General features: G+C 59.9%; 59 protein-coding genes and 1 pseudogene (1 of these 60 running past the window's edge). 6 read left to right on the top strand and 54 right to left on the bottom strand.

The features are described 5' to 3' along the window. Window positions 1-95 precede the first annotated feature (95 nt). The 6 genes from EDD75_RS05470 to cobN form a co-directional block, all read right to left on the bottom strand. Window positions 96-2,453 (bottom strand): copper amine oxidase N-terminal domain-containing protein, encoded by a 2,358-nt coding sequence (locus EDD75_RS05470; RefSeq protein ID WP_123929249.1) that lies wholly within the window; start codon window positions 2,451-2,453, stop codon window positions 96-98. 102 nt (window positions 2,454-2,555) lie between these two features. Continuing rightward, entirely contained in the window at window positions 2,556-3,599 is a 1,044-nt protein-coding gene (locus EDD75_RS05475) for an ABC transporter substrate-binding protein (RefSeq protein WP_245963083.1), read from the bottom strand. A gap of 149 nt (window positions 3,600-3,748) precedes the next feature. After that, window positions 3,749-4,861: a FecCD family ABC transporter permease gene (locus EDD75_RS05480; RefSeq protein WP_123929252.1), complete on the bottom strand. Its 1,113-nt coding sequence runs from the start codon at window positions 4,859-4,861 to the stop codon at window positions 3,749-3,751. Then, window positions 4,840-5,922 carry an ABC transporter substrate-binding protein gene (locus tag EDD75_RS05485; RefSeq protein ID WP_211328103.1) on the bottom strand — a complete coding sequence of 361 codons (1,083 nt, stop codon included), beginning with the start codon at window positions 5,920-5,922 and terminating at the stop codon, window positions 4,840-4,842. The genes EDD75_RS05480 and EDD75_RS05485 overlap by 22 nt, the downstream gene beginning before the upstream one ends. Window positions 5,923-5,934: 12 nt before the next feature. Continuing rightward, window positions 5,935-6,633, bottom strand: a complete 699-nt coding sequence (locus EDD75_RS05490; RefSeq protein ID WP_123929255.1) for a hypothetical protein — start codon at window positions 6,631-6,633, stop codon at window positions 5,935-5,937. A gap of 12 nt (window positions 6,634-6,645) precedes the next feature. Next, window positions 6,646-10,500 carry a cobaltochelatase subunit CobN gene (cobN, locus tag EDD75_RS05495; protein WP_123929258.1) on the bottom strand — a complete coding sequence of 1,285 codons (3,855 nt, stop codon included), beginning with the start codon at window positions 10,498-10,500 and terminating at the stop codon, window positions 6,646-6,648. 1,091 nt (window positions 10,501-11,591) lie between these two features. Between cobN and EDD75_RS05500 the strand changes: the two genes are divergently transcribed. The 4 genes from EDD75_RS05500 (at window position 11,592) to EDD75_RS05515 (ending at window position 18,512) form a co-directional block, all read left to right on the top strand. After that, entirely contained in the window at window positions 11,592-13,727 is a 2,136-nt protein-coding gene (locus EDD75_RS05500; protein WP_123929261.1) for an HD domain-containing phosphohydrolase, read from the top strand. Between the two features lie 71 nt (window positions 13,728-13,798). Then, on the top strand, window positions 13,799-16,519 hold the full coding sequence (locus EDD75_RS05505; protein WP_123929264.1) for a cation-translocating P-type ATPase: 2,721 nt from the start codon (window positions 13,799-13,801) through the stop codon (window positions 16,517-16,519). 326 nt (window positions 16,520-16,845) lie between these two features. Then, window positions 16,846-17,859, top strand: coding sequence for a hypothetical protein (locus EDD75_RS05510; protein ID WP_123929267.1), 1,014 nt, complete (start codon window positions 16,846-16,848; stop codon window positions 17,857-17,859). 38 nt (window positions 17,860-17,897) lie between these two features. After that, window positions 17,898-18,512, top strand: coding sequence for a hypothetical protein (locus EDD75_RS05515; protein ID WP_123929271.1), 615 nt, complete (start codon window positions 17,898-17,900; stop codon window positions 18,510-18,512). Window positions 18,513-18,520: 8 nt separating this feature from the next. Here the strand turns inward: EDD75_RS05515 and EDD75_RS05520 are convergent, their stop codons facing one another. The 17 genes from EDD75_RS05520 to EDD75_RS05600 all read right to left on the bottom strand — a co-directional run bounded on the left by EDD75_RS05520 (window position 18,521) and on the right by EDD75_RS05600 (window position 31,410). Next, window positions 18,521-18,694: a PIN domain-containing protein gene (locus EDD75_RS05520; protein WP_211328104.1), complete on the bottom strand. Its 174-nt coding sequence runs from the start codon at window positions 18,692-18,694 to the stop codon at window positions 18,521-18,523. Continuing rightward, window positions 18,666-18,857, bottom strand: coding sequence for an AbrB family transcriptional regulator (locus EDD75_RS11500; protein ID WP_342780956.1), 192 nt, complete (start codon window positions 18,855-18,857; stop codon window positions 18,666-18,668). Before EDD75_RS11500 ends, EDD75_RS05520 begins: the two co-directional genes overlap by 29 nt. 90 nt (window positions 18,858-18,947) lie before the next feature. Next, window positions 18,948-19,397, bottom strand: a complete 450-nt coding sequence (locus EDD75_RS05530) for an arsenate reductase ArsC (RefSeq protein WP_123929274.1) — start codon at window positions 19,395-19,397, stop codon at window positions 18,948-18,950. Between the two features lie 16 nt (window positions 19,398-19,413). Next, the gene (gene chrA, locus EDD75_RS05535) at window positions 19,414-20,625 is read right to left on the bottom strand and encodes a chromate efflux transporter (RefSeq protein ID WP_170157736.1); all 1,212 of its coding nucleotides are present in this window, start codon (window positions 20,623-20,625) and stop codon (window positions 19,414-19,416) included. Window positions 20,626-20,753: 128 nt separating this feature from the next. Then, a complete protein-coding gene (locus tag EDD75_RS05540; protein ID WP_123929280.1) occupies window positions 20,754-20,990 on the bottom strand; it encodes a thioredoxin family protein in 237 nt (78 codons plus the stop codon). A gap of 52 nt (window positions 20,991-21,042) precedes the next feature. After that, window positions 21,043-22,206, bottom strand: coding sequence for a permease (locus tag EDD75_RS05545; protein WP_123929283.1), 1,164 nt, complete (start codon window positions 22,204-22,206; stop codon window positions 21,043-21,045). A gap of 42 nt (window positions 22,207-22,248) precedes the next feature. Beyond that, on the bottom strand, window positions 22,249-22,635 hold the full coding sequence (locus EDD75_RS05550) for a putative zinc-binding protein (RefSeq protein WP_123929286.1): 387 nt from the start codon (window positions 22,633-22,635) through the stop codon (window positions 22,249-22,251). A gap of 15 nt (window positions 22,636-22,650) precedes the next feature. After that, entirely contained in the window at window positions 22,651-23,706 is a 1,056-nt protein-coding gene (gene arsB / locus EDD75_RS05555) for an ACR3 family arsenite efflux transporter (protein ID WP_123929289.1), read from the bottom strand. Window positions 23,707-23,760: 54 nt separating this feature from the next. Continuing rightward, window positions 23,761-24,294: a (Fe-S)-binding protein gene (locus tag EDD75_RS05560; RefSeq protein ID WP_123929292.1), complete on the bottom strand. Its 534-nt coding sequence runs from the start codon at window positions 24,292-24,294 to the stop codon at window positions 23,761-23,763. 19 nt (window positions 24,295-24,313) lie between these two features. Next, the gene (locus EDD75_RS05565; RefSeq protein WP_123929295.1) at window positions 24,314-25,132 is read right to left on the bottom strand and encodes a sulfite exporter TauE/SafE family protein; all 819 of its coding nucleotides are present in this window, start codon (window positions 25,130-25,132) and stop codon (window positions 24,314-24,316) included. A 15-nt stretch (window positions 25,133-25,147) separates the two neighbouring features. Further along, window positions 25,148-25,492 carry an ArsR/SmtB family transcription factor gene (locus EDD75_RS05570; RefSeq protein WP_123929298.1) on the bottom strand — a complete coding sequence of 115 codons (345 nt, stop codon included), beginning with the start codon at window positions 25,490-25,492 and terminating at the stop codon, window positions 25,148-25,150. Window positions 25,493-25,638: 146 nt separating this feature from the next. Next, on the bottom strand, window positions 25,639-26,523 hold the full coding sequence (dapA, locus tag EDD75_RS05575) for a 4-hydroxy-tetrahydrodipicolinate synthase (protein ID WP_123929300.1): 885 nt from the start codon (window positions 26,521-26,523) through the stop codon (window positions 25,639-25,641). Between the two features lie 152 nt (window positions 26,524-26,675). Further along, window positions 26,676-27,689 (bottom strand): aspartate-semialdehyde dehydrogenase, encoded by a 1,014-nt coding sequence (locus EDD75_RS05580; RefSeq protein ID WP_123929303.1) that lies wholly within the window; start codon window positions 27,687-27,689, stop codon window positions 26,676-26,678. A gap of 33 nt (window positions 27,690-27,722) precedes the next feature. Next, the gene (locus EDD75_RS05585; RefSeq protein WP_123929306.1) at window positions 27,723-28,319 is read right to left on the bottom strand and encodes a dipicolinate synthase subunit B; all 597 of its coding nucleotides are present in this window, start codon (window positions 28,317-28,319) and stop codon (window positions 27,723-27,725) included. Between the two features lie 56 nt (window positions 28,320-28,375). Then, the gene (gene dpsA / locus EDD75_RS05590) at window positions 28,376-29,272 is read right to left on the bottom strand and encodes a dipicolinate synthase subunit DpsA (RefSeq protein WP_123929308.1); all 897 of its coding nucleotides are present in this window, start codon (window positions 29,270-29,272) and stop codon (window positions 28,376-28,378) included. An 82-nt stretch (window positions 29,273-29,354) separates the two neighbouring features. Further along, window positions 29,355-30,152 (bottom strand): 4-hydroxy-tetrahydrodipicolinate reductase, encoded by a 798-nt coding sequence (gene dapB, locus EDD75_RS05595; RefSeq protein WP_123929311.1) that lies wholly within the window; start codon window positions 30,150-30,152, stop codon window positions 29,355-29,357. 103 nt (window positions 30,153-30,255) lie between these two features. Beyond that, window positions 30,256-31,410, bottom strand: coding sequence for a hypothetical protein (locus tag EDD75_RS05600; RefSeq protein WP_123929314.1), 1,155 nt, complete (start codon window positions 31,408-31,410; stop codon window positions 30,256-30,258). A gap of 227 nt (window positions 31,411-31,637) precedes the next feature. Here EDD75_RS05600 and EDD75_RS05605 point away from each other — a divergent pair, with 227 nt between their 5' ends. Beyond that, window positions 31,638-32,015, top strand: a complete 378-nt coding sequence (locus EDD75_RS05605) for an Hsp20/alpha crystallin family protein (RefSeq protein WP_170157737.1) — start codon at window positions 31,638-31,640, stop codon at window positions 32,013-32,015. A 21-nt stretch (window positions 32,016-32,036) separates the two neighbouring features. Here EDD75_RS05605 and EDD75_RS11205 read toward each other — a convergent pair whose 3' ends face one another. Together EDD75_RS11205 and EDD75_RS05610 are read right to left on the bottom strand one after the other, a co-directional pair. Then, window positions 32,037-32,213, bottom strand: coding sequence for a hypothetical protein (locus EDD75_RS11205; RefSeq protein ID WP_170157738.1), 177 nt, complete (start codon window positions 32,211-32,213; stop codon window positions 32,037-32,039). A gap of 89 nt (window positions 32,214-32,302) precedes the next feature. Next, window positions 32,303-33,289: an SDH family Clp fold serine proteinase gene (locus EDD75_RS05610; protein ID WP_123929319.1), complete on the bottom strand. Its 987-nt coding sequence runs from the start codon at window positions 33,287-33,289 to the stop codon at window positions 32,303-32,305. Window positions 33,290-33,475: 186 nt separating this feature from the next. On the opposite strand from EDD75_RS05610, the gene EDD75_RS05615 reads away from it, so the two are divergent. After that, a complete protein-coding gene (locus tag EDD75_RS05615) occupies window positions 33,476-34,222 on the top strand; it encodes an Hsp20/alpha crystallin family protein (RefSeq protein ID WP_123929322.1) in 747 nt (248 codons plus the stop codon). A 186-nt stretch (window positions 34,223-34,408) separates the two neighbouring features. On the opposite strand, the gene EDD75_RS05620 is transcribed toward EDD75_RS05615, so the two are convergent. The 29 genes and pseudogenes from EDD75_RS05620 to alaS form a co-directional block, all read right to left on the bottom strand. Further along, the gene (locus tag EDD75_RS05620; RefSeq protein WP_123929325.1) at window positions 34,409-34,666 is read right to left on the bottom strand and encodes a YlmC/YmxH family sporulation protein; all 258 of its coding nucleotides are present in this window, start codon (window positions 34,664-34,666) and stop codon (window positions 34,409-34,411) included. 22 nt (window positions 34,667-34,688) lie between these two features. After that, a complete protein-coding gene (locus tag EDD75_RS05625) occupies window positions 34,689-35,030 on the bottom strand; it encodes a hypothetical protein (RefSeq protein ID WP_123929328.1) in 342 nt (113 codons plus the stop codon). Between the two features lie 108 nt (window positions 35,031-35,138). Next, entirely contained in the window at window positions 35,139-35,585 is a 447-nt protein-coding gene (dut, locus tag EDD75_RS05630) for a dUTP diphosphatase (protein WP_123929332.1), read from the bottom strand. Next, window positions 35,585-36,850 (bottom strand): M16 family metallopeptidase, encoded by a 1,266-nt coding sequence (locus EDD75_RS05635; protein ID WP_123929335.1) that lies wholly within the window; start codon window positions 36,848-36,850, stop codon window positions 35,585-35,587. The genes dut and EDD75_RS05635 overlap by 1 nt, the downstream gene beginning before the upstream one ends. A gap of 136 nt (window positions 36,851-36,986) precedes the next feature. After that, complete coding sequence (locus tag EDD75_RS05640) at window positions 36,987-37,718, bottom strand: N-acetylmuramoyl-L-alanine amidase family protein (RefSeq protein WP_123929338.1); 732 nt, start codon at window positions 37,716-37,718, stop codon at window positions 36,987-36,989. A gap of 3 nt (window positions 37,719-37,721) precedes the next feature. Continuing rightward, window positions 37,722-38,459, bottom strand: coding sequence for a polysaccharide deacetylase family protein (locus EDD75_RS05645; RefSeq protein ID WP_245963084.1), 738 nt, complete (start codon window positions 38,457-38,459; stop codon window positions 37,722-37,724). Between the two features lie 96 nt (window positions 38,460-38,555). Continuing rightward, window positions 38,556-40,760: a polyribonucleotide nucleotidyltransferase gene (locus tag EDD75_RS05650; RefSeq protein ID WP_123929341.1), complete on the bottom strand. Its 2,205-nt coding sequence runs from the start codon at window positions 40,758-40,760 to the stop codon at window positions 38,556-38,558. 75 nt (window positions 40,761-40,835) lie between these two features. Continuing rightward, the gene (gene rpsO / locus EDD75_RS05655; protein WP_123929344.1) at window positions 40,836-41,105 is read right to left on the bottom strand and encodes a 30S ribosomal protein S15; all 270 of its coding nucleotides are present in this window, start codon (window positions 41,103-41,105) and stop codon (window positions 40,836-40,838) included. Window positions 41,106-41,177: 72 nt separating this feature from the next. Then, window positions 41,178-41,399, bottom strand: a complete 222-nt coding sequence (locus EDD75_RS05660) for a hypothetical protein (protein ID WP_123929347.1) — start codon at window positions 41,397-41,399, stop codon at window positions 41,178-41,180. A gap of 10 nt (window positions 41,400-41,409) precedes the next feature. Then, entirely contained in the window at window positions 41,410-41,631 is a 222-nt protein-coding gene (locus tag EDD75_RS05665; protein ID WP_123929350.1) for a hypothetical protein, read from the bottom strand. A 166-nt stretch (window positions 41,632-41,797) separates the two neighbouring features. Next, the gene (locus tag EDD75_RS05670) at window positions 41,798-42,730 is read right to left on the bottom strand and encodes a bifunctional riboflavin kinase/FAD synthetase (RefSeq protein WP_123929353.1); all 933 of its coding nucleotides are present in this window, start codon (window positions 42,728-42,730) and stop codon (window positions 41,798-41,800) included. 24 nt (window positions 42,731-42,754) lie between these two features. Next, window positions 42,755-43,684 carry a tRNA pseudouridine(55) synthase TruB gene (gene truB, locus EDD75_RS05675; protein ID WP_211328105.1) on the bottom strand — a complete coding sequence of 310 codons (930 nt, stop codon included), beginning with the start codon at window positions 43,682-43,684 and terminating at the stop codon, window positions 42,755-42,757. Continuing rightward, window positions 43,681-44,679: a DHH family phosphoesterase gene (locus EDD75_RS05680; RefSeq protein WP_123929356.1), complete on the bottom strand. Its 999-nt coding sequence runs from the start codon at window positions 44,677-44,679 to the stop codon at window positions 43,681-43,683. The genes truB and EDD75_RS05680 overlap by 4 nt, the downstream gene beginning before the upstream one ends. Further along, window positions 44,663-45,025, bottom strand: a complete 363-nt coding sequence (gene rbfA, locus EDD75_RS05685; protein ID WP_123929359.1) for a 30S ribosome-binding factor RbfA — start codon at window positions 45,023-45,025, stop codon at window positions 44,663-44,665. Before rbfA ends, EDD75_RS05680 begins: the two co-directional genes overlap by 17 nt. Before the next feature lie 14 nt (window positions 45,026-45,039). Further along, entirely contained in the window at window positions 45,040-47,208 is a 2,169-nt protein-coding gene (infB, locus tag EDD75_RS05690) for a translation initiation factor IF-2 (RefSeq protein ID WP_245963115.1), read from the bottom strand. Between the two features lie 564 nt (window positions 47,209-47,772). After that, window positions 47,773-47,910 (bottom strand): annotated as a pseudogene (locus EDD75_RS11580) (translation initiation factor IF-2 N-terminal domain-containing protein); the annotation flags it as partial. 31 nt (window positions 47,911-47,941) lie between these two features. Continuing rightward, window positions 47,942-48,256 (bottom strand): L7Ae/L30e/S12e/Gadd45 family ribosomal protein, encoded by a 315-nt coding sequence (locus EDD75_RS05695; protein WP_123929365.1) that lies wholly within the window; start codon window positions 48,254-48,256, stop codon window positions 47,942-47,944. Continuing rightward, window positions 48,238-48,522 (bottom strand): RNase P modulator RnpM, encoded by a 285-nt coding sequence (gene rnpM, locus EDD75_RS05700; RefSeq protein WP_123929367.1) that lies wholly within the window; start codon window positions 48,520-48,522, stop codon window positions 48,238-48,240. Before rnpM ends, EDD75_RS05695 begins: the two co-directional genes overlap by 19 nt. Window positions 48,523-48,583: 61 nt before the next feature. Continuing rightward, window positions 48,584-49,687, bottom strand: coding sequence for a transcription termination factor NusA (gene nusA / locus EDD75_RS05705; protein ID WP_123929369.1), 1,104 nt, complete (start codon window positions 49,685-49,687; stop codon window positions 48,584-48,586). A 12-nt stretch (window positions 49,688-49,699) separates the two neighbouring features. Then, on the bottom strand, window positions 49,700-50,167 hold the full coding sequence (locus EDD75_RS05710; protein WP_211328106.1) for a ribosome maturation factor RimP: 468 nt from the start codon (window positions 50,165-50,167) through the stop codon (window positions 49,700-49,702). A gap of 237 nt (window positions 50,168-50,404) precedes the next feature. After that, entirely contained in the window at window positions 50,405-50,731 is a 327-nt protein-coding gene (gene trxA, locus EDD75_RS05715; RefSeq protein ID WP_123930387.1) for a thioredoxin, read from the bottom strand. 64 nt (window positions 50,732-50,795) lie between these two features. Further along, entirely contained in the window at window positions 50,796-51,062 is a 267-nt protein-coding gene (locus tag EDD75_RS05720; protein ID WP_342780958.1) for an FmdB family zinc ribbon protein, read from the bottom strand. 50 nt (window positions 51,063-51,112) lie between these two features. After that, window positions 51,113-52,834 carry a peptidoglycan D,D-transpeptidase FtsI family protein gene (locus EDD75_RS05725; RefSeq protein WP_123929375.1) on the bottom strand — a complete coding sequence of 574 codons (1,722 nt, stop codon included), beginning with the start codon at window positions 52,832-52,834 and terminating at the stop codon, window positions 51,113-51,115. 53 nt (window positions 52,835-52,887) lie between these two features. Then, window positions 52,888-53,889, bottom strand: coding sequence for an endolytic transglycosylase MltG (mltG, locus tag EDD75_RS05730; RefSeq protein ID WP_170157739.1), 1,002 nt, complete (start codon window positions 53,887-53,889; stop codon window positions 52,888-52,890). Window positions 53,890-53,988: 99 nt separating this feature from the next. Beyond that, window positions 53,989-55,509, bottom strand: a complete 1,521-nt coding sequence (locus EDD75_RS05735) for a VanW family protein (RefSeq protein ID WP_123929381.1) — start codon at window positions 55,507-55,509, stop codon at window positions 53,989-53,991. Between the two features lie 14 nt (window positions 55,510-55,523). Continuing rightward, a complete protein-coding gene (locus tag EDD75_RS05740) occupies window positions 55,524-55,799 on the bottom strand; it encodes a DUF1292 domain-containing protein (RefSeq protein ID WP_123929384.1) in 276 nt (91 codons plus the stop codon). Between the two features lie 81 nt (window positions 55,800-55,880). Beyond that, the gene (ruvX, locus tag EDD75_RS05745; protein ID WP_123929387.1) at window positions 55,881-56,309 is read right to left on the bottom strand and encodes a Holliday junction resolvase RuvX; all 429 of its coding nucleotides are present in this window, start codon (window positions 56,307-56,309) and stop codon (window positions 55,881-55,883) included. 116 nt (window positions 56,310-56,425) lie between these two features. Beyond that, window positions 56,426-56,686 carry an IreB family regulatory phosphoprotein gene (locus tag EDD75_RS05750; RefSeq protein ID WP_123929390.1) on the bottom strand — a complete coding sequence of 87 codons (261 nt, stop codon included), beginning with the start codon at window positions 56,684-56,686 and terminating at the stop codon, window positions 56,426-56,428. A gap of 111 nt (window positions 56,687-56,797) precedes the next feature. Next, window positions 56,798-57,671: the end of an alanine--tRNA ligase gene (gene alaS / locus EDD75_RS05755; protein WP_123930390.1), read on the bottom strand. 1,763 nt of this gene lie beyond the right edge of the window; the window shows 874 of its 2,637 coding nt (coding positions 1,764-2,637); its start codon lies beyond the right edge, outside the window; it ends in the stop codon at window positions 56,798-56,800.

Below are 57,671 nucleotides of genomic sequence, written 5' to 3' on the forward strand. Positions count from 1 at the left end.
AGCGGGCAGTCCTTTTGGGTATTTCTGGCCCAGCACCGAACCGGTCAAGTGCTGGGCCAAGATACCCCGGACCAAAGCTTCGAACCGTAAACGCCTTACCGGATGGTTACCTGTTGCTTCGCACCGTCCCACTCGGCTTTGAACCCCAAGGCCTGGGCCACAAAGCGGTAGGGGAGCATCGTCCGGCCATTGACGATCTCCGGCGCCGCATCAATGGAAACGGGCACGCCGTTAAGGAGATAGTACTTGGCACCGAGTTTGAACTGAACCACCCGCTTACCGGCAAAAATCGTCACGGTTCTGTTGGTGCCGTCCCAGATGATCTGGTCGTCACCGATACCGGCCGCGTAAGATAGGTAGCGTACTGGCGCATAGGTTCGGCCATTTTTGATGTAAGGCGCCACCTCCATCTCCTTCTCCTCGCTGCCGACCCGGTACTTGGTGCTACCGATGGTGAAGACCGCCTCCGCGCGAATAGCCACCGGCGCTGGCGTCAGGCACGCCGCCAGGACACACGATAGCTTATTAAGCGACGAAGAAAAGAGGGTTTCCGTCTCGCTCAGGGCGCTGCCGCTGACCTCACAGGTGACCGGCCCCACCGGCACCGTCCGGTCCAAGGTGAGCAGGATGTTGTCCACCACCACCGTGCTGCCCGTCTGCTCGTAAGCCGCTTCCGTGGTGGTTTCCTCCTGGGCGGTTTCCTCTGTCGTAGCCTGCTCACCACCGGCCACCGGTTTCTCTACCGGAGTGGCGCTCGAGAGCTTTACCGGGATGGTAAGCGTGCGGTCGTCATCTTCCAATTTAATCCCGGTGGTATCGAGCTCCAGGTCGCCCGCCGTCACCGCCACCGTGGGCTTCGCGCTGAAGCGTACCCCGGAAGGCAGCGTGAGTTTCAAAACCGCCCTGTTCCCGGCTGCATCGCGCGCTCGCAAAGCCCCCACGACATTCTCCTGAATGGTAATCGCCCCCACCGGCTGCGCCGCCAGGCCAATCCGTACCGTGCCACCCGCCGGGGTCAAGGTCACCGGCGCCTGCACGTTCGCTACCGTTACGCTCTGACTCAGGCCAGGTCCCTTCACCGTCACCGTCAGTTCCTCGGGAACGTAAACCGCCAGGTCCACGGTGGCGTTCTTGAAGCAGAAGACCGTCCGGCTGGTGCCGGCCTGGGAGACGGAGTAAACCAGCGTCCGCCCCTCGTCGCGCGTGCTGTGGTAAGCAAGCTGGCCGTTACCCGCCTCGCGCACCACCGTGGGCAGCCGGTTCCACTTCGCCCCTTCAGGCAAAGTGAGGCTCAGGAGCCGCCCTTGCGCCAGGTCCCCTTTCATCCCCTCGGTAACCGTAAAGTTCCCGATCTGCTGGTTGAGCCGCCCGGCCACCACATCGAGCGTGCTCTTCGCCGCCGCGCTAAGTCCGGAGACGAGATACTTCGCCGCCGTCACCTCCGCCACCTTCTCCCCGCCGGCACCCGGGTTAGTACCGCCGTAAGTTACTTTCACGTCGCGCGCGGTAGCGAAGGGCTCGTTCGCCTTGACCGAAGCCTTGATCACCAACTGCCCGGGGCTCCCGCTGCTCGCTACGTTGATCTTTAGGTAGAGGGCGCTGCAGCCGTCCTTCTCGGTGTAAACGGCGGACTCCACACTGCCGCCCGTAAAGCCCCCCTGCGGGATGAGGGTCACGGCGTCCCAAGTGAAGCCGGGACTCAAGACAAGCTTAACCGTGTTCCCTTGCGGAAAATCGGCGGCATTCGCTTTCAGCGCCCCGGCGAAATCCTCCTTCAGGGTGATGTCGGCAATCTGCCCGCCAGCGTCACTGATCTCGGTGGCCGCAGCCGCAGTGATACTGCTCCCGCCGGCAGTAAGCAGCTTGCCTACCGTCACCGTGCCGGAAGAGAAGCCGGCGGTCGTAGGCGCGTCGAGCGTCACTTTGATATCGGAGGATTCCAGCTCCTCTGGTGTTACGGGTTTGATATAAACCTGATCCCATATAACAACCGCGGTTAAAGACGAGGTCGTTAACGGGTCCCACGCCTTTTTCACAATAAGGTTAAAACTACCTTTGCTGAGCACGGCAATATTAAGTTCCCCGGCTTTGAGCGGCGCCTCCTGACCAAAGGCATAAACTTCGCCCGGCACAGAAGAAACGGCAAAGCCGTTGTCGTAAACCTCCACGGTTACGCTACTGACAGCAATAAGCCCAGTAGTTTTGATCCGAAACTTCTGCAACTCAATATAAGAAGGCAAGCTGATCGTCACCCAGTCGCCGTCTTTAATGCTTCCCGCCGCACTCTCATACATCCGCAGGGTGCCGAGCTGCGTCGTAGTCTCCGGGGCTACGTTCGGACACCAAAGCGCTGAATTAGACGTGGCCGCAAAAGCAGCACTGCCAAAAGCAAAAACCGAGTAAATCCCAACTGCGAAGATTACTAGGAGCAAATGTAAACACGACTTTTTCATCTAAATGAAAACCCTCCCCCGTCAATTAAGGTTCAAAGTTAGTTCGAAGTTCGCAGTTTGCAGTTCAGTTTGCAGTTTAAAGTTCGAATTTCAAAGTTATTTTTACGGGTAAACATAGGCCCCCTTAAGCTCCAGCCCGTGAAACTTTTTAAGCATCTCTTTGTGAATCGCCGCCGGGTTCACATCCTTGAAGAGCTGCGGGTAGAGCCACTTCGCCATGTAGGCCATCCCCACAATCGCCCGCGGCCCGGTGAAGATCTCGCTCGAAAGCATATAAACCTTCCCCTGGCGCACCGCCGCGATCCTGCTCCAGCCGGGGCGGCGCATCATTTCGGCGCGTTTTTTGGCCATCGCGTCCGGCTTTTCGCCGTAACCGGAGGTAATCGAGCTGCCACAAGCCTTGATGATTACATCCGGGTTCTGCGCCAATAACCACTCGGGGCTGATCTTCGGGTAGGGCACCCGCAGCCCAGCGCCGATGTTTCGCGCCCCGACGCCGTCTAGAAGCTCGGCGCCGCCAGAGCCCGGGCCGCTTAGCGTGTAGTCGGTGTACTGCTCCAGGTAAACGCGCGGCCGCCTATTCACCGGAATCTTCTTCACCCGGTCCGCGAATAGCTTGCGGTACTTTTCGAAGTAGGCGATATAGGCCGCCGCCTCCTTCTGGCGGTTGAGGATCACCCCCAGCGTCCGGATATCTTCCGCCATCGTCTTGATCTTGTAGCAGTCAAGCAGCACCACCGGTACGCCGGCCCGCTCGAGCTGCGCGATGATTTCGGGCTTCAAAAACTTCCCGTAGCCGAAGACCACGTCGGGCTTGAGCGCCAGGATCTTCTCCACGCTCGGGGTGAAGGATTTGCCCACATCCTGCGCCTTTTTGAGCCGTGAAGTGAAAAACTTATCCTGCAGCGTGTAGCTTGAAGCCCCGACGATTTTACCCGCGTCACCCAAGGCGCAGATGAGCTCCGCCACGTCGCCGTTTACCTCCACAATTCGCTGCGGCGGGCAGGGGACGCGCACTGTACGGCCCATGGAGTCTTTAATGGTAATCTTTTTAGCTGCTTCCGCCGGCGTCCGGGAACCCATAAGCGTTCCCAGGACCACCACCAGAAGCGTCACGAGCAAAGCCACCGGCCACCGTAAACGCAACCGCCTCACCTCCTAAAACTCGCGCGCTTTCAAAATCTCCCTCTCTAACCCCCTGCCCGGTCATTCCCACCTCCTTAACATAGACGCCAAACTCCTTTGTGTTCCTTGCTTCCTTCCAACCTCCAACCTCTAACCTCTAACCTCCATTCTCACCCCCACCACTGCCGCCGCTTTTTAATCAGTAGGTAGATGAAGAAAGGTGAACCCATCAGGCTGGTCACAATCCCCACCGGCAGCTCTGTCGGCGCAATAACCGTCCGCGCCAGGGTATCGGCCAGCAACAGCAGCACCGCCCCGACGAGGCAGGAGCAAGGAATCAGGAAGCGGTTGTCGCTGCCCACCAGCATCCGGCAGATATGCGGCCCGATGAGGCAGATAAAGCCGATGATGCCGGTAAAGGCAACGGTGGCCGAGGCGACGAGGGTGGCCAGCGTCAGGGTGACGACCCGCAGCCGGCCTACTTTGATCCCGAGGCTCGCGGCCACCTCCTCCCCCGCACCGAGCACGTTGAGGTCCCAGGCGTAAAAACAGAGCCCGGCCAGTGAGAGAAAGACCACCGGCGTCAGGAGCGCCACCGTCTGCCAGTCGGCGCCCCAGAAGCCGCCCATCAGCCAGACGACGAGCTCCTTCAGGGCGTCGTTGTTAGAAACATATTTTAGGAGGGAGACCCCGGCCTGAAAAAGATAGCCGATCGCCACCCCGCCTAAGACCAGCGTCTCCGGCGCCATCCCCTTGAAGCGCGCGAGCCCGAAAGCCAAAAGCGTGGTCAAGCCCCCAAAGAAGAAAGCGTTGGTAACGATAAGCCAGCGCGAGACGTCGAGGTAGTTCCCGCCTACCAGGCCCGTCCCGAGGACAATCGCCAGCGCCGCACCGAAGGCCGCGCCGCTCGAGAGCCCCATCGTGTAGGGCGAAACCAAGGGGTTTCTGAGTACCCCTTGCATCACCGCCCCGGCCCCGGCTAGGCTCATCCCGGTGATGGTGGCCAAGACGATGCGGGGCAGCCGGATCTCCCAGACCACCGTCCGGGCGAGTTCCCCAACCGGCGCGGTTTTAACCCCGAGGTGGCCCAGGATCACCCGCCAGACATCCCCCACGCTCACCCCGGCCGCCCCCACCGCCGTGCTCACCAGCGCGATGAGCAGGGTGAGGCCGAGCAGGAGCGCTGCGAGCAGGAGTTTGCGCCCGGTGTGGCGCACGTAGGCGCTTCTTACCGCGTCAAACTCTGCGGCCAGTCCCCGCGCTACCTCTGCGGGTAAACCCATACGCCTCTAAGCTCCTCCCCGTAGAACTTCTTGAGCATCTCCCGGTGGACCGCCTCCGGGTTCACGTCCCGGAAAAGCTCCGGGTGCAGCCACTTGGCGACGTAGTATTCGCCCGCCGCGCCGCGGGGGGCGCAGGAAATCTTGGCGCTGATGAGATAAACCCGCCCGTGCCGCACCGCGTTGGTGTTCCGCAGCGCCGGCCGCTGCATGATCTGCTGCCGGATCTCTGCGAGTTTCTTGACGTCTCCTTCCCAGCCGCATTCCGGCGCCGAAACGTACTTGATGATGACGTCCGGGTTCTTTGCCGCCACCCATTCGGGGCTCACCTTCGGGTAGGCGATCCCCCGGTCGGCGGCGATGTTAATCCCGCCCGCCCAGTCGATAAGCGGTTGCGCGCCGGAGCCGGGGCCGTGGGTGCTCCAGTCCCCCAGCCCGGATTCCCAATAGACCTTCGGCTTCTGGCGGGAAGCAAGCTTCTTCGTTCGTTCCTGCACCGTCCGCCAGTGTTTCTCGATGTAGCCCGCGTAAGCGTTGGCGCGGCTCCGGCAGTTAAAAACGAGACCTAACGTCCGGATCTCCGTCGGGATAAGCGTCGTCTTGTAGCCGTAGATCTTCAGGCAGGGGATGCCCGCCCGCTCTAATTGCGTCCGCAGCCGCGGGTCAAGAAAACCCTCGATCACCAGATCAGGCTTGAGCGCCAAGATTTTTTCAATATCCGGCGTATTTGACCGGCCGACCGAAGGCAACCGGTTAACGTAGGCCGGCCACCGCTCCTTATTCCGGGTCCAGTCGTCCACCGCCACCACCGTCTTCTCCACCCCCAGCGCCTTCAGCATCTCGGCCGGGTAGCCGCCCAGCACCACCACCCGCTTCGGTGAGCAAGGCACCCGTACCGCGTGCTTCTCGATCTTCCCGGCCGGGGTGACGAAATACTCGGTGACGGTGATCCGCTTCTGCGGTGCCGCCCAGCACTCAGCAAGCTGGGTGCTGGACAGAAGCGCCCCAGCTAACAGCGCCGCCAACAGGAAAACTATCCCTACAAATCGCCCCAAAAGCCGCAAAAGAACCCCTCCTCACGCTAATCCTTGGTTTTCTCCGGCACCGCCGCAACGGAGTGCCGCTTCGGCGGGACAGAAGGTGCAGGTCGCCACGTGCCGCCGGCTGCCCGCATCCGTATGCTCGGCCAAAACTATCCAGTTAACGCCCCAGGGAGAAAAGATCATGCTCTCGGTCTTTTTGCCGTCAAGCTGCCAGTAGCACCAATTCCGCCCGTCGAGGAAAAGCTGCCCTACCCCATCCGTGAAGCGGGAAAACTTTTCCCCTCGCCACAAACCGGGGAAAATGGTCGCCGGGGCCTTTGAAAGCCGCTCCCCGTTGAACCGCAGCTCCAAGCAGACCGGCCAGTCGAGGTAGCTACCCTCGTGCCAGACCGGACTAACCGTTAGTCCCGCGTCCGCCGGTGCCGGCAGGACGTTGCGCTCCTTTTCCACGCAAAAGTAAGCCCGCGCGGAAAAATTAACGTCCCCCGTTATCGCCGCCGCCACCGTGTACACCCCCGGCTCACCGGGGAGAAACTCCACCGCGGCCACCTCGCTGCCGCCCCCCGGAGTCACCTGTAGCTCCCGAAGCACTCCCGAGGGGTTGACCGCCCAGAGCTTAAAGCGCCGCTCCCCCGCCTCCGCCGGCAAATCCGCGAACCCCCGGGCAAAAATACCGACCTTAACTACCTCACCAACACGGTACCAGCCTTTCGGCAGCTCCAGCCAGAGCATCCCTGCCACCTCCTACTCCCCTAACTTCGCCCTGATCTCCCGCATCTTCGCGCCCCAGTCGGCCACCTCTTCGGCGGTCAGGATGTCGATGGCGCCGCCCTGGAAGTCGCCCTTTACGTCACCCATCTTTTCCTCCAGCCACCCCTCGATCTCGAGGTAGGTCTCCTTGAGCCCTTCCAGCACCTCCGGGTCAGCATTCCAGAGGCCCCGCTCCGCCGCCTCCAGGAGGCGCCGCGCAATCTCCTCTAACGCCCAGGGGTTATGTTCCTCGAAGAACTTGCGGTTTTCTTCGTTAAGCACAAAGGTCCGCGTGATCGCGTCGAAGATCCAGTCGTCCACCTCCTGCGTCGCCGCCTCCCAGCCGTAAACGCGCCCGATCCGCTTGGAGATGTCCCCGGCGCCCTTGTAGCCGTGGCGCTTCTGCCCCTCGATCCACTTGGGGTTCAAAAGCTTCGTCCGCACCACCCGCCGGATCTCGTCGGCCAGCGTCCGGACCTCGACGTGTTCCGGCTCCCGGGTGTCGCCGTAGTAGGTGCGGACCTCCTTGCCCGAGGCTACCCGGGCCGCCGCGGTCATCCCGCCGTGGGTGCCGAAATAGCAGCAGCAGCCGAAGAGGTCGTACTCGTCGGAAACCACCTTGTTGTAGGTCACATCCACCGTCTTCAGGTTCGCCTGGAGCTGCTTAAAGGCTTCCTGCCCGAAGACCCCCTTCCCGTAGGCGTAGCCGTTCCAGTAGACGAAGACGTCGGCTAAGTCCTTCTCGTCCTTCCAGGCCGAGGCGTAAACCGCCAAGTTCACCCCGGCCATGTAGGTCCCGGGCTTCGAAGCGAAGATGCGTAAAGTCGCCTCCCGCCAGGCCGCCGCATCCGCCGCCCCGTCAAGTTGGGCGAGGGTGTGCTTGCGGACAAAATTCATTTCCAGCGGCTCGTCGAGCGCGGCCACCATTTGTACCGCCTCGTCCAAAAGCTCGATGCAGTTCGGGAAATTGTCGCGCGTGATGCCGCTTACCCGCACCGTTACGTCAACCCGCGGCCGCCCGAGCTCCGCCAGCGGGATTACCTCGATCCCCGCTACACGCCCGTTCGGTAGCCACTTCGGCCGGCAGCCCAGCAGATAGAGCATCTGGGCCAGGCCCTCGCCGTCCGCCCACATGATGTCGTTGCACATCCAGTAGATGGCGATATTCTCCGGGTAGCGCCCCTCTTCGGTGAGATGTTTGAGGAGCACCTTTTCCGCCAGCCGCTTCCCCACCTCCCAGGCCGCCTTGGTTGGCACCCGGTGGGGGTCCAGGGAGTAAAAGTTCCGGCCGGTAGGTAAAACGTCGTCCCGCCCGCGGGTGATTAAGCCCGATGGGCCGGCGGGAATATAGCGGCCCGCAAAGCCCGCAAGCAGCGCCTCCATTTCGCGGGAAGCCTCCACCCGCGCGTTGAGGTCCAGTACCCGCGGCAGAAGCGAGTTCAGCGCGTCAAGGTGCTCCGGCGCCGATAGATTTTCGCCCAGCACCGCTGCCGCCTCTTCGTGCGTCACGGCCCGCCCTTTAAGCAGCAAGCCGACAAAGGCCTTCCCTGCCCGGTCAATCTCCTCCAAAAGCGCGCCGTAGGATTTGCCGTGGCGGAGCGAAACTTTTTCCGGCGCGGACAGAAGCTCGCCAAGCTCGAGCCCCATCAGCCGTGCCACCGCTTTCCGCAAGGAAACCGGCTCCCCCGCGTCAAAGCGCAGGATGGCGTTCAAAAAATCGAGCCGGCGCTCCCCCTGCGGCAGCTCCCCGAAGATGTGCTGCCCGTCCTGGATCTGGGTGTTCCGGATGACGGAAAGGACCGCGTGCGCCTTCTCTTTTATCTGGACGAAATTCTCGTGACCGCCTTCTACCGGAATCTGCTTGTCGAGGTTCGCCTTCTTGATTGCTTCGATGATCAGGTGCTCTAAGGTGTGCGCCCGCGCCGGGTCGGCCAAGCGCGCTTTTTCGTATTCCTCGAGGTACTGGTCGAGTTCGGCCAACTCGTCGTAGAGCCCGCCTTGCGTCAAGACCGTCTGCATGTGGTCCACCAAGGTCGCGTAGCTCCGCCGCTTAGCGATCGTCCCCTCCGGCGGGTTGTCAGCGTTGTAGATGTAAAGGTGTGGCACCGTCCCGATGCCTAAGTCCGGGTAGCAGTCCCCGGAGAGACCCACGCCCTTGCCGGGCAAAAACTCTAAGTTCCCGTGCGTGCCCACGTGGACAATTACGTCCGCGCCAAACTCCCGCTCCAGCCACCGGTAAGTAGCTAAGTACTGGTGCGGCGGCGGGATATCGGGGTCGTGCAGGATCTTACAGACCCGCCCGTCGCAGCGCGCCCCGGCGCAGCCCCGCTTCGGCTGCACGCAGACCACCGCGTTGCCGTAGCGCACGCCGGTGATGATGATCTTCCCGTCGTGAACCATCGCCGCCGGCACGCCGTTTTTTGCCTCGCCCGGAGGGTTCCCCCAAGCCTCGGTCAAACGCGCCTTCACGCGGTCGGAAAGGGTATCGAACCACGCCCGGTATTCTTCAACCGGCATCAGCTTTAAAGCCCCGCCTTTAGCCACGATCTCCTCCGCCGTCGTCCAGCGGAACTCCGAAATCGCCTTCCGCGCCATAATCGTGTCGATCAGCTCTTTGCCGCCCGCCGGCGCTTCAACCTGATAACCCTCTTCCCGCAGCCGTTGTAAGATCCGCGCCACGCTCTCCAGGCTATCAAGGTGCGCCGCGCCACCAACGGTGGCCTCCACCGAAGCGCAGGGGTTGTTGTGCAGGATAAAGGCGACGCGTCGCTCGGCCACCGGCTTCTGGCGCAGCCGCACCCAGGCCGCCACCCGGGCGGCGATGCGCGCGACCCGCTCCGGCACTGGCGTCCGGATCTCCAAGTCCCCCTCCCGCCGCGCCGCACCTAAGAAAACGGGCTCGATCACCCCCTCGAACTCGGGGAGCGCCACCGTCCAGGCGATATCCTGGGAAAGCCCCTGCGGGTCTGCCGCCCACTCGTCAACCGACTTGTAAAACGAAACGACTGGTTGGAATACCGGCACCCCAAGCCGCTTCAGCAGCGCCACCCCTGAGGCCGCAACATCCTCCCGGATAAAGTCGTCCGTCCGCGCCCGGGCTGCTAAGAAAAAGGCCAAAAGCTTCACCAGCGCCGCGATCCGGGGCTTTCCTGCCGGGTCGAAGAAGAACTCCCGCACCACCTCGCCGGAACCTTTAGTCCCCAGACCCTCGTCCTTCAGCGAGTAGCAGAAGGCCGGAATAACGCCGAGGCCCCGCGCCTCTATCGCCCGGATGAGCGCGTCCTCCACCGCCAGCGTCCCGTTCACCCACTGGTTCCGGGCGAAGAGTAACCCTACGTACGGGCCCGGCTTGCCATACCACGCCAGATAATCCTCAACCCCAGTAAAGATGCTGGGCGCGTCCGGATGGTAGATACCTTCCCACGGGAAAACCTGTGGCTCTTCGACGGCCAGCGGTTCCCCGAGGACCGTAGCCGCGATGAACCGTAGCATCCGGGCGAAGTTCTCGACCCCACCCTGCACGATGTACTCGTAGCAGCGGGCCACCACCGCCGTCGGCACCGTGGAGAGACCCCAGAGCGCCGGGTCGTGCGCCACGCAAACTATCGGCTGCCGGAAATCCTTCACCGCCGCCTCGAGCTCCGCCCAGATCGTCTCCCCTGCCGAACGGTAGAAGAAAACGAGGTCCGCCGCCGCGAGGTCCGCCAGCGCCGCCGCGAAGTCCTCCTTCCCCTCGTCGAGGTACCGCGCCGAGTAAACCTTTACCTGGAGCTCCCCCGCGACTCCCGCCGCCGCGCGCCTGAGCGTCGTCGCGTGACTGTGCCAAACCACCGCCGCAATTTTTTTCATCCCCAACCCCCTCCTTAAAAACGTTCGGCGTTCGACGTTCCACGTTCGAAGTTCGACGTGCAAGAGGCAACGAAAAACATGGAGCGGATAGCACGTAGCGCGTAGCCCCGAAACAGAGCCCGGCACCGGGAAGCCGTGCCGCCGCCCGAAAACCGGAAAATAAAAAAGACCACGCGAGATAACCTTTTCAGGTGACCTCCGTGGTCCCCAAAGTTGAACTAACGGTACTTCTGGATCGGCTTTCCCGGGCGCCTCTCCATGAGACGCCGCATCTATCCTGCCGGGTTGGCCAACGCCTTCGCAAGATTACCAGCACCCGGCTCTTAAAGGGATTTTAAGCCATGCCAACCAACCTGTCAACGACGCCAGTCGCAAGCGGCCAACTTTGGCGCCCAAACCGCTTTCTTCCCGCACTCGCCCGTGGTAACTCCCCACTCCGGCGTTTATTTCCCCATTCGGGACCGATAAACCCCCGTTTAAAAGGAACATACTCGCCAGCCAGAAGATCTTTCCTTGAAATTTTAAGCCCTGAGGGATAAAAACTGTACCACCCCAAGCCCTTAATATGGATCGTAGCGCCTTTTGCGCGCCAGCCCAGGTTGGGTGCGATGACGGGAAATCTTCTTGTCTTAATCCGCGGCAACTTCTTAAAGAAAATGCAGGCTGCTGTGTTTGCAACATTACCAAGCTAATCGATCAACCGGTTAGTATAACGACTTTTTTTGACATTAAGGGCAGGAATTAGAGTTTGTTCGGCAAATAGAACATAATTAGCAACAGGCCACCAACACGATTGCCGACCCCAGGGCCCCTAGGAAGAAAAAAGACGCGCCCGGAAGCCCCCCGTTCGCTGATAGGCTGCGGGTGATCTCGCATCTACCTCCTCCCCCTTACCTGGGCGATCTGGATCACCCGCGCTTACCGGCCGAGGGTTAGAAATGGGCGCTCTGCTCGCCGCGGCCAACACCAGGATGAACGCGGACAAGGGAGCAAAAGGGGGTTGCGAAGGAACCGGCATTTAGCCTTCGAGCGGAATGGCAAGCGGGTCTTTGCTGGTAAGCGCTGGCAGTAGGAGGGATGCGGTTTATTTTATGGAGAAGGAAAAGTTAATACAATACTATAAAGAACTAAAACATTTACAAAAACTCCAAGAAACCATGAGCCGGGCTTTAGGGGTGGCAGCTCTGGTCACCTACCCGGACGGGTGCCCGCTTACCGAAATCACCAACCTGTGCTCTTTCTGCGCCCTACTTAACGCTAACCAGGAGGGAAGAGATAGGTGCGTAGCTTCGCGGGTGGCCACGGCCAGAGCTGCCGCGCGCGCGGAAAAGGCGGTTCTCCACACCTGCCATGCCGGGTTGGTACACCTGGCGGTGCCCCTGCGGGTAGCAGGGGAAACGGTAGCGGTGCTGATGAGTGGCAACGTAGCGCTTGAGCCACTGGCAGAAGAGGCGGTGGCGCAACTGGCCCAGGAAACCTGTATTGAGCGGGAAGAGCTTTTGGCGGCGAGCAAAACGGTACCCGTCTGGCCTGAAGAGCGGCTTTCGACCGTCACGGAGATGATGCGGGCAGTAACGGAGACCGTGGCCCAGCTCCTGTATACCAAGCAGGAACTACAGAAAAAGGTAAACGAACTTACGGCTCTCTTTGAATTCAGCAAAATCGTTTCCGGCAGTCTGCAGGTGGCCGAAGCTGCCCGGCGGGGGCTTCAGGCGGCGTTGGAATTGACTGGCGCCACCAGCGGGTCGGTGATAATGCTGGGCAAAGCAGAACCAAGGGCGGCGACTGTCGAAGTAGCGGCTACCATCGAACCGTCGAGCGAACTGAAGATCATTCCTGCGGGGGAAACAATAGCCACCGTTGAGCGAGAAGCTGCCGCCGCGCATTTTAACAGCCGTCCTCAAGAAAGCACGCCCGAAGAAAAGCGGCCGGCAGTGGCGGTACCTCTTACAGTTGGGGGCAAGGTGACGGGGGTACTTACCTTAGCGGGCAAGCCGGGAGGCCAGCACTTCAGCAAAGAAGAAGACATCTTCTTAACCACCCTGGGCACCGCTCTCGGGCTGGCGATGGAAAACGCCCGCCTTTTCCGAAAGGTCCAGGAAAGAGCAGCGATGCTCGAACGGCTAATCGAAGTGGGGCAGGTGCTATCGAGCCACCTGGATGTGGACCTGGTGCTTGAAGCGGCCATGCAAAGTGTGCGGGACGTGCTGGGAGCACAGTGGTGCCTCCTGCGGCTGCTTGACGAGAACACCGGCGAACTGGTGCTAAGAGCCAGCTTGGGTATAAGCGCTAAGTTGCAAGAAGGGATCGCCCGCATCCAGCCGGAGGGCACCCTGCTGGGCAAAGTGCTCCAGACGGGAGAACCTGTCGTAGCAGGAGATTTGGCTGCGAAGGAACTCGGAATGCGCCCGCCCCTTTACGCAGCCGAGATGCGAGCCGTGGCCTCGGTTCCCGTACGGGCCGGCGGGAAAATTTTGGGCACTTTGACAGTTTATCATTCTGTCCCGTATCGCTGGGGAGAAGAAGAAATCGGCTACCTGGTGACTATTGCCAGTCAGACAGGCTTGGCGATGGAAAATGCCCGCCTTTACTCCTCGTTGCGGGAGCACTACTCGAGTACCGTGCAGGCGCTAGCAGCAGCCCTGGAGGCCAAGGACATGTACACGAGAGGGCATTCTGTCCGGGTAGCTAAATGGGCGCGGGCATGTGCACGGGAACTGGAGCTGTCTCCTGAAGAACAGGAGCAGATTTACCTATCCGGCCTTTTACACGACTTAGGCAAAATTGGCGTACGCGAAGATATTCTTCTTAAACCGGGCCCCCTAACCCCGGAAGAAAGAAAAGAGATGCAGAAACATCCCGAAGTAGGAGCGAGAATCCTGGAGCCGGCCCGGTTTCCTGCAGCGGTTATTGCGGCCGTGCGGCACCATCACGAAGATTATGGAGGCGGCGGTTATCCGGCCGGCCTTTCCGGAGAGGAGATCCCGCTTTTGGCGCGTATTATTCGGGTAGCCGACGCCTACGACGCCATGACCTCCGCCAGGCCTTACAGGCAGGCCTTCACCCCGGAAAGGGCGCGGGAGGAGTTGAAACGGTGCGCAGGCCAGCAATTCGATCCCCGGGTGGTGGATGCATTTTTGCGGATTCCGCAAGACGAAATAAAAGATATTGCTAAATCGGAAGGGTACCCTGATAGCCTTCTTGCGCAAAATGCTTTTTTCGCTTAGTGTAAAGTTGCTATAGGAGTTTTGGTGGAGGTCGTGCTCCGGGTTATCACTCTCAAGAAAGGAGCCGAAAGATGACTAATGCGCATGAAATGGCACCGGAGGCGGTCCTTCACGAGTTCGGCAGCGACGCCGCAACCGGTTTAAGCAGCCCCGAAGCAGGTCTCCGGCGGCAAAAATACGGTCCCAACGAACTCACCGAAACCCCGCCCAAGAGCCCCTGGCGCATCCTCTGGGAGCAGCTCACCGCGGCGATGGTCGTTGTCCTCATCGTCGCCGCCGTCGTCTCCCTTTTCCTCGGTGAATACAAAGATGCGGTAGCCATCCTCGTCATCGTCGTGCTCAACGCCATTCTCGGCTTCACCCAGGAATACCGCGCCGAGCGAGCGATGGCCGCGCTTAAAAAATTCGCTGTTCCCGCCGCGCGGGTCCTGCGCGACGGCAAGGTGCAGGAAATCCCGGCGCGGGAGCTGGTGCCCGGGGACATTTTTTTCCTCGAGGCCGGCAACATCGTGCCTGCGGACGGGCGGTTGCTCCAGGCGGCCAACCTCAAAGTCTTCGAAGCCATCTTAACCGGCGAGTCGGTGCCCGTAGAAAAAAACGCGGCCGCGGTCGTCGCCGCGAACGCCCCCCTTGGCGACCGGGAGAATATGGTCTATAAGGGGACGACCGTTACCTACGGGAGAGGCCTGGCGGTGGCCGTCGCTACCGGGATGAAGACCGAACTCGGCCGCGTCGCCGCGCTGATCCAGACGGTCGAAAGAGAGCCTACACCCTTACAGCGCCGGATGGCGGCCCTCGGGCGCGCGCTCGGGGTCATCGCCCTCGTTATCGTCGCCGTCGTAACCGGCCTCGGGATTATGCAGGGTCAGGATCTGAAAACGATGTTCCTCACCGGCGTGAGCCTCGCCGTCGCCGCGGTGCCAGAGGGGCTCCCGGCGGCCGTCACCATCGCCCTTGCCCTCGGCGCCCAGCGGATGCTTAGGCGCCGCGCGCTCATCCGCAAACTCCCCGCCGTGGAAACCCTCGGCTCGGTCACCAAAATCTGCACCGACAAAACCGGGACCCTCACCCAAAACCGGATGACCGTTACCACCCTTCTGCTCCCGACCCGGGAAACAACGGAAGGACTTAAAACCATCGACCTCTCCGGCGCAAAAGCAGCCACGCCTCTCCTGCCCCCCGCTTCCCTGCTGCTGACCGCCGGCGCGCTTTGCAATGACGCTGTGCTAACCGAAGCAGACGGCCAGCCCGCCTACGTGGGAGACCCGACGGAGGGGGCCCTGGTGGTTGCGGCGGCCCGGTTTGATCTCCGCAAGCCCGTGTTAGAAAACTTCCTGCCCCGCGTAGCCGAAATTCCCTTTACCTCCGAGCGAAAGCGGATGACTACCATCCACCAGGTCCATGAGGAGTGCCGGACCATTCTCCCCCAGCTCTGCGAAAAGGAGCGGCCGCAATACATCTTTTTCACCAAGGGCGCCGTTGACGGTCTTCTCCAAATTTGCGACCGGGTATGGGTCGACGGGAGAGCCGAGCCGCTGAGCGAGTGGCAGGACTTGCTTTGCCGCGCCAACGAGCGCCTCTCCCGGGCAGGCTTGCGGGTGCTCGCGGTCGCCTTCCGCCCCTTCGATGCCCTCCCGGAAGCCGTGGCGGAAGGAGAAATCGAGCGTGACCTGATCTTTGCCGGGTTCGTGGGGATGATCGACCCGCCCCGGCCGGAAGCTAAAGAAGCAGTCGCCACCTGCCGCCGGGCCGGGATTGATCCCGTGATGATCACCGGCGACCACCCCTTAACCGCGCTCGCCATCGCCCGCGAACTCGGTATCGCCGCCGAACGGCGCGTCTTGACCGGCCAGGAGTTAGAAGCGTTGGCGGCGGAAGAATTAGAAAACCTGGTTGATGAAGTTTCTGTTTACGCCCGGGTCGCGCCCGAAGATAAGCTGAAAATCGTGGCGGCGCTGCAGAAAAAGGGGCATATCGTCGCAATGACCGGTGACGGGGTAAACGACGCCCCCGCTTTGAAAAAAGCCGACATCGGGGTAGCGATGGGGATAACCGGCACCGACGTGAGCAAAGAGGCCGCGGATATGGTGCTGCTCGACGACAATTTCGCCACCATCGTCGCCGCCGTTGAGGAAGGGCGGGTGATTTACGATAACGTGCGGAAATTCCTCAAGTACCTAATGACGACAAACTTAGGCGAGATCCTCGTCATCTTCGCCGGGATGCTGAGCGGCATGCCGGTGCCCCTCGCCCCGCTCCAGATTCTTTGGGTTAATTTGGTCACCGACGGTTTCCCGGCCCTCGCCCTTTCGGTTGAGCCCGCCGAGCCCGACGTGATGCGCCGGCCGCCGCCAAAGCCGCAGGAAAACATTTTCGCCGGCGGCTTAGGCACCCACATCCTCTGGGTCGGCGGCCTCATGACCGCGATCTGCCTTGGCATTGGCTACTGGCTCTGGCGCAGCGGCAACCCGGCGTGGCAGACCGTCCTCTTCACCACCCTCGCCTTCGCCCAGCTCGCCCACGTCCTCGCGATCCGCACCGGCAAAACCTCTCTTTTTACCGCCGGGCTCCTTTCCAACCGGGCGGCCTGCGGCGCCGTCCTCCTCACCGTCGCCCTGCAGCTCGCGGTCGTCTATACCCCGGCGCTGCAAGGCGTCTTCCGCACCGTCGCCCTTACCCCGGCCGAACTCCTCCTTTGCTTTGCGCTCGGCAGCCTCATCTTCTGGGCGGTCGAGATCGAGAAGTGGTTGACTCGGCGCCGCCGCTCCGCACCAGCCCGCCGAGCAGGATGAGCAGCGCCGCCGATAGCCCCATGAAAACCGCGCTTTCTCTTCAAAGACTAGTGGTGCCTCGCCAGCCTGGTGAAAGACCCTAACGGCAAAACCACCGGCTACCTCGATACTTCAATACCAGGAACAACAGCCCGCCGGCGCCGGTATCGCTACGCCTTCCGCCGGAGATAGACCACGAACTCCCGCCGCGCGAATAAAAGGTCTTCCGGCTACTGGTCTACGGGCTACATACCCCAAATCGGACTTGACCCCGCAGCAGGGTTACATTATGCTACGATTAACAGCGCGATCAAGGGATTTTATTAAGGACAAGAAGGCGAACACCTATGCCTCCCAAGAGCAACACCAAGCGGCTTAAAGGAATTATGATCACGGTTGCTCTCTCTTGGGTTCTTCTGGTCGCCGCAACGATTGCCGCAGCATCCCAAGATCCAAACGCCAAACCGGGCGTATTTACCGACCCAACAACAGGACGGCTTGTGGACATCGTTACTCCAGACCCGAAGGGTCCACAACCACCAGATCCGGACTCTTTGCCAGAAAAAGGGACGAAACCTCTGCCAATAAAGGAGCTTCTATCAAACCAGTCACTGGCCAAAGCGCCGGAGAAAGAAGCGGTGCAAGCAGCGATAGAGAGAGGCAGGCCACTCGATTTTCTCGTGCGGCATAAAGGGGAACTGGGTCGAGACGCGCTTGTCGGGGTGGCCAGTCCGGCGGAGCTTACCGCGGGCGAACCCTTTAAAGTCTTCATTTCCAGCGCGGCTGTGGTCCAGGCCTTAATTGAAAACAAGCCTGTAATCCCCTTAATTGAGCGCTGCCGCTACTATTGGGAGGTTCCTGTTTTCGCGCAGACAGGTACCCCCGTGGCTTCTTTCCGCGTGGAAAACTTCCAAGGGGAATGGCAGGTGGTCGAGGTCGGCGGGAGCTTCAGGGAGACAGAACTTAAGTTCCTCGCTAATCCTGAACAGATAGAGGCCCTGCTGCGGGAACACGGGATTCAGCAGGCGGATGCCTATGCTCACTTTTCTCTGCCGCCGCTGCATACCGATTTTCTCGTTTTTGCGGCTGGTGGGGAAGAATACTTCATTCCGCTGCTCCACGGCGGCGTCCACGAGGCGTGGGGCTTAAAAAGCGGTAAGCTTTATCCGCGCAGCGCAGTGGCCAGTACGGTCGGTCCGGTCCTAAAAAAGATGCGGGCCCAGCCTGATAGGGAAACAGGTATTCCAACTGTTGCGAGCCGGCACTCGCCGCGCCCTGCCTGGCCCGCTTACACCGTCGGGGCTTTGCTTGCCGTTATAGCCGGTTCGGTCTTCTGGGTGCGGCGCACCCGCAGGGGATAAAAAAACTGACGCTTCCTAAAAGGAAGTGGTATGGTTCTATGAAAAAGGCATTGAAAATCGGCTTGTCAGTTCTTATCCCCGTCACAGTGGTTTTGGGCTTGGCTCTTATCTGCTCTCCCAAACCAAAATTTAATGATACTGTTCTGGTTGCTGGGCAACCTTTAGAAAAAATTGTCAAGGATTCAGAGGTAATCCTTACAGGCGAAGTGACCAATATTTCTGGTACCAAGCTGGCTTCTGAAGGAAACCGTTGGTTTGAAGATGCGTTAGGTTATCGGGAGGTGACTATCAAGGTAGAACGCTTTCTTTATAATTCCATCGGGTTAAATGATGAGGTCAAGATCGTGGTCCTGGGGGGACAGATGAGACCACCGTTAGACGTTGCCTTAAGAAAGGGGAATCCCTTCTTAGTAAGGCATTTTGCTGATGAGGCACAGTTTGAAGTTGGAGAAAAGATGCTGGTTTTCTTAAAGAGAGGATATATTGGTTACAAAAAGGCTAATGGAGAAGAAGGGAAAATGAATCGTCTCGGGCTTGTGGGTTGCTGGCAGGGAAAATTTCGGGTTGAAGGAAATGAGGCCGTAAACTATCTCCCTGAATTATCACGAGACATATCCGAAATTGAAAAAATGGTTAGGCAAAAGGCCTTATAACCTTTTCCTTATTTTTCTAAGGTCCAGATGATATCTGCCAGGACAAGGTCGGGCAACCAGACTTCTTCGGCACCGGCTTCAACCCGCTTTAATAGCTTAGCGCAACGGTTTGCCTGCTCTGGAACATCGTTAGTCAGAAAGCGGAGAATAACGTTAGCGTCGAGTGCGCGCGCTTTTTTCACGGCTGCGTTCCTCCATTGCTTTGTGGCGGGCGGCTTTGAAATCCTGCGGCGCTGGAACCCTAACGGCGCCTTTGAGCGTCTCGATTCCCCCTTCGACGGGGAGAATCCGGGCGGCATCCTTCTCGACCACAAACCGGACGCGCGCCCCGGGACGGAGGTTCAAAAGTTTCCTAACCTCGGCAGGTAAGGTGACCTAGCCCTTTCTTGAAAGCCTGGCGAACATTACGGTTCTCCTCTCCCCTACTTCAGGCCTTCATTCCTCCGTTGCTTGGCGACCAATATCTAAATCCGCCCCCAGCCCGGCGACGAAATCCCGGATCATATCCCGCACCCGGCGGAAAGCAGCGAGCACCTCTTCCTCCGAACCTTTAGCCTTTGCGGGGTCAGGGAAACCTTGGTGGATGACTTTCTTGGCCCGCGGCGGCACGGGGCAGCTCTCCAGCGCGCTGTCGCAGAGAGTAACCGCCAGGTCGAACTCAATCTCTCGCAATTCGTCCACGTGCTTCGCCCGCTGCCCGCTGATATCCACCCCGGCCTCCGCCATCACCCGCACCGCTAACGGGTGGACGGCGGCCGGCGCCGTTCCTGCCGAATAGGGTTCTAACACCCCTTTTTTGAGGTGGCGCGCCCACCCTTCGGCCATCTGGCTGCGGCAGGAATTCTGGGTACAGAGAAAAAGCACTTTAAGCGGTTTTTCACCCATTTCCCGAACCCCCATATTAAATGAGCACCCCTACCGCCCTTTGAAGAACGAGGTAGAGCAAAACGCCGCCCGCTACCGCCCACAAGGGATCAAGACGCTTAAAACGCAAAAGACCCAAGACTGAGGTCGCTACGATCCAGGCGGGAACGTTACCGAGCGCGTAGCGTCCTAGATTAAAAACCACCAGGACCATCAGCCCTACGAAAGAGGCTACTAAGCCCTGCTCGCCCGCCCGCACCCAGGGGCTCGACCGGAGCCGCGCCTGCACCGGGGACGCGGCGAGCACCAGGAAAAGTGTGGGGGCGAAAACACCGATCGTTGCCGCCAACGCCCCTAAAACACCAGCAACGCGATAGCCTATGAAAGTGGCGGTGATCACTACCGGACCAGGAGTAACCTGCCCAAAAGCCACACCGGCGGCGAAATCGCGCGCTGTTACCCAGTGATGAAGGTCAACTACCTCCTGCTGGATAAAGGGCAGCATGGTGTAGCCATTACCGAAAACCAGCAGGCCGATTTTGAAAAAGGTAGCCCCCAGGCTCAAGAGTGGCGGGTGAAAACCCGCCAGGGCGGCCAAAGCTCCTAACACCACCGCCAACACCGCCAGGGCCTGCAGCGGAAAGCGCCGTCCGGTGTCTTCCGGGGGCGGGCCTTCAGCAGCGGGCGGTGTCCGGAATAGCACGAGGCCCGCAGCGATTCCTATCGCCAGCACCGCCACCAGGTTTAGGTGCAACAGCGCCGCGGCAAAGGCAAGCCCGGCTATGAACACACCCCGCCAGTCCTTGAGCGCTGTCCGGCCGATATCGAGCGTGGCGTTGGCCACCAGCGCAACCACCACCGCGCCAAGCGCCGCAACCACTGCAGCCGCTCCCGGCAGGTTCCCGTAAGCGAAGTAAAGATACGATACCAGAAGCATTATCGCAAAAGGAGGTAGCAAAAGCCCGCTAAAGGCGGCCACCGCCCCCGCCGCCCTCCGTAACCGGTTCCCCGCCCATACGGCAAGAGAAACAAACGTGGCTCCCGGAAGCACTTGCGCCAGCGCCAAGCCTTGCAGCAGTTCCTCCTCCCGTAACCAGCGGTATCTCTTGATAACCTGGCGTTTCATCTCCGCCAGCATCGCCGGTCCGAAGGCCACGAGCCCAACACGGAAAAAGATCCGAAAGATCTGCACCAGGCTTACCGAAACCAGCCCGCTATCTGATCTGCCCGTATCCGCTTTATCAGCCACCGCACCGCCCCCTTTTCTTTCACTATGCCAGGTGATGCAGATAGACCAAACAGTTAGTAAATCCCTGCGGCCACAAACAAAGCGCCCGTGACGCGCCGCGCTGCCCCGGCTGCCACCCGACACCCGCGCTACTCTTGGAGCCACCTTTTAATCTCCTCCCGCGACGGCACCCGGCCGCTCACCACCACCCGGCCGTCGACCACCAGCGCCGGCGTCAGCATCACGCCGTAGTTAACAATCTCGCGGATATCGGTAACCTTTTCTACCCTCGCCGGCAGCCCCAACTCCGCCACCGCTTTCCGGACCTCTTCCTCCAGCGCCCGGCACTTGGGGCAACCGGGACCCAACACTTTTACCTCACGCATCGCCTTCACCCCCTTCGCGCTTGAATCTGCCCCTCGAAGCGTAATTCGCTCCTTAAAGAGCGCCAAAAATCTTCCCGGTCAGCGTGGCCATCACGACCACCAGAAAGACGTAGGTGAATGTTTTCTTCGGTCCGAGGAAACTGTTGATTACCAGCATACTGGGCAGGCTCAGGGCCGGCCCCGCCAAAAGCAGGGCCAGCGCCGGCCCCTTCCCCATTCCAGCCCCTAAGAGCCCCTGCACAATCGGAATCTCGGTCAAGGTAGCGAAATACATCAGCGCCCCGGCCACGGAGGCGATCAGATTGGCCGCCAGGCTGTTACCGCCAACGGTACCGGCGATGTACTTCGCTGGAAGCACGCCCGCATCAGTGCCCGGCCGCCCCATCAGGAAACCGGCGATCAGGACGCCTAAGAAGAGAAGCGGGATGATCCGCTTCGTGAAATCCCAGGTGCTCTCCAGCCAAAGCCGCAACTCCTCCCTATCAAACCACCCCTTGAGCATCAAGGCCAGGACCAGGAGGAGAAAGCCGACCAGGTACCATTTCACCTGGTAGACGGCGTACCAGAAGCCGGCCCCAACCGCGGGTCTGCCCCAGGCCGCAAAAACTAGAATCAGCACGAGCACTAAAAAGTAGAGCACCGTCTGGCCCAAAGACCTTCGCCCCGGCAGAAGCTCCCCGGCGGCCAGCCCGCGCAAGCGTTCTCCTTCCTCGTGGCGGAAGAGAAACGCCATGATCAGGCCGATGACGACCGAAAAAAGGACCGCCCCCAGCGCCCGCGCAAGGCCGATCTCCCAGCCGAGCACCCTGGCTGTCAGGATAATCGCCAGCACGTTGATGGCCGGCCCGGAATAGAGGAAAGCGATTGCCGGCCCGAGCCCCGCGCCCCTTTTGTAGATGCCGCCGAAAAGCGGTAGCACCGTGCAGGAGCAGACCGCCAAGACCGCGCCCGAGACCGCCCCAACCCCGTAAGCCGCCCACTTCTTGCTCTCCGGCCCGAGGTACCTGATAACCGCCTGGGACGAAAGAAAGCTGGCCATAGCCCCGGCGATGAAAAGCGCCGGCACCAAGCAGAAGAGAACGTGCTCCCGGGCGTATTCGTGCAGCATGGCAAACGCCTCAAGTACCCCGCTTGCGAACCGCGGGTGAGATACGGGCAAGAAATAAGCTGCCAAAAAGATGCCGCCAAGCAACAAAAACCGCTGCCGTTCCGTCAAAACGCGCTAACCTCCCGGAATTTTAATAGTCCGCCTCGTTTCCTATTCGGCCTTGCTCCCGCGCCTTTCCATCTCTTCCTTCACCGCCTCGCAAACCCGCGCCACCGCCGCCGGGTCCGGTACGAGTACGCCCAAATCCTTCTTAACGCCCAGCGCCATCACCTCAACGTGGCAATCCACCTTCACCCCGGCTTTTTCCAACATTCCCTTAGCGCAGGCGACCGGGCAGCCGTCGATCACAACTACCTTCTGCGCCTGCGCCAGCTTTTTAAGCGTGTTTTCCGCCCCCGCTCCTACCCCGGCCAGACAGGCGAGATAACCCAAGCCTGCCTGCGCTAACTTTACCCCGGCGGCATTAGCGGTCTGGCCGGTGTTCGAACCCCCGGCGCAGGTAAAAATCGCTACCCGGTGCCCGTCTTGCTTTTCCATAGTTTTGTCCCTCCCTTAAGAAGTCACCGGTTTGAAGTACCTTTCTCTGAACCGAAGCGCCACGTTAACCAGACTGATCAGCACCGGCACCTCGATGAGCGGCCCGATTACCGTGGCAAAGGCCTGGTCGGAGCCGATGCCGAAAATCGCCACCGCCACGGCTATGGCCAGCTCGAAGTCGTTGCTGGCCGCGGTAAATGATACCGCCGTGGTTTGCGGGTAATTGGCCCCGAGCCGCCGGGTAATAAAGAACGTCGCGAACCACATCAGGAAGAAGTAGCAGGTAAGCGGCACAGCCACCCGCACCACGTCCAGCGGCAACCGGATGATGTACTCTCCTTTCAGCGAGAACATCACGACGATGGTGAAAAGCAGCGCCACCAGCGTGATCGGGCTGATCTTAGGCGCGAAGACGTTCTCGAACCACTCCCTGCCCTTCAGGCGTAGCAGCGAAAAGCGGGTGGTAATGCCGGCCAGGAAGGGAATCCCTAAGTAGATGAAAACGGTCTTCGCCGCCTCCCACATGGAAATGCTCACATTCAGCCCCTTGACCACACCAAGCCAGTTAAGCAGCACGGTGATAAAGAACCAGATGTAGACGGCGTAAAACAGAACCTGAAAAACGGCGTTGAAAGCCACCAATCCCACCGCTAACTCCCGGTCCCCTTCGGCCAGTTCGTTCCAGACGATCACCATAGCGATACACCGGGCCAGCCCCACCAGGATTACCCCGATCATATATTCGGGGTGGTTGCGGAGCAGGAGCACCGCTAAAATGAACATCACTACCGGCCCGGCAATCCAGTTTTGAAAAAGAGAAAAACCCAAGAGCTTGGTATTCTTGAACACGGTCCCCATTTCTTCGTACCTCACCTTGGCCAGCGGCGGGTACATCATCAGGATCAAACCCACGGCGATGGGGATCGAGGTCGTACCTACCTGCAGCCCGGCGATGAACTCGGTCACCGAAGGCGCAAAATACCCTATGCAAACGCCTGCAACCATAGCGAAGAAAATCCACAAGGTTAAGAACTTCTCCAGCGTCGAAAGCCTCTTGACCGTAACATCCATTACTCCACCACCTCTCTTTACCCGACCCTGCCGCGGGAGGGAACCGCTTTGCCCTCACGCCGGGAACCCGGCCGCTCTGAGCAACCGCGTCAGCCTCTCCCGCGTTTCTTCCCGTCCCGGCTCGGTAAGCGGCGGACAATCTGATAGAACCATCTCTTGTTTGAGCAAACGTGCCGCAAAGGCCAGGCAGGTCCGCTCCCCGCACCGCCCGCAGTTGCTCCGGGGCAAAAGTTTGTAAACGTCAAGCGCCGTTAGCTCCGAGCCCCGCCGGTAACTGGGCTCGATTTCCGTGCGCCGCGCCCAGGTCTCCGTCAACAGTTGCCGCAGCGCCTCAACCATCCGGTGCGCTTCCGCCTCGTCGGCCAGACCGGTAATGCCGATCGTGTTGGGATAGAGGATAACGCCCTTACCCGACCAGGAAAAGCGGAGAAAGGGCGTCTCGGGGTTGAAAAAACAGTTGCCTAACTCCGCGTTCAGGTACGGAAATACCTCCCGGATGTCGGTATCTATCTCGACCAGCGCCGCTACTACCGGCCGGTTGAGGGCGCAGATCGGGCGCACCATTTTAACGGTATAGCCACCGAACACCTGTTTATCCTCCTGCAGCTTAAATGGCAATACCGAAGTAGATTAGGATGTACTTGGCCGCCACGTAGATGAAGATCGCCCCGAAAAGCGCCTTCAGCGTCGCCGTCTTCACCCGGGCCACCAACTTCGCGCCGTAAAGCGCTCCGATCACGGCGCCGATACCAAGACACACCGCCGTCGGAATATCTACCACGTGCTGGTAGAGCTTAAAAATGGCCCCGACCAGCGCCATCCAGATGAAGGAGGCCATGCTAGTGCCGATGGCCAGCTTCATCGGGCCTCTCAAAACGTACAGGAAAGAAGGAACCAGAGCATAGCCGCCACCAAGACCGATGATTCCCGTGAGGAAACCGATTACCGAGCCGAGGATGCTTTTGCTCACCGGCGAGCCGGGCACCATTGGCGGTGCAGCGCTTTTACCGGGTGCTCCGGTAGCCTGCCCACCGAGCCGCGCCTGCCGTGGCGCCAGGATGAGCCCCTCGTAGAGCATCCGGACCGAAGGCAGCAGAAAGGCGAGGCCCACGATAAGGTCGATCAGGTGGCCGTACGCCTTGAGGTAGCCGAAAACGATGCTGCCGATAATCACGCCCAAGACCCCGCTGTACCCGGTGAGCGCCGCCGTCTCACCATCCACGTTCCCCATCTTGAAGTGCTGGTAGGCACCGGAGCCGGCCGTGAAAACCACCGCCGTAAGCGTGGTACCCACCGCCACCGCCGGGTCGAAGTGAAAGCCGAAACGGATCACCGGCATCATGAGCACGCAGCCGCCGGTTCCTAAGAGCCCGCCGATGATGCCTGCGGGAATCCCCACTAGAAAGTAGATCAGGTATTGTAACATCCCCGAAGACCTCCTTTATTCATTTTTTTGCCGGGTGAACCCCTCAAGTGTGGTGACCAACTCGGCCAACTCCCCGAGCCGCCGCGCCATGATCTCCCGCGCTAAATCACAAAGATCCGGCACCGCCGGGTCGCGGATGCGGTAAATTACCCGCAGCCCATCCTTCCGCGCCTCAAGGATTCCGGCCTGCCGCAGCACCGACAGGTGTTTCGAGACCACCGACTGCTCCGCCCCGACCGCCGGAATGATCTCGCAGACGCACCGCTCGCCTGCCCGCAAGAACTCTATGATCTTGAGGCGGAGCGGATGGCCCAGCGCCCGCAGCACTTCCGCCGCCAATTCCAGCTGCTTATCTTCCATACCCCTATCTCCTTTCCTATATGCCTATATTAGCATATACTCCCGCAATAAACAACCCCGAAAAAGATTTTTTCCGGGGCCGTCACAAAATTTTCTTAAAAAGCAGCGTCGCCAGGCACCGCCGCTTTTTCTACCGGGTGAACCCCTTAAAGGAGACCTGCATCCCGCAGCAGCTGGCTCAGCCTCTCCTTTTCTTCCGCCGTCGCCTCCACGAGCGGCAGCCGCGGCGCACCCACGTTCATCCCAAGAAGGTTGAGCGCTGCCTTCACTGGCACCGGGTTCGTGGTGATGAACATTCCTTTGATGAGCGGGAAGAGTTCCTTGTGAATTTTCGCCGCCAGAGTTACGTTCCCGCTCGCGTAAGCGTTAATCATCTCCTGGAGGCGCTTGCCGGCAATGTGGGCGACCACGCTCACCACGCCCTTGCCGCCCACCGCCAGGACCGGCAGCGTCAGGGCATCGTCCCCGCTGTAAATCGCGAAGTCGTCAGGAAGGACCCGCCGTAACTCGCTCACCTGGTCCAGGCTGCCGCTGGCTTCCTTGATCGCCTTGATATTCGGGACATCTTTCGCCAAACGCGCTACCGTGGCCGGGAGGACGTTTACCGCCGTCCGCCCCGGGATGTTGTAGAGCATCACCGGCAGGCTGGTGCTCTCCGCCACCGCCCGGAAGTGCCGGTAAAGCCCCTCCTGCGAGGGCTTGTTGTAATACGGGGCCACCAGCATCACCCCGTCGGCGCCGGCCTTTTCCGCCGCCCGGGTGAGGGCGATGCTGTCGGCGGTAGAATAGCTCCCGGTGCCCGCAATCACCGTAGCCTTTCCGCCGACCTCCTCGACAACCGCCTCAAAGAGAGCGATCTTCTCTTCTTTGGTGAGGGTCGGTGACTCTCCCGTAGTGCCGGCAACTACCAGCCCGTCGGAACCGTTTTCCACCAGGTAGCGGGCCAGCTTCTTTGCCTGAGCAAGGTTCAGGCTGCCGTCCTTGTCAAAGGGCGTTACCATTGCGGTAAGTACCCTGCCGAAATCCGCCATCTCTTACACCACCTCCAATTTTAGAAGTTACCCAGCACTCAACTCAAAAAATAACTTCCTTGACCGCCAACGTGCAAATCCTCTTCGAAACTTCCACTTTTCTGGCAACCGCCGCTATTCCCCTTGGTTGAGTGCTGGGCGGCCTCCAACCTCTATTTTACGCAGCTATACTTGATGGCCAACTCCGCAATCTGCACCGCGTTCGTGGCCGCGCCTTTGCGGAGCTGATCCGCCACCACCCAGAGGTTTAAACCCTTGTCCAGCGAATTATCGTCCCTAATCCGCCCGACAAAAACCTCATCCTTGTCGTAGGCCAGGATGGGCATCGGGTATTTCTTAGCCGCTGGGTCATCGACGACCACCACCCCTGGCGCCCGCGATAGAATCTCCCGCGCCTCTTTAGCAGTAAGTTTTTCCTTTGTTTCCACGTTTACCGACTCAGAGTGGCACCGGATCACGGGCACCCGGACTGTCGTCGCGGTAATCGATAGAGAATCGTCGTGGAAAATCTTGCGGGTTTCCTTGACCATCTTCCACTCTTCTTTGGTATAGTCTAGCTCTTGAAAAACATCGATGTGCGGGATCAGGTTGAAAGCGATCTGGTACGGGAAGACTTGCGGCGGGTACTCTTGCCCGCTTAGCACCGCCCGGGTCTGCGCCTCAAGTTCCTTGATGGCCGCCGCCCCCGCACCGGAAACCGCCTGGTAGGTGGAAACCACTACCCGTTTGATCCCTGCGGCGTCGTAAATCGGCTTCAGGGGCACCACCATGATAATCGTGGAACAGTTAGGGTTAGCGATTATCCCTTTATGCCATTTAACATCTTCCGGGTTGACCTCCGGGACCACTAAAGGAACATCGGGTTCAAGGCGAAAGGCGCTCGAGTTATCGATCACCAGCGCCCCCCGTTCTTTCGCGGCTAACGCGAACTCCTTGCTCGCGGCGCCGCCCGCAAAAAGCGCAATCTCCACGCCCTCAAAACTCTCCGGTCGCGTCTCTTCTACCGTATATGCTCCGCCCTTGAAATAAACGACCCTGCCGGCCGACCGGGCGGTGGCCAGAGGACGGAGCTCCCGCACGGGAAAGTTCCGCTCCTCCAGCACCTTTAAAATCTCCTGGCCGACCGCCCCGGTCGCGCCTACCACCGCTACGTTAAACTGTCGCAAAGGAGGCCTCCTCTCTAAAGCCTTATTTTCCCCTTACGAAGCGTTCGGGTAGCTAATTACGATGGGCTGGATCTGCTTCCCCTCGAGCGCGTACAAGATTGTGTCTAACAAAAGGTCCATCCGGGCAACCAGTGAATTCGGCTTTTCTTTCGGGTTATCCTGACCAAAGGGTACCATGTAAATGTTCTTCGCGTTTAGAAGCACACCCAAGTTGCGGGCGTTCATCCCCAGACCGTCGTTGGTTGCGATCGCCAGAACCACCGGCCGCTGGTTCCTGAGCTGCGCCTTGATTGCCATCAAAACCGGCCCGTCGGTAATCGCGTTAGCCAGCTTCGCCAGCGTGTTTCCGGTGCAGGGTGCCACCACTAGAAGATCGAGAAGCTTCTTCGGACCGATCGGCTCGGCGGTGACAATCGAATCGATCACCGCGTTGCCGGTCAGCTCCTGCAGCGTACTCTTCCAGTGCGCCGCCGTTCCGAAACGGGTGTCGGTGGTGGCCACCTCACGACTCACTATGGGAATAACCTCGGCCCCTTCTTCAATCAACTTCGCTATATGGCCGACAACCTCCTTCAAGGTGCAGAAAGAGCCGGTTAACGCAAACCCTATGCGCCGTCCCTTAAGCCGCACCGCAAGCACCCCCCTGAAATACTGGAAAAGATTACCTGTCCACCAGAAGACCGCTCTTAAGGTCCAACCGCAAGCGCGAGACCCTTTTCTTCTACCAGCAGATCAGCAACCACCTGGGCGAATATCCGGCCCGCTGTTTTGGGCGCCACCCTTCCCGGCAACGAAGGCGCTAAGATGGCCTGCCGTTTCAAACGCTGGGCGGCATCGAAATCGGTTCCGCCCGGCCTGGTCGCCAGGTCGATTATCAACACGTCGGGCCGCGTAGCCTTCAGGATTTTTGCGGTCAGCACCAGCGCCGGCACCGTGTTGAAGATTACGTCGGCTTCGCCAGCCAGCACCGGCAACCTGCCGAAGTCGGCAACCCGGCAGCCCATCTCCATCGCCCGCGCCCGCTGCGCCGCGTCGCGCGCCACGACGGTGGTTCGGGCACCGAGAGCGGTAAGCATCCGCGCCAGGGTCATACCGACCCGCCCAAAGCCCAGCACAAAAGCGGCTGAACCGTGGATGGTTACCGGCAGGTGCTCCATTGCCAGTTGAATTGCCCCTTCGGCCGAAGGGATCGCGTTTAAAATGGCGAAATCGTCCCGTTCCGCAATCTCGACCAACTTTAGCCCGCGCCGGTTAGCAACTTCGCGCAGGAACTTTCTGGCAAAGCCAGTAAAAACCGGCGTTCCCACGGAAAGGACCGCCAGGTCTTCCTCGCTGAGCGAAAGCGGCTTACCCGGCGTCGCCACGTAACCATCGTCGCTTACCCCCGGCAGGGGGAAAACCACAGCATTCGCTCCGCGCAGCGCCGCCTCAACGGTACCTGCCGCCTGAACGCCCGCAACGGCCACTTCGTGCCCGGCCAATCTTACCTGTGCGCCTTCTTTCAGGAACTCTTCCGCCACAAAAACCGCCCGGTGATCGCCGCCTACAACGCTTACGGTGATTCCTCTGAGTCTGCCTTTCACTTTTCTCGCCCCCCGCGGCTTATAACCAGTATATGACCCCGGGGGGAGGGAGGTGCGTTTTGGAAGTTGGCGGCCAGAAGCCTCAAGCGAATATCAGCTTATCAAGCCCGTAAACCATTTCCTTCAGCTCCAGCACCTTTTTGATCGCCATTATCACCCCCGGCATGAAGGATTCCCGCGAGATTGAGTCGTGCCTGATGGTGAGCGTCTGCCCTAAGCCCCCAAAAATAACCTCCTGATGCGCGATGAAGCCCGGCAGGCGCACGCTGTGGATCCTGATTCCTTCCAGCGAACCGCCCCGGGCTCCACTCAGTTTCTCCAGTTCCGTCCGGTCCTCAACCGCCTCGTTCGTCCGGTTGGCCGCGATAATCTCTGCCGTCTTCAGTGCCGTTCCGGAAGGCGCATCGAGCTTCTGGTTGTGATGGAGCTCGATGATCTCCGCTGCCGGCAGGTACCTGGCGGCTATCCCGGCAAAGTGCATCATCAATACCGCCCCGATGGCAAAGTTTGGTGCGACCAGTCCGCCCACGCCTTGCTCCCGGCACAGCCGGCTCAACTCCGCCAGCTCTTCCGCCGGGATGCCCGTCGTGCCTACCACCGGACGGACCCCGCAGGCGATAGCGGTCCGGATATTCTGCACTGCTGCCTTCGCCGCAGTGAAGTCCACCATCACCGCCGCACCGGTTTCCCGCAGCACACTTTCCAGGTCGGACCGGACCACAACTCCTATCGGGCCTACGCCGGCCAAAACACCGGCGTCTTCACCCACATGATTCACATCAACCGCACCAACTACCGTCATCCCGTTGGTCCTGCTCACTGCGCGGACAACTTCCCGGCCCATCCTGCCGGCCGCGCCGGTCACCACTACGCCGACCAAAACCCCACCCCCTTACTTTTACCTTATTGTGATACAACAAGTCTCCAAAGTCAAGCTGTCGCAAAACGTTAGCCCATCCATGGTGCACCGCCCGCATTCGCCGTCAAAAAGTAATCTTCAAACTCTGGCCGGGCGGCGCAGAGTGATCAAAAAGGGCCGGGCAGACGGATTCTTTTGTAGGCCACAGGCGGGCGAGCTGATCGCTAACCAGAACGCACTCCAGCCCGAAAGGAAGGTACCCGGCATACCCTAACAGCGGCATCGCGAAGACCTGGAAGCGGTGCACGAAAGGAACAGCGTACTCCCAGCGGGCCAAGCTATAGTAGTTCCACATTTCCCAGAAAAAGCCGCAGATCAAGCCCGCCGCAGCAGGCACCAGAACCGGGCGCCAGTCCCCTTCCTTGAGCGGCGCGAAGACCGTCTCCTCGCCGAGCAGGGTCTGAAGCGAAATAATAACTGCCAGGGGAGCAAGCCAGAGGAGCGGGAAAAGGTACCGGGGCCAGATGCCGAGACCCGCAAGACCCGCCGCAGCAAAGAGCAGCAGCAGTCCGGCGACGCGGCGCGGGCGTTCTATCCGTGGTGCCCAGAACCCGGCGCGGCGGGATCCCCAGAAAGGGTAGCTTGCCAGCCACTCCGCGGTGCTGAGAACCGCGGGGAGAACCGTGGCAAACGGGGGCGTCGCCAGCAAAAAGTACTCGAGGGGACCGAGTTCGCCGAGGCCTACATAATACCAGTTCGCGACGAAGCGGTTGAGGTACTCGAAGTACCACCAGAAGAAAGCGCTTAAAGGAAAGAGGGCGAGGAAATAGCCGGTCCGCTCCGTCAGCAGGCAGCGCCCCGTTCGCCGGAAGGTGAGGGCGTTCACCACCACAATGTAGCCGAGCCATAGAGGGCTGAAAGTGTACCGCTGCCACGGCGCAAACCACGGAAAGCGGGTCCAGGCCAGCACCCATGCGCAGCCCAACCAAAGAAGACCCGCCACGCCCCACCAGGGCAGTCGCCCCGGCCGGGGCGACTGCGAATCAGCCGGAAGCGACGGGCACCGGAACCAGGCCCAATAAAGCGCTGCCGTGGCAAGGGGGAGAAGGGCAAGCAAAAAGAAGGCCACCCAGGAAAAAGAGGGCTGGGCTACATCGCGGGTTGCCGGCGGAAAAGATAGGTACGGGGTAACTGCGCCGCCGGTAACCTTTACTCCCAAGAGAGGAAGGCCGAGGAGGAGCAGCGAAAGAATCCCGAGCTTCAAGAAAGCTCGCGCCAAAAGAGCCACCTACCGGACCGAGTCTTTTCTCGCAGGATTTTTCGCCGTCCCAGAACGAAATCCCTTCTGGAAAACATTGCGCGCCGCCACAACCAGAATCCTGCCACTACCTACCGCTCGCAAGCCAGCGCATAAATCAGGAAAGGACCGGTCAGAATAGTTTACGAGCACCGAAAAACCGCATCCTTTGCGAACCGCTATATAAAATGGCTACGGAGGGAAAGGCAGTGGAAATAAGGCAGACACCCAGCCCTGAAGTAACCGGCGCCATCTCTACAGGGATGCCTTCGTGGATGGTTCCCCCAGGCATCATTCCCCGGGCGGATATCCTCGACACCGGGGAGCAAATCGTCTACCTGGTGGACTTGGCCGGAGTGGACCCCGATAAGCTTGTGCTGGAGGTTTCTCCCACCGAAATTGCGATCAACGGGCCGCTGAGCGAAAACTTTCCCCGCGGCACGCTTCTGTACGCCGAACGCCCCCGCGGGGCTTACACCCGCCTCCTATCCCTGCCGCCCCAGGCAGATCCAGAGCGGGTAAGCGCGGACCTCACCAACGGCGTGCTCGTGATCCGCTTCGCGAAAAAAGGGCGGCCTGAAGCTTAAAACGCGGGCCGTTACGCGATTTCACCTATCCACCTCCCGGATGATGAAGCCCGTCTCGCTCACCTCCTGGTAAGGAAAACGGTACTCCGCTGAAGGGTAGCCGCTGCTGTTCGTCAAAAGGTAGTAGCGATTCGAAAGCGGGTACCTGAAGCGAACGGGCAGAATCCTCTGTTCCGGCTGTTGCTCCTTTTCCGGCATCCGTTTTTCCTCCCTGATAAAAAGTCGGCTTTTGAGCCTCCCGATCTTCATCCCCGGTCTCCCGCCCCTTTTCCCGCAACGCTTTTCGCTCAAATCCGGCTGTGCCAGCCCTGTTTCAGGATGTTGACGCTGATCTGGCCCGCTTCCGGGAAGTCGCGACGTTCAACCACACCCGTAAAGACGAAGGCGTCCTGACCGCCCTCAGACTCCACAAAGCCCCCGGTCACCTCGAACTCGGTCCGGGAGCCGCGCAGGATTTTCGCGGGGTTAAAGGGCTCCGTCATCACCAGCTCGGCAACAAAGTCCTCGTAAAGCTCCCACATCAGCGCTTCAAGCCGCTCCGAGGGAAAAATGACCGGCAGCATTATCTCCCGCAGCGCTTCCTGACGGGAAATCATATGGTTATGCGCGTAAAGCTTTTCGGTCAGGCTGTCGATGATGTGGCGCACCCGCTCTTCGGGGAAAGGCTCCCGGCGCAACTCTAAGAGCCGCCGCGCCAGAGAGCGGACTAACAGGTAGTTGCGGTGGACGTTGCCGAGGGCCAGCGGGTGGATTCGCTCCGCCAGCAGGAGGAAGGCCCGCGCCAAGTGCTCCTCGCTCGTAATCCCGCCCTGCTCGCGGGCGAGGGCCAGATAGGAATAGACATCCTCAACGTTAACCGGGATGCGCGCTGAAGGGTTATGCGGGTCCTGCGGGTTAAAGGCATTCACCACACTCGGGTCGATCGGCCCTAATTCCCCCATTTTCGTCATCACAATCTGGTCGGCCCCAAGACAAACCAGCGTTCCCGCACTGTAGGCCCGGAAAGGTATCAGGACATCGAAGTAAGGCGCAAACTCCCGGATAAGGTGGACCAGACGCCAAGGAGTCAGAACATCGCCGCCGCGCGTATAGAGAAAGAGGGCCACCCGTTCGGGGTTCCTGAGCGAACGCAGGTGCCGGTAAAGAACCGGCAGAACGTCGGGGGCTATCCGCGTCGAAACATTCTCCCGGTCACCGGTAAAATAGCAGATTACCGCCGCGTTATGCAGTTTCCCGATTTCGGCAATTATCTCGCGCCTCTCTAAGTAGGGCACAAGACCTCTCCTCTCGGTACCGGGCAGCGCTTTAAAATTTCGCCTCTCGAAATAGTATCCGCGAAAAGGGGGAAAAGTAAACCGCCAACGCAGTCCGCCAAAGGATCTGGGCGCAGGTATAAAAAAACGCGGGAACTCAAAAAATATTCTCCGGTAACCTTAAAACTTAAAAAGGAGGCTGATGTTTTGTACATCCAAACCTTTAACCCCAACCAAGCCGTAGCTTTGAGCCAGGGATACCGCGCTGCCACCACGGCAATCCCCGTTGCGGTCCGGCCAAGCCCGCAGGGGAACACCGTCGTTTACTCCTTTAACCCCGCCTTAGCTCAGGGTTTCACCTTTAATCCTATGGTCAATCCGGCGCTCAGCCTGGCCTACAATCCGGCTATGCTGAGCAGCGCCGCCCTGGCGAACCCGTTTCTGATGAGCACCGCTTGGGCAAACCCGGCCCTCACCACGGGCATGATGACCCCAACCATCAGCCCGATGGTAAGTGCCTGGAATCCGGCCGCAAGCGCCATTAATCCGGCCGCGACGGCCTTTGCCAATCCGGCGCTCCAGCAGGCTTATATCAACCCCTTCTTAAGCGGCCAGTTCATGATGGGAATTCCGGGAGCCACGATCCAGTCATCGGCAGGTTTGGCGCAAATGCGGGTTGACCTGCACGAGACAAACAGTGACGTTGTAGTTGCTGCGGAGCTTCCGAACGTAAGCCTCAACGACCTTAACCTCACCGTAACGGACGACTCCCTCTCGATTTCGGCAACGGCCTTTGCGGGCGGCCAAGTCACCAGCCTCTTCAGGACGATCGCCCTGCCATGCAGCATTAAATCGGAACAGGTGGAGGCTACCTACTCTAACGGCATCCTGGAGATCAGAGCCCCCAAGGCCGACGTGGCCACCCGGCGCCGCGTGAAGATCAACGTCGTGTAGGCTCTATACCGGAAAGATACCAGCATGAAAGGGGCCGTCCTGAAAGCAGGACGGCCCCTTTTTCTCCCCTATCCGCTCAGGGCCCCGGTCTCCTTTTAACAAGCCGATGGGAACACTGCCCTTCCCACCGAAATATCCAAGACAAATTTTTACGCGGGTCATAAACGCCCCACTCAGGAAGGCATCTCACCGGAAACGGGGGGTAGTTTGGTCGAGCTCGACCACGATCACCTCAGAGCCGATCTTTTTGACCGCCTCCCAAGGGATAACGAGCTGCGGGCGCTCGACCCATAGGTTCAGGAGACTCTGCCGGCGCGGGAGGATAATGCTATGCACCTGCCCTGTCGCAGCGTCGATAGTGAGGTCGGATTCCCCGACCACACCAAGGCGCGCACCGTCGTAAAGGTTGACAATCTCCTTGCCGATAAGTTCGCCAAGCCTCACCTTTTGCCACCTCGCGTAGCGATTATTTCCCGCCGGGCATAATCTTACACCGCCCAACCCGGCACAGGCGCAAAATAAAGGGTTGTAGCAGGGCGAGCGTAATAGCGATGGTCGCGAGCGGATCAAGCTCCAGCCCCAAAACGGCAATCCGGGAAGGGATGTTCACCTCTAAGAAATCGACCAGGAGGGAAAGGGACAGGTAGATGCCGCCTGCAACGCCCACTAAATAGGCCAGGGCACCCGATAGGGGCGAAGGCGTCCCGTTCAGGCTTTTTTCCCGCAGGGAAAGCTGGTGGGCCTTCTCTTTAACCGATAGCACCATGAGGGCAAAAACTCCGGCGCAAAAAAGAATGGTCGCGAGCACATTGTCCACCCCCCGTTCATTACTTATGACGGACCAACCCCCGGTATACAAAAAAAAATCAACCGCCCCAATTAGCGGTTGACCTGTTTGAAGCCGGCTTCACTTTCCCTATCCCGTATGGCCGAAGCCACCGGCGCCCCGCGCGGTGGCGTCGAGGCGAGTGACTTCCCGCCATTTTATCCTACTGACCGGTTGAACGACTAATTGGGCGATCCGGTCCCCCCGGCGGATAACGAAGGGTTCGCGGCCGAGGTTAATCACGATCACCTTGATTTCGCCGCGGTAGTCGGCGTCAATTGTCCCGGGAGTGTTGAGCAGAGTGACACCATATTTTAACGCCAAGCCACTCCGGGGCCGGACCTGCGCCTCGTAGCCCTCCGGCAACGCGAGGCTAATGCCCGTCGGGACCAGCAACCTCTCGCCCGGAAGCAACGTTACCGGTTCCGTGACGGCCGCATAAAGGTCAACCCCCGCTGCGCCAGGGGTAGCGTAAGCCGGCAGCGGCAGGTCGTCTGCTCCCGGCAATCGCCGGACGGGGACCTCCACTTCCGCCATTAATTGAGCCTCCCGAGCGCCTCGCGCCAGACCATACCGTCCTCCCAGGGACCAATCGAAGCGAGGGCGAAGTTCTCCGGACGGAAGAAGCTCTCCGCCACGGCAAAAACGTCTTCGAGAGTCACTGCTTCAATCTTCGCTACAACCTCCTCCGGCGGCACCACCCGGCCTAAATAGAGCTGCGACTTCCCCATCCGGCTCATCCGGGCAACAACGCTTTCCAGGCTTAGGAGAAAGTTCCCTTTCAACTGGTTTTTGGCCCGCAGGAACTCTTCCTCGCTTATGCCACGGCGCCGGACGCTGGCAATCTCGGCCGCGATCATCTCTAACGTCTGGGAAACGTTCGGGGCCGCCAGACCGGCGTAAATGCAGAACAGACCCGTATCGCGGTAGGAGCTATGGTAGGAATAAACAGAATAAACCAGGCCGCGGTCTTCCCTTATCCGCTGGAAGAGGCGCGAACTCATCCCACCGCCGAGAATCGTGTTGAGGGTCTGAAAGACATAACTCAAATCGTCGCCTAGCGCCACTCCGGGAGTGCCGATGCAGAGGTGAACCTGCTCCGTATCCCGGGGGCGGTGGGTTATCTCCGCATGAGGAGCGGGACTGGCGAGCAACCGCGCTTCACTCTTCCCCCTTACCCGCTCGAAGGCGGGCAAAATCGCGGCGAGCACTTCCTCATGCCGGATGTTACCCGCAACCGAAACCACCATCCGCCCCTGGAGGTAGTGGCGTTCGTAAAAGCGGAGGAGATCCTCCCGGCCGAGACTTTTAACCACCTCCTCCGTACCGACAATGGGACGACCCAAAGGATGACCCTGCCAGAGGGTGCCGGTGAAAACATCGTGAACCAGCTCGTCCGGCGCATCCTCATACATTTTTATCTCTTCGATGATCACGTTTTTCTCGCGTTCGAGGTCCGCCGGGTCAAAACGCGAGTTGAAGAGCATATCGGTCAAAAGGTCAACGGCTAACCGGAAATGCTCGTCGAGCACCCGGGCATGAAAGCAGGTGTATTCCTTGGCGGTGAAAGCGTTGAGCTGCCCACCGACAGCGTCGAGTTCCTCGGCAATCTGCTTCGCCGTTCGGGTCGATGTACCCTTGAAAAGTGCGTGCTCGATAAAGTGGGAAATCCCGTTCTGCTCCGGCGCCTCGTCCCGGGAACCGACGTCCACCCATACCCCGATGGCCACCGAGCGCACGTGGGGTATCTCTTCCGTCAATACCGTAACGCCGTTGGGCAGTTCTTCTGTGCGGATCAACATTTCACCCTCTTTTGCCGTAATTGTAGTCATTTTCTACAAGAAGCTGCGGAATCCTCCCTCAGATTAGCATTCCCAGAAAAAAGAGGCCTTTAGCAGCCGACCGGCGCCCAGAGTCACCCGCAGTTGGCGCCAACCGCTACATTCCGGAAGAAGAGGCTTCCCCAAAATAACGCACCACACCCCTGAAAATCGCCCAGCTGAGCCGCTCCTGGTAAGTACCGTCACAGAGAAGGGCCTTTTCCCGCGGGTTGGAAAGGAAGCCCGCTTCGACAAGAACGGCAGGCATCCGCGTTTCCCGCAGCACAAAATAACGGCCCGGAAGCGGCATCCGTTCCTTACCGATATAACGCCACATTTCTTCTTCGATGTAGCGAGCCAGCACGTCGCTCCCGGGCTTTTCGGAATAGTAAACGTGCACCCCGGCCTTGCCCGGATCCCGCGAGGTGTTGACGTGGATACTCAGGAAAATGTCGGCGCCCGCGCAATTGGCCAGTTCCACCCGGGCCCGCAGGTCGTAGCGTTTTCTGGCGGCCAGTGATTTGATCTCCGGGGGTGCCAGGTCGTAGTCGCCGGTACGCGTCATGATAACCGTCGCTCCGGCATTCTCCAGAAAGCGCTTGAGCCGCCCGGCAATCTGAAGGACCAGGTCCTTTTCTAAAATCTCCTCCCGGTAATGCGCTCCAGGATCCACACCGCCATGCCCCGGGTCAAGGACGATCGTCCGCCCGGCAATGGCCGTCGCATACCAGCCGGTCGCCTCCGTCGAGCGGGCCCGGAAAGCCGCTGCCCCCACGATTGCTCCCGCCGCCAGCACTAACAATAGAAATGATAGGCACCATCGCTCAACGCAAAGGAAAAACCTTGGCAACCCTCATCGCCCCGGTTGCGCTTCCGCTTCGGATAGAAGCTCCGAGATGGTGACAAACTCGAAACCCCGCCCCCGTAGTTCCTCAATTATCGTCGGCAGCGCCTCAAGAGTGGGCGCTGTAGGGTGAAGGAGGACGATGGCCCCGTTGTGCGCGCGGCTGACCACCTTGCTGCTGATCGCCGCCGCCGGGGGATTGCGCCAGTCAACCGGATCGATGCTCCAGAGAATCACCCGGTAGCCGGCCTGAGCCGCCGCTTCGAGAACGGTAGGACCACAGTCGCCGTAAGGCGGCGCAAAAAAACGGGGCCGCTTCTTGGTCACACTTTCGATGATCGCCTCCGCCCGCCTGATCTCCGCCAGGTTATCCGCAACCGAGAGGTGATTCGGCTCCCGGTGGGCGTAGCCGTGGCTGCCCACTTCAAAATCCCGGGCGATATCCTGCGCCAACTCCGGAAACTTTTCCACCCATTGACCGCCGAGGAAAAAGGTCGCCTTTACCTTTTTCCCCCGCAGCAGCTTCAAAATGGCGGGCAGGTATTCCTCACCCCAGTAAACGTTAAAGGTCAGGGCGATAAGCCGCTTCGCTGCCGACCCCTGATAAACGGGGCCGGGGGCAGCAGTCAAAACCGTTTTTTCGCCACCCGACATCAGGTAGCCGGTGACAGAGGGAATACCGAGAGCGAGGAGAAGAAGAGCGAGAAAGCGCAACGGCCAGCGGAGCCGCAAGACCAGGTAAGGCACGCGGACAACCCCCTTTAAAAGGCAAAATCCCCTTGACGGGGATCGCTTTGTAAATCCTTATGCGGCTCGCCGGGAAAATATTTTCGGGTCAGCCGGCTACTTCGAGGACCGGATCCTGATCCGCTGCGAACGCCTGTCAGGGCGTTTATTCTCCCGCTGCTCTACAGCCCGCATCGCCTCTTTTTTCGAGAGCTTTATTTTGCCTTGATTATCGTAGCCGATGACTTTGACGAGGATCTGGTCACCTTCCTTCACCACATCCTCTACTTTTTCCACCCGCTGCGGCGCGAGCTGGGAGATGTGCACGAGCCCCTCTTTACCGGGCAAGCCGAGGACACCGGGAATGATCTCTACAAAACACCCGAAATCGGCCACCCGCGTCACCCGGCCCAGGTAAACCTGCCCCACCGTAACCTCCGCGGTGAGATTCTGGATGATCTCCATCGCCTTGCGACCGGCTTCCTCCGTTGGCGCGGTGATGTAAACCCGGCCGTCATCCTCCACGTCGATCTCGGCTCCCGTAAGCTCGATAATCTTCCGGATGACTTTACCGCCGGGACCAATAACGTCGCGAATCTTCTCCGGATCGATTACCATATGGAGGACGCGCGGCGCATAAGGCGAAAGTTCCGGACGCGGCGCCGCAATGGTCTGTTTCATCGTTTCCAGGATGTAAAGCCGCGCCTCGCGCGCCTGCGCGAGCGCCCGCTCTAAGATTTCCCGCGTAACCCCGGGGATCTTGATGTCCATCTGCAGGGCCGTCACCCCTGCGGCGCTGCCGGCCACCTTAAAGTCCATGTCCCCAAGGCGGTCTTCAACTCCTTGGATGTCGGTCAGGATACTGACCGTATCACCATCCTTGATCAGCCCCATGGCGATCCCCGCTACCGGAGCCTTTATTGGTACGCCCGCATCCATAAGCGCAAGGGTGCTGGCACAAACACTCGCCATGGAGGTGGAACCGTTTGATTCGAGAACCTCCGACACGATCCGGATTGTATATGGAAAGACGTCTTCCGGCGGGAGAACCGCTTCGAGCGCCCGCTCGGCAAGCGCGCCGTGTCCGATCTCCCGCCTCCCGGGGGAGCGGATCGGCCGGGCCTCGCCCGTGCTGTAGGGCGGGAAATTGTAATGGTGCATAAAGCGTTTGGTCTCCTCGATGCCGAGCCCGTCCAAGATCTGCTCGTCACCTACCGGACCCAGCGTAACCGCAGAAAGAACCTGGGTCTGCCCCCGGGTGAAAAGCCCGGAGCCGTGCGCCCGCGGCAGCACCCCGACTTCGACGCTGAGAGGACGAATCTCGCGCAGCCCCCGACCGTCAATCCGGATCTTCTCATCCCGGATCAGCTCCCGGACGATCTTCTTCTCCACCGCTTCGAGCTCTTCCCGGATTAGGGCCTCCGCCTCCGGGTATTTTTCTAGGAGAGCAGCCGTCAACTCTTTCTTCGCGTTTTCCACTAGCTCTTCGCGGGCCTTCTTGTCTAACCGCGCGTCAACACAACGCCGGATCGCGGCCGCGAGGGCCGTCTGGCCGGCCTCCCTGACTTCCTGGACCATTACCGGATCGGGCTCCGGGAATTCTATTGCCAGTTTGGGCGATGCTAAGCCCAGGGCCAGTGCCTCTTCCCGGAAGGCGGCGATGAAATCGACAATCTCCCGCACGACCTGGTGTCCGCGGTCGATGGCCTCCAGAATCTCGCTTTCGGGCACCTCTTTCGCCCCGCACTCCACCATCATAATCGCGTCCCGGGTACCGGCCACCACGAGGTGGAGCTTATTCCGCTCCTCCTGCGCAACCGTAGGATTAATCACGTATTCCCCATCAACCAAGCCGACGATAACGCCACCGATCGGCCCGGCGAAGGGAATCTCAGAAAGAGAAAGGGCCGCCGACGCCCCGATCATCGCCGTGATCTCCGGGGCGCAATCCTGGTCTACCGACATGATTGTAGCCACCACGTGCACGTCCCGCCGCAACTTCTGGGGGAAAAGCGGCCGGATGGAACGGTCGATAAGCCTTGCTGAGAGGACAGCTTTCTCGCCCGGTTTCCCTTCGCGCCGGAGAAAGCCTCCGGGTATCTTTCCTACAGCGTAATGGCGTTCCTCGTAATCCACGAGAAGCGGAAAGAAGTCTATCCCTTCCCGCGGCTCCGCAGCCATCGTCGCCGTCACTAACACCACGGTATCGCCGTAACGCGCCAGAACCGCGCCCGATGCCTGCCGGGCAACCCGGCCCACTTCGAGAACCAGTGGCCGGCCGCCGATAACCATTTCTTTTTTGTGAATTACCCTATCCTGCATAATTGAAACTTGCCTCCTGTATTACCTCCTGCAAACCAGGTTTTCGCCTATAAAAAAGGGGGGGCTTACCCCCGCCTACTTCCGCAAACCTAACTTTTCAATCAGACGCTGGTAACGTTTAAAATCATAATCGCGCAGGTAGTTTAAGAGCGCCCGTCGCTGCCCGACCATTTTCAAGAGGCCTCGCCGCGAGTGAAAATCCTTTTTGTGGACCCTCAAGTGCTCGCTTAGCTGGTTGATCCTCTCGGTCAGGATGGCTACCTGCACTTCCGGCGAACCGGTATCGTTTTCGTGAATCCGGAAACCTTCGATGAGCTCCTTCTTCCTCTCCGCCGTCAGCGCCACCAACCTTCACCTCCCTCTAATTGCCGTAAGCCCAGTCGCACCGTCCCCAACGGTCCCAACCGCGCCTACGGTTCATTTCCCGATCACGGTAATTACCAGGCGCCCTTCGGGGATATCCTTAACTACAAGGTCGAAAACCCTGCCCGACCGGGCCACAAAGCCCCGGAAACGGGTGGCCGTTAAGACCGTCCCCGGCACCGCCTCCGCAGCGGCAATAATATCCCGCATGGTAATCTCCGCCTGGCGCGCTTTACGAAGCCGCCGTGCAGCATGCTCCGTAACGATGACCCGCATCGGTGCTTCCCTATCCGGCAGGCCTCGCCGCGCTTTCCTCAGCTTCGCTCAAAAAGGCGTAAAGCGCATCGGCAAATGCCTTGACGCTTGCTCCCGCGGGATCTGAACGCTTATAAAAAGACTCGAGCTCGGCCCTTAACCGCTGGAACTCCTCACTGAGACAGATTACCGCAATCTGGTCAAGCCAGATCTTGAAATCCGCCAGCTTTTGCGCCGCACCGGTCAGCTCCACGCGGGCGCCTCCTCACGCGATCAAACCCAAGTTTGATTTTAACACAAAGAAGAAGCGGTGTAAATTATTCTGCGGCTCACCTGTGATAAGTATTGGCCCCACCACGCCATTATCATTATACAGAGCATATAACTTTTTTATTATCGTCCGCCCGCGGCAAACGCCCTTATTTAGCAAGCGCGCGGGCCGCAGCCACATCCCGCCGGATCTGCTCCACAAGCTCCGCGACCGACCGGAAACAGCGCTCTTCGCGGAGCCGCCGGGTAAAAGATACTTCCAGCCGTTTACCGTAAAGGTCGCCGTGGAAGTCGAAGAGAAAGACCTCAACCCGCCGCCCAGCCGGAGCATCGCCCGCAAAAGTCGGGCAGACGCCGATGTTGGCTACACCAAGAAAGACCTCCCCGTCGACCACCGCTTTCACCGCGTAGACCCCGTTGGCCGGGACCAAAACCTGGGAATCAACCTCAAGGTTCGCTGTCGGAAACCCGAGCTCGGTTCCCCGCTTCGCGCCAGACACCACCGTTCCGGCGAACACGGGATAATAGCCAAGGTAACGCTGCGCCTCCTCCACCTTTCCCGCCGCAATCAAACCGCGAATGAGGGTGGAAGAAACGGGCTGGTCGCCCACCAGCACCGGTGGGATCACCTCAACCGTAAAACCGTACCGCGCGCCAAGTTCCCGCAGGGTCTCGGGTGTTCCCGCGCCCCGGTGGCCGAACGTATAGTTGTAGCCGACAAAAACCGCCGCCACACCGATTTCCGCGCAGAGAACCTCCCGGATAAACGCCTCCGGCGATAGCAGCGCAAATTCCCGGGTAAAAGGAATAGCGAGCAGGATATCCACGCCAAAACTGCCGATCAAGCGCTGCTTGAGTTCGGGAGCAAGCAGGAGCGGCGGTGCCGCGTCCGGGCGCAGAACCATGGCCGGATGAGGCTCGAAAGTGAAAACCGCCGCGGTCCCCTGGTTCTCCCGCGCATACTCCACTAGTCTTTTGATGATGCGCTGGTGGCCGAGGTGAACCCCGTCGAAATTGCCGAGTCCTACGCAAATCTTCCGGTATGAATGCCGTAAGCCTTGATAACTGGTCAGAACCTGCAAGATCGAACCTCCCCTGCCCTGAAGTCAGGAAGTATAAACCCAAACCGGTTTGAAGGTGATTTCTTCGTTTGCGGTCAACTCCAAACGGGCAACGGCCAAAAGGTCCTGCCCCGCCACGAGTCTGACCAGCGTACCTGGTTCTAAAGCCCCGCCAAAATCCGCCGTACCCGCAGGGTAGAGCCGGCTCCCACAGCGCACCGCCTTAACGGCCGAAGGCTTTACCGCTACTGCGGGAAGGTGGGTCAGAGCCTCAGAAACCGGAATAACAGCCTCCTTAAGCCTCCCCTCTGCTTTAAGCGCAGCCAACTCTTCCAAGGCGTGGGCTGCCCCCACCTCAAAGCAACCTACCCGCGTCCGCAATAGAAAACTTAAAGTCGCGCCACACCCTAAGACCCTCCCTATCTCTGCAACCAGGGTCCGGATGTAGGTCCCCTTGGAACAGGCAACGTGAAGAAGGGCGCGGGGGTGCTTTTGTCCCCATTTTCCGTCCAAAAGCCGCAGTGAATAAATCTCAACCGTCCTGGGCGGCGCCGCCACTATCGCACCGGCCCGGGCCAGTTTGTAAAGCCGTTCGCCCCGGTAGTGCACCGCCGATACGGGCGGCGGCACCTGACTTATCCGCCCCGAGAAGGACGGGAGGACAGCGGCAACGTCCTCCGGTCTCAAACCGGAGGCATCCCGGCAGGCGGTAATCCTGCCCCATGCATCCTGCGTATCGGTCTCAATCCCGAAGATGGCTTCAGCCCGGTACTCTTTATCGTCCGCGATAAATTGGGCCGCCCGCGTCGCCCGCCCGAGCAGGAGGATGAGAACACCAGCCGCGCCAGGATCAAGGGTCCCCGTATGGCCAACCCGCTTCAACCCAACCAGCCTGCGCATCCAATCTACAACATCGTGCGACGTCATCCCCGGCGGTTTTAAAACGTTAACCACTCCATCCACCGGTGCCGTCACTGCCCTTCTTCCCGGACCGCAGCGACCGCCGCCTCGATTACCGCCGCTTTAATGCGCTCCAGCTCCCCTTGCACCACCGCACCGGCCGCCCGCGGGTGACCGCCCCCGCCAAACTGAGCGGCCAGCCGGCTCGCGTTAACAAAATTCTTCGAGCGAAAGCTCACCTTTACCCGGCCATCGTCCATCTCCCGGAAGAAAAGTGCTACTTCGACCCCCTCGATCATCCGGCCGTAGCTTACGATCCCGTCGGTATGCTCGTCCGCGAGCTGAAGCCCCGCCGCCACCTCCCGCGTCAGGCTCATCCAGGCGACCCTGCCGCAGGGGCTGAGTTCGAGCGTGTTGAGCGCCGCCCGCAGCGCTTCAATGCTTTTGAACGGTTTCTCCTCAAAGACCCGCAGGCTGATCTCGCGTACGTTGGCGCCAGCCTCGATAAACTCCGCCACGCGCCGGTGGGTAGCCGCAGTGGTCGTCTCGTAGCGGAAGCCACCCGTATCGGTCGCCACTGTAACGTAAAGACAGGTGGCGATCATCCTGTCGATTTGCCAGCCAAGAAGCTTCAACAGGTCGAAGATGATCTCACCCACCGCCGCTGCCCCGGGATCGACAAAATTAAGATCCGCGTACGCCGCTGCTGATACGTGGTGGTCAATCAGAATCGCCGGTGTTCCGGAGGCCCGCAATTCGTTGATCACAGGCTCTAAGTTCCCGAGCCGCTCCGGAACCGAAGTATCAAGAATCACGACGGCGCTGAAAGCGTCCGTGCCGCGCTGCAGCAGCGCAGGCTCCACGCAAATCCGGTCGACGGCCGGTAAGAAGGAGTAAATCGACGGCACCGGCCCGGGTAGAGCAAGGACCGTCTCCTTTCCCGCCCGCTCGCACGCCAGACTCAGCGCCAGCATCGAACCGATGCAGTCACCGTCCGGCATCACGTGCCCGACAATAAGAAACCGCCGTCCCCGCTTAAGCTCCTCGGCTACCCTACTTAGGCTGCTCACTGGCCCCATCCTTCTTTAGTTCATCTATCAGGCGCGCAATCTTTACGCCGTAGTCGATAGAGGGGTCAAACCGGAAACTAATCTCCGGAACATGGCGGAGTCTGATCCGCCGGCCGAGCTGGCTGCGGATAAAACCCTGTGCTCTTTCGAGCACCCCGAGCGTGCTCTCGCACTCCGCAGGCGAACCATAAACGCTCAGGAAAACTTTCGCGTACCGCAGGTCGGACGATACCTCGACCCTAGTAATCGTGAGAAAACCGAGACGCGGATCTTTCAGCTCGTTTTGGAAAATATCGGCCAGCTCTTCTTTAATCGCCTCGGCCAAACGCGCTGCGCGGTGTGCCATCGATTTACCTCCGTTTACTCAAGCTGGCGCTTGACAGCCTCGGTCACAAAGAACTCCAGTTCGTCTCCTTCCTGGATGTCGTTGTAATTCTCGACCATCAGGCCGCACTCGAAGCCCTGCGCCACCTCGCGGACATCGTCCTTAAACCGCTTAAGGGAGGAAATCTTGCCGGTATGCACCACAACACCGTCCCGGATTACTCTGACACTCGCATCCCGGCCCACCTTGCCCTCGCTAACGTAGCAGCCCGCAATGGTACCCAGCCGGGAGACGTGGAAGACCTTCCGCACCTCCGCCCGTCCGGTCACGACCTCGCGGTACTCGGGCTCGAGCAAACCGGAGAGGGCTGCCTTCACATCGTTGATCGCGTCGTAGATTACCTGGTAGAGCCGGATATCGACCTTTTCGCGCTCCTGCGCCTTGCGTGCGTTCACGTCGGGGCGCACGTTGAAACCGATGATAATCGCACCAGAAGCCGAGGCCAGCATGATATCGGTTTCGGTGATGGCCCCTACGCCCGTATGAATCAGGTTAACCCTGACCTCGTCAGTGCCTAAGCGCTCGAGGGCCTTACTCAAAGCCTCAACCGAGCCCTGAACGTCAGCCTTGACGATCAGCGGCAACTCCTTGATCTGCCCTTCCTGGATGCGTCTATAGACATCCTCAAGGGCAATTTTCGCCCGGGCGCGGGCCTCTTCCTCACGCTTCTTTGCCAGGCGCTTCTGCGCGATCTGGCGGGCCAACCGCTCCTCCACAACCACAAAGGCCTCGCCCGCCTCAGGCACCTCTGAAAAGCCGAGCACTTCTACCGGTGTCGAGGGGCCCGCCTCGCTCACCCGCCGGCCACGGTCATCGATCATGGCCCGGACCCGCGCGAACTGCTGGCCCGCAACGAGGGTATCGCCGACGTTGAGGGTACCGTTCTGCACCAGCACGGTGGCAACGGGACCGCGTCCCTTATCGAGGCGCGATTCGATGATTGTCCCCCGCGCGGGACGGTCCGGATTGGCCTTGAGTTCTAAAATATCGGCTACCAGCAGGATCATTTCCAGAAGGTCTTCGATCCCCTGTTTCTTTAAAGCCGAAACCGGAACCACAATCGTATCGCCGCCCCAGTCTTCCGGAACGAGGCCCTGGTCGGCAAGCTCTTTTTTCACCCGGTCGGGGTTGGCGTTCGGCTTATCGATCTTGTTCAGGGCAACCACTATCGGCACGTTGGCTGCCCGGGCGTGGTTAATGGCCTCAACCGTCTGCGGCATGACACCGTCGTCGGCCGCCACCACCAGTACCGCTACGTCGGTTACTTTGGCGCCCCGTGCCCGCATCGCGGTAAAAGCTTCGTGGCCGGGAGTATCGATGAAGGTGATCTTCCGGTTATTCTTTTCGACCTGGTAAGCACCGATGTGCTGCGTAATGCCCCCTGCTTCCGTGGCGGTCACGTTGGTCTTACGGATGGCGTCCAGCAGCGATGTCTTGCCGTGGTCCACGTGGCCCATCACCGTTACTATCGGCGGTCGGGGTTTCAGCGCCGCGGGATCGGTTTCCGGTTCTTCGGCCAGCAGCGATTCGATATCGAACTCCGGCTTGACCTCGACCTCGTAGCCGAACTCTTGAGCCAGGATCGCAGCCGTCTCGGCGTCGATTTCCTGGTTTATCGTCACCAGCATTCCAAGCATCATCAGCCTTTTGATGAGGTCGGCGGCCTTTACGTGCATCTTCTCGGCCAGATCCTTGATGGTGATCGTCTCGCCGATCTGGATTGGTTTCCTCTCAACCGGTCTTAGGGCCTGAGCCGCAGTCTCCTTCCGCCGCTTGACCAACTTATTCTTGAGTTTTTCGCCTTCTTCTTCCCACTCAGGCAGGAAACGGTCCGTAGCCCGCTCTTTGATCTTCTTCTCCGGTTTGAACCGTTCCGTTTTCTGCTGGACCTTGGTCTTATCCACCTGCGGCGGTGGCGGAATCACGCCGAGCTTCGGCGGCCGCCGGTCACCCGCAGGGCGCCGGTCACCCGCAGGACGGGTCTCCTTTTTCTCCCCGGGCAACTCGCGCCGTCCGGTATGCGGACGTCCTTCTCTTGGCTGTCTGGCTTTGCCAGTCCCGGTTGCCGGCCGCGAAAAGGGCTTGTGCCCCTCCGGCCTTCCTATGGCTTCCCGCTCGCGCCGGGGTTCCGGCAGGGTAACCATTCCTTTCCCGACGGCACCCGTCACTTTCTGCACCTCTGGTGGTTTCCGTACCGCCGCCGCTCCCGCGGCCTGCTGGGGGACGGGTGCCACAGCTGGTGCCGCATCAGCCGGTTTCTCGGAGGCGGGCGCCTCGGTGACTGCCGGTTTAACCGGCGCAGCAACGGTCGCCTGGCCCTGCTCCCTAGCGACATCCGCTGGCCTGGCTTCGGGAGCCGCCTTGGGTTCCGGCCGCACGGCAGGAGCGGTAATTCCACCTAAGATACCTTTGCCTATCTTTTTCTCGAAGGTCAGCGGGCGCTCCGCAAACCTCCTGTCGGGAGGACGTTGCGGCACTCTATCGACCAAACCCGGCCCATACTTCGAAAGGGCAGACGCATCTTTCGCTACCGCCTCCGGCTTCGGTTCTTTTGCTTCCGTCCGCGGCGGCGGCGCCGGCCCCCCGGAAGCTTTCTCCCCGCCTGCATCCGGTGCTTCCCGCTCCCCTCTGGGTTTCGCAGGGGAAGGGTTCACCACAACAGCGTGCTCACCCGCCGGCCGCGTAGCTCTTGCCGCAAGTGAGGCCCGTAATTTCATCTCTTCTTCCTCGGTCAAAGCCGAGAAATTACATTTGACTTCAATGCCTAAATCGGCAAGCTTTTTTATCAATTCTTTACTCTCCATGTTTAGCTCTTTCGCCAGTTCATGCACCCTTTTTTTCGCCATTCCATCACCTCCGCCTCTAAACGAAACAAGCCTATTTCTCGCCTCCCCCTATCAGGTTAAGAATGCGCGCCGCGAGACTTTCATCGAGAACGGCTACCACCGCCCGGGGCGGCCGGCCAAGTGCCGCCCCCAATTCAGCCTTCCGGCCGTAAACAACAACCGGAATTCCCGTCCCCCGCGCAAAGCGCTGGAAATCCTTGGCAGTCTGACCGGCGGCGTCGGCAGCAACAATAACAAGGCGCGCTTCCCGCTTCCTGATTTTAACCCGGACGACGAAATTCCCGGAAGCCACCTGGCCAGCTCGCTGCCCCAGACCCAAGAGCTGGACTATGTTTTTGGCGGGCACCGCCGCATCAACTCCTCTCGAATGGCATCGATTACTTCTGCGGGTATGTTTTGTTCGAAAACGCGCTCGAGTTTCCTGGTCTTAATCGCTGCGGCCATGCAATCTGCCGACGGGCAGATATAAGCCCCCCGGCCCGATTTTTTCCCGGTATGATCAACCAGGATCTCCCCGTCAGGGGTACGTACCACCCGGATAAGCTCCCTTTTCGGCTTCATCTCGCGGCAGCCAACGCACTGCCGTAACGGCACCCTCTTACTCCGCGCCAAACCCATACCCCCAAGCGCTGGCACGAGCGACTCCGGTTACCAAAGCCGGTGTTCCCACCTGTCAGCTCCCACGTTCCGCATATTCCTCTTCCTGCTCCTTGTAAAAAGCGGCGTATTCCTGGGCGTAGATTTCCTCCATCTGCGACTCACTCTTGATGTCGATCTTCCACCCCGTCAGCTTCGCCACCAGGCGCGCATTCTGCCCCTCTTTCCCAATAGCCAGCGAAAGCTGGCTGTCCGGCACGATGACGCGGGCAATCTTTTCTTCCTCCCATACCTCCACCGCCACAGCCTTTGCCGGGCTCAAGGCCTCGGCTATAAAACGGGAGGGGTCGGGGTCCCACCGAACAACGTCGATCTTTTCGTGGCGTAGTTCGTTAACCACCGCCTGCACCCGGACTCCCTTCGGGCCAACGCAGGCGCCTACAGGATCAACGTTTGGGTCGCGGGAGTAAACCGCGATCTTGGAACGGACGCCCGCTTCACGGGCTACCGCCTTCATCTCCACCAGCCCCTCCTGGATCTCCGGCACCTCGATCTCAAAGAGACGCCGCAGAAATCCCGGGTGCGTCCGCGAAACGATGATCTGGGGGCCTTTAGGCGTCTTCCGCACCTCCAGGATGAACGCGCGGATCCGGTCACCCGGCCGGTAACGCTCGCCGGGTATCTGCTCCGCCGGCGGGAGGACCGCCTCGGTCTTGGCCAGCTCGATATAGACGTGGCGCTGCTCCACCCGCTGGACCGTCCCCGTGATTATGTCCCCTTCACGGCTGGCGTACATCTCGTAAATCATGTTGCGCTCGGCCTCGCGAATGCGCTGGACCACCACCTGCTTTGCCGTCTGGGCCGCGATCCGGCCGAAATCTTTGGGGGTAACTTCTATCTCCACGATATCGCCTACCTCGTAGCGCGGGTCAATCGCCTTAGCTTCCGCGAGGGAAATCTCCGCCCGCGGGTCGCCAACCGACTCAACAACCACGCGCTGGGCAAAAACTCGGCACTCGCCCGTTTCCCGGTCGATATAGACACGGGCGTTTTGCGTCGAGCCGAAGTGGCGCCGGTAAGCCGAAAGGAGCGCCGCCTCAATCGCCTCCAACAGCATCTCGGTCGCAAGACCTCTCTCTTTCTCTAAGTCGCGCAGTGCTCTTAAGAACTCTATGTTCAACCGTCAGCCCCCCTACTGCCAGTGAAATACCAAGTTGGCCTTTTGAATTGCCGTGTACGGAATCTCCAGTTCGGCCCCCTCGACGAGTAACCGCACCTTCTCCTCACCCGCCGCGATAATCCTGCCGGTGAATTTACGCCGTCCTTCAAAAGGAGTTGCGGTCAAAATACGCGCTTCGTGACCGGTAAAACGCAAAAAATCGGCCGGTTTTTTGAGCGGCCGTTCGATCCCAGGAGAAGATACCTCTAAGGCGTAGGCGTGGGGAATGATATCCTGACGGTCAAGCTCTTGACCTAGCCGCTCGGAGAGGGCCTCGCAATCGTCAAGTCCCACCCCGTCCGCCTTATCGATGAAAACCCGCAGGACCCAGCGGCCCCCTTCCTTCCGGTATTCCACATCAACAATTTCCAGACCGAGCGCCGCCGCTAACGGGCCGGCAACCGCCTGCACCCGGTCGGCAATCCTGTGTTTTACCTGCACCGTAAAAACCCCCGCCCAACAAGTCTTCAGGCATCCCTTAAATTAACACGAAAGAGTGGGAACTACCCACTCTTTGCCAGGACTTAAACGTCACCACCGCTACCAAACGTAGTATAGCACAGAATCAGGTCCCTGTGCAACTGAAATTATGCCGCAACTCCTGCCGCGAATGGTCCCTGAATCCCCGACCTCGCCGGGAGCCCTGCGTGGCTGGCACCAAAACCGCCACTCGCCGGCCTACTCAACCCCGAGCAGGCGGTGCAATTTCTGCACTACGGTTTCCTTGGGCGTATAACCTACCTCCTGCGCCACCACCTTGCCGTGCTGGAAAAAGAGGAGGGTGGGAATACCCTTGATCCCGTAGCGCTGGGTAAGCGCCTGGTTCTCGTCAACATTGAGCTTAGCTACTTTCACCCGCCCGGCAAACTCATCAGCCACCTGGTCCACTATCGGTGACATGCTCCGGCAAGGTCCGCACCAGGCCGCCCAAAAATCGACTAGCACCGGCAGTTCGCTCTTTAACACCTCTTCCTCGAAATTCCGCTCGTTAACCTCAATTACCATCAAAGCTTCACCCCCGCGTTTTTTCAAGCGTGCGCGGGCCCACGGCCCGCCAGTATCAGATCCTTCACCCACCTTCGGCCGTCGGCCGACAACCACCAGCTTCCGAACCCCGGCCTGGAGCGCTGAAAGGACTCCAAATCTGTTTTAGATCGCTGCTCCCGCACTTAGGGCAACGGACACTCTCCTTCTCCGCCCAGCTGACCAGCACTGTAAAGCGGTGGGCGCAACGCCGGCACTCAAATTCGTACTGCGGCACGCAACTCACTCCTCCATCGTCCTGTACAGGCGGTCCGGCTGTCCGTACAAAAATAGTATAACGCACCGGGGGCACCCTTTAAACGGCAACCGGTAACGGGCAGTCCCCCGAATAGCGTAACACTTTTATTTTAACTTTTTTGCCGGGAAAGATGAAGTGGTATTTTGCAAATTTTCTTGAGAAAGGAGACTTTTTACAATCTCCTTGAAAACCGGCGCGGCAGATGCGGCCCCGCTCTCGCCGTTCTCCACCATTACCACAACGATATACTTAGGCCGTTCGGCCGGTGCGTACCCGGCAAACCAGGCGATCTTCCTTTTGCCCCCGGTTTCGGCCGTCCCCGTCTTCCCCGCACAACTCCATTCTTCTGTACCACCCTGCCGACCGGTGCCTTCGGCCACCGAAAGCGCCATCATTTCCCGTAACTTGGCCGCGGTTGCGGCCGAAAAAACCCGCCTGCCGGCATCTGGCGGCAGTTCCTCCAAAACGCCGCGCCAGCGGAAGCCTTTTACCAGGCGCGGCCGGACATAGACCCCGTCGTTAACGACGGCGTTGACCAGGGCCGCGACCTGAACAGGCGTCACCAGAAGGGGGCCCTGGCCCACACTCAGGTTGACCAGGTTATGGGGCTGCAGGTAACAGCTCACTTCTTGCCGCGCATCCCGGGGCAGGGGGTAGCCTACCACTCCCCGGTCGGTGAAGCCGCAGCGCCGGTAATAGGCAAGCAACCGCGTCTTCCCGAGGGCCAGCCCCACCTGCGCAAAGACCGGGTTGCAGGACTGGGCAAAGGCGCGGGCGAAGGTTATGGCACCGTGACCGGCAGGTAGCCAGCAGGGGATGAGGGGGTCTTTAGCGCCCCGGCAGAAAAAGCGGCTTTCCGGTTTTACCACACCCTCCTCACAAGCCGCCGCAGCCACCAGGATCTTAAACACTGAACCCGGCGGGTAAGGGGCAAAAGCCCGGTCCAAAAAGGCGGCGCTGTCACCCGCCTGCTCGCTGCAGGGATGCGCCGGTGCAAAGGCGGGCCTGCTGGCCACAGATAGGATGTCGCCTTTCCTCGCGGCAAGCACCACCACTGCTCCCCGGGCCACCTGCGCATCCATCACCGACTCTACCGCCCGCTGCACCCGGCTGTCGATAGCCAGAACCAGGTCGGACCGCCCGGCATCTTTGAACCTTTCGACGCGGACCCCAAGGCCGCCGATAACCCTGCCCCGCGCATCCCGGTAAATCCCAGCGACAGCACAAGGCACAGTACCTTTAAGGAGGTACTCGTAGTAGTACTCGCACCCTTTCCTGCCCACGTAATCGTCAAAGGCGTAAGGTTTTCCGGTGCGCGCCAGCTTCCGGTATTCCGCGCCCGAACCGATCCGGCCCAGATGCCCTACCACATGGACCGCCAGGGGTCTCGTGCCGTAGCGCTCCCGGTAGGGAACAACCGCAACCCCCGGCCAGCCGGCTTTCGTGATCGCCGCCGCCTGCCCAGCCGTCAGACGGTAGGGGAGGCAAACCGGGTCGCGCCCGATTTGCGCCGCCACCCGCTCTGCGGGAACACCGAGCAACGCCGCGAGGCCGCCTGCCACCTGCTGTTTTTCCCGCACCAGCGCCGGGAATACCGCTACCCGCTTTTCCCAGTGTTCACCCGTCAGGGAAATACCGTGGGCGTCGAGGATACTCCCCCGGGGGTATTCCTCAAGCGGCAGCACATCAGCCTGCTGTCTGAAAGCGGCATAGGCGTATGCGGCACCGCGCACTACCTGAAGGTGGGTCAACCGCAGCAGCAGCCCGCCGTACAACAATCCCGCGCAGAGAAAAAAGATCACGATTCGCCGTCGGTACCGGTACATCCTCTTCCCCGCTCTTTTTATGGAAGAGTTACCAGTTACGACGCGGCTTATACCTATGGGCGTGGCTGGTAACGCTGCTTGTTGGCGTTGTGTTCCGTCAGGGTGCGCGCGAAAGCGTGGCTGCCGTCCGGTTTGGCAACGTAGTAAAGATAGTCCGTTTGCTGCGGGTGAATCACGGCAAGGAGAGAGGCCTTGCCGGGGGCAGCGATGGGACCCGGAGGAAGACCGTGCACCCGGTAAGTGTTATAGGGAGAATCGACTTCCAGATCGCGGTACAGAATCCGTTCGCGGTGCTCTCCCAGCGCGTACTCTACCGTAGCATCGACCTGCAGGAGCATCCCGCGCCGGAGGCGGTTATAGAGCACACCGGCGATAAGGGGCCGCTCCGTTGCGAGCTTTGCTTCCCGCTCCACCAGGGAGGCGAGGGTTACCGCCTGGTGGAGCGAAAGTCCCTGCCGCGCCGCCCCGGCAGCAAGGTCGATTTCTTCGGCCACAGCGGCGAAACGGCGGAGCATCCGGTCGATAATCTCCGCCGCGCTAATGCCGGGAAAGACCTCGTAGGTATCGGGGAAAAGGTATCCTTCCAGGCGTGCCGGACCCTTGAGCCCTTTTGGCAAAAAGGGATAGGCAAACCGGCCTTCGGCCGCCGCCCGGAGAAAATCCTCCCGCCGGACGATTCCTTGTCGCTCCAGCCGGAGAGCAATTTCGTCTAACGTGAGTCCTTCCGGAATGGTAAAACGCACGCTGACCTGCCTGCCGCGCGTCAGCAGTTCGAATATAACGGGCACAGGCATGTCGGAGGAAAGGCGGTAGGTGCCGCTAACAATCTTCTTATCGAAGTTGTGGAGGTAGCTGTAAAAGCGAAAACTGCCCGGGCTTCTGATAATGCCCTGGCGGTGCAGCTCTGCCGCCACCCAGGTGGTGCTGACCCCTTTAGGCACGGTGAAGAGGAGTTCCTTGCCGCCGCCGGGTGCCCTAAGCCCCCAGTTAAGATAAAGGCCCGCAAAACCGGTACCGAAAAACGAGACGCTCAGCAGCAAAAGGACGGTGAGCAACCGGCGTCCCGCCCTTAAAGCACCGAGCCTCTCCCGAATTTTCAACCGGCTTTTAAACCGGATTATCTCCCGGATTCTCCCCCAACCCGGCACAAACTCCTAACGCCCACTTTCGTAAACGGTCTCTCCAGGAGATTCTACCCCTGACGGTAGTTCTCCTTCCGGGAAACCCGTACCCTGCGGATAAGCCTCTTCAACAGTCGTCTCCGGCTGCGGTTCGGGCTCCGGTTTTGGTTTTGTTACCCCTTCCCTGGGAGCAATTACCGTAGGAACAGCCTTTGTCCCGACGGCCACAATCTCGTCCAACGGGTGGTAAAAGCTCGGCGGCAATTCTTCGCGCACCACTTGTTCCCCGTCGTAGATCAACCGCTCCGCCCGCGCCCGGCAACCGCGGATGCCTTTCTGCTTCACGACCCTCTTTCCGACTTCAAGGTTGGGGTCGCTCTGCTCAATCCGCTTGGGCTCGATCACCTCCGTGACCCAGCTCCGGACCTCCACCCGCCGCTTAAACCGGTTGTTCCCGAAAATCTTGACCACCAGACGGTTTCCCTGGATCGCCGTGCGAAGGTAAAGGTATTTATCCGTATTGTTCCGGAACTTAAAGTCCGCCCCGCCGTACGTCACCGTTGCGTCAAGGCCTGCCGGCACGTAACCCACCGGAAGCGAATGGTTGTGGCGTTCCACCACCGCCAATCCGGCGCGGAGCACCGCGTTGTAAAGGGTCGTGGAAACCTGGCAGACGCCGCCTCCCAAAGCATCCACAAACTCGTTGTTAATGATCATCGGCGCCGTCTTATAGCCGGCTTCGCTGCTGCGCGGGCCCACCACTTTGTTAAACGAAACGACTTCTCCCGGCCGAACCACCAACCCGTCAAGCGCTCCGGCAGCAACGCTGATATTATAGACCCGGTTAACTTTTTCCGGGGCGAAAGTAGTAGCGTACTCACCTAAGAGACAATTGAGCCCCATGGCCAGGACTTCTTCGGTGGTGTACTCGGGAGAAAGCGTCCGCAGGGCCACCCGGATGACCGGCTCCCGCCCCGGGTCGTTGAGGATAGCGACCATCTGGTCGTAGGCCGCCGGCGCGTCCACACAACGCCCTTCCCGGGCCGGAATCACGATGATTCTATCGTCAGGGAGCACCCTAAAACCCGCGTTCTGCGGCAGGATGGTAAGCTCCTGCGTCAATTCGGCGATCAGAGAGGTCAGCTTCTGGCGGTCCACATGCACCCGGATGGGAATCTCTTTCCCCTCCCGGGCAACCCGGTACCGCTCCAGATAACGGTGGAGCAACCAGCCTCTGTGCCCTACGGATAGAGCCTCGCTGATTACCTTCGCGTGCTCGACACCGACACCCGCGCGCGCGAGCGGCAGTGCCCACGCCCGCCCGGCGCATTCTAACCGCACCGGCCGCAGCAGAAGCCGCGCCTCATAATCCCTGAGTCTGGCCAGCGCCTCGGCAGCGGTAAGCCCCTCGAAAGCCATCCCGCCAACCGTAACCCCAGGAACGATAACGTCTGGGGCAACGCAAACCCTCTCCGCCGCCCAGAGGCCAAGCAGCACCGCAAAGACCGTACCTAAAAGGGCGACTGCCGCAACCTGAAGCGACTTGCGGCGCAAAAAGCTGCCCCCTCCTACCTTTCGTCATCACCTAATTCCTGCATCTCTTCCCAGAGGTCCGCGACCTTTTCCCATTCCTCGTCTTCTGGGTCAACCAGGATTTCGTTGCCTTCCTCGTCCTGGCTGTACTTTAAAATGATGACCTCGGCAACCTCCGCATCATCCTGCCCTAAAGGAAAGAGGATCGCGTACTCCGCTCCGTCAACCTCCAGGACATCGAGTAATTCGAAATCGTGCTCTTCCCCTTCTTCATCGACCAGCGTGATGATTTCGCCCGTTTCTTCAGCCATCGTATCACCCTTCTCCTTCTCGTTTATTCTCCTTAACATGAGGCAAAGATACTGGAATTATATACCTTCGCCAAGAGGACGTCAAGCCCTGCCGGGATCGGTCAGCCGCCGGTGGTCAAGGTAATTCTGCAGGATCAAGACGGCGGCGAGCTTATCGATCACCCGGCGCCGCTTTTCCCGCCGCACGTCCGCCGCGATCAAGTGGCGTTCCGCAGCCCGCGTAGAAAAACGCTCGTCCCACAGCTTCACTGCCAACCCTTCTTTTTCCAGCCGGGCCGCGAACTCTAAGACCTTCCTGGCCTGCGGGCCTACCCTCCCGTTGAGGGAACGCGGTAGCCCGACAACCACCTCGCAAACGTCGTGCGCCGCCACCAGCGAAAGGATTTTTGCCACATCATCATTTATACTTCCCCGCTCTAAGACCGTTAACCCCTGGGCCGTGATGCCTAAGGGGTCGCTTAGCGCAACACCTATCGTCCGGTCCCCCACATCAAGCCCTAAAAAGCGCACGCAACCACCTGCTTTTTGATAAAGAAGGCCAGAGCAACCCCTGGCCTTTGGCTTCTCTTATTTATTATCTTGTTCTGCCACCAAGGCCAATTAACCTGGCCAGCGCAAACCACAAGCTACTTTTGAAGGTAAGCCCGCACCAGCTCCTCGAGGAGTTCGTCGCGCTCCAGCCGGCGGATTAAGTTGCGGGCGTTACGGTGGCTCGTGATGTAGGCCGGATCACCGGAAAGAAGGTACCCAACAAGCTGGTTGACCGGGTTGTAACCCCTTTCCTTAAGTGCCGTAATGACCTCTATAATAATCTCCCGGATCGTCTGGGGCTCTTCCCGCTGAACTTTAAAAGTAACGGTTCTCTCGCCGTAATCGCCCTGTCCCACGCCCGATCCCCCGCGATCTGAGATAACACTCCTACATAAGATATTACACCTCTTATATCCGTTTTCCCTCCTGAGTAAAGAGGAATTTTTGGTGGCGCTGTCATCTCTCCCCTATCTTTGTCCTCTTAATTTCTCCTGAACCAGAGTCCTGCCAAAGCGCAACGCCTCTTCCAGCCCTGCCGGGTTCTTGCCGCCCGCCTGCGCCAGCTCCGGTCGCCCACCACCGCCGCCGTCAACCAGCTTGGCCAGCTCCTTAACCAGCATCCCGGCATGAAGACCGCGCTTTACCAGGTCCGGCGTTACCGCAACAATCAGACTCACCTTGTCTTCCGCCACCCCGCCTAAAATAAAAACCCCTGAGCCGAGTCGCTCCCGCAAAACATCGATCAGGCTGCGGAGCCGAGGCATTTCGGCGGTGCCAACCCTGCTCGCCAGCACATTCACGCCGTCGATTACCTCCACCCGCTGCAGCAGGTCCTGCACCTCCCCGGCAGCAAGCCGGTCTTTGAGCGCCTCGTTCTCCCGCGCGAGCTCCTTTACCTGGTCGGCAAGCGCTTTTACCGCAGCAGCGAGGTTGCGCGGCGCCACCTTTAAAATTGCGGCTATCTCCTGGTAATCGCGAAGGATGCCGTTGATGTAAGATAAAGCCGCCTCCCCGGTAACCGCCTCGATACGTCTGACGCCTGAGGCGACACTGCCCTCGGTAACAATCTTGAAGAAGCCGGCTTCGGCTGTATTTTTCAGGTGGGTACCGCCGCAGAGCTCAATGCTGAACTCGCCGATCTTGACGACCCGGACCCGCTCCCCGTACTTCTCACCAAAAAGGGCGACGGCACCCATCGCCCGCGCTTCGGCAAGCGTGGTTTCGAAGGTTTCCACCGGAATCGCGGCCAGGATCGCCTGGTTCACCATCGCCTCCACCCGCTCAAGTTCTTCAGGCGTTAGCGCCTCGTAATGGGTAAAGTCGAAACGCAGCCGGTCCGGC

Origin of the sequence: Thermodesulfitimonas autotrophica (genome assembly GCF_003815015.1) — a bacterium.
GTDB lineage: Bacteria > Bacillota > Desulfotomaculia > Desulfotomaculales > Ammonificaceae > Thermodesulfitimonas > Thermodesulfitimonas autotrophica.

Bases quoted from the DNA above. Each gene is read 5' to 3' on its own strand.
- EDD75_RS05510 (WP_123929267.1), top strand. From the start codon at position 16,846: ATGCCTCCCAAGAGCAACACCAAGCGGCTTAAAGGAATTATGATCACG.
- EDD75_RS05650 (WP_123929341.1), bottom strand. From the start codon at position 40,760: ATGCAGGATAGGGTAATTCACAAAAAAGAAATGGTTATCGGCGGCCGG.
- arsB (WP_123929289.1), bottom strand. From the start codon at position 23,706: ATGGATGTTACGGTCAAGAGGCTTTCGACGCTGGAGAAGTTCTTAACC.
- dapA (WP_123929300.1), bottom strand. From the start codon at position 26,523: ATGGCGGATTTCGGCAGGGTACTTACCGCAATGGTAACGCCCTTTGAC.
- EDD75_RS05570 (WP_123929298.1), bottom strand. From the start codon at position 25,492: ATGGAAGATAAGCAGCTGGAATTGGCGGCGGAAGTGCTGCGGGCGCTG.
- rbfA (WP_123929359.1), bottom strand. From the start codon at position 45,025: ATGGCACACCGCGCAGCGCGTTTGGCCGAGGCGATTAAAGAAGAGCTG.
- EDD75_RS05470 (WP_123929249.1), bottom strand. From the start codon at position 2,453: ATGAAAAAGTCGTGTTTACATTTGCTCCTAGTAATCTTCGCAGTTGGG.
- EDD75_RS05530 (WP_123929274.1), bottom strand. From the start codon at position 19,397: ATGGGTGAAAAACCGCTTAAAGTGCTTTTTCTCTGTACCCAGAATTCC.
- EDD75_RS05505 (WP_123929264.1), top strand. From the start codon at position 13,799: ATGACTAATGCGCATGAAATGGCACCGGAGGCGGTCCTTCACGAGTTC.
- EDD75_RS05565 (WP_123929295.1), bottom strand. From the start codon at position 25,132: ATGTTACAATACCTGATCTACTTTCTAGTGGGGATTCCCGCAGGCATC.
- cobN (WP_123929258.1), bottom strand. From the start codon at position 10,500: ATGAAAAAAATTGCGGCGGTGGTTTGGCACAGTCACGCGACGACGCTC.
- EDD75_RS05725 (WP_123929375.1), bottom strand. From the start codon at position 52,834: ATGTACCGGTACCGACGGCGAATCGTGATCTTTTTTCTCTGCGCGGGA.
- EDD75_RS05550 (WP_123929286.1), bottom strand. From the start codon at position 22,635: ATGGAAAAGCAAGACGGGCACCGGGTAGCGATTTTTACCTGCGCCGGG.
- EDD75_RS05490 (WP_123929255.1), bottom strand. From the start codon at position 6,633: ATGCTCTGGCTGGAGCTGCCGAAAGGCTGGTACCGTGTTGGTGAGGTA.
- EDD75_RS05660 (WP_123929347.1), bottom strand. From the start codon at position 41,399: ATGCGGGTCATCGTTACGGAGCATGCTGCACGGCGGCTTCGTAAAGCG.
- trxA (WP_123930387.1), bottom strand. From the start codon at position 50,731: ATGGTAATTGAGGTTAACGAGCGGAATTTCGAGGAAGAGGTGTTAAAG.
- EDD75_RS11205 (WP_170157738.1), bottom strand. From the start codon at position 32,213: ATGCCGGAAAAGGAGCAACAGCCGGAACAGAGGATTCTGCCCGTTCGC.
- EDD75_RS05500 (WP_123929261.1), top strand. From the start codon at position 11,592: ATGGAGAAGGAAAAGTTAATACAATACTATAAAGAACTAAAACATTTA.
- infB (WP_245963115.1), bottom strand. From the start codon at position 47,208: ATGGTTACCCTGCCGGAACCCCGGCGCGAGCGGGAAGCCATAGGAAGG.
- EDD75_RS05540 (WP_123929280.1), bottom strand. From the start codon at position 20,990: ATGCGTGAGGTAAAAGTGTTGGGTCCCGGTTGCCCCAAGTGCCGGGCG.
- EDD75_RS05515 (WP_123929271.1), top strand. From the start codon at position 17,898: ATGAAAAAGGCATTGAAAATCGGCTTGTCAGTTCTTATCCCCGTCACA.
- EDD75_RS05480 (WP_123929252.1), bottom strand. From the start codon at position 4,861: ATGGGTTTACCCGCAGAGGTAGCGCGGGGACTGGCCGCAGAGTTTGAC.
- EDD75_RS05635 (WP_123929335.1), bottom strand. From the start codon at position 36,850: ATGTTGATCCGCACAGAAGAACTGCCCAACGGCGTTACGGTATTGACG.
- EDD75_RS05740 (WP_123929384.1), bottom strand. From the start codon at position 55,799: ATGGCTGAAGAAACGGGCGAAATCATCACGCTGGTCGATGAAGAAGGG.
- dut (WP_123929332.1), bottom strand. From the start codon at position 35,585: ATGGCGGAAGTGGAGGTCCCCGTCCGGCGATTGCCGGGAGCAGACGAC.